At 70.2% G+C, this 56,713-nt stretch carries 49 protein-coding genes, 2 rRNA genes and 1 pseudogene; 26 read left to right on the top strand and 26 right to left on the bottom strand.

All coding sequences use genetic code 11. The features are described from left to right. Positions 1 to 667: 667 nt before the first annotated feature. A complete protein-coding gene (locus tag CP984_RS27630) occupies positions 668 to 1,231 on the bottom strand; it encodes a hypothetical protein (protein ID WP_003980719.1) in 564 nt (187 codons plus the stop codon). A 499-nt stretch (positions 1,232 to 1,730) separates the two neighbouring features. Between CP984_RS27630 and CP984_RS27620 the strand changes: the two genes are divergently transcribed. Continuing rightward, positions 1,731 to 2,483, top strand: a complete 753-nt coding sequence (locus tag CP984_RS27620) for a dioxygenase family protein (protein ID WP_043978527.1) — start codon at positions 1,731 to 1,733, stop codon at positions 2,481 to 2,483. On the opposite strand, the gene CP984_RS27615 is transcribed toward CP984_RS27620, so the two are convergent. Next, positions 2,425 to 2,892, bottom strand: a complete 468-nt coding sequence (locus CP984_RS27615; RefSeq protein ID WP_030183074.1) for an ATP-binding protein — start codon at positions 2,890 to 2,892, stop codon at positions 2,425 to 2,427. The two genes, CP984_RS27620 and CP984_RS27615, sit on opposite strands and share 59 nt — an antisense overlap. A gap of 199 nt (positions 2,893 to 3,091) precedes the next feature. Between CP984_RS27615 and CP984_RS27610 the strand changes: the two genes are divergently transcribed. From CP984_RS27610 to CP984_RS27600, 3 genes are read left to right on the top strand one after another with little or no spacing between them, the layout of a single operon-like run. Then, complete coding sequence (locus CP984_RS27610) at positions 3,092 to 3,943, top strand: helix-turn-helix domain-containing protein (protein ID WP_030183072.1); 852 nt, start codon at positions 3,092 to 3,094, stop codon at positions 3,941 to 3,943. A gap of 3 nt (positions 3,944 to 3,946) precedes the next feature. Continuing rightward, a complete protein-coding gene (locus tag CP984_RS27605) occupies positions 3,947 to 4,129 on the top strand; it encodes a DUF397 domain-containing protein (RefSeq protein WP_003980723.1) in 183 nt (60 codons plus the stop codon). A 3-nt stretch (positions 4,130 to 4,132) separates the two neighbouring features. Beyond that, on the top strand, positions 4,133 to 4,408 hold the full coding sequence (locus CP984_RS27600) for a DUF397 domain-containing protein (protein WP_003980724.1): 276 nt from the start codon (positions 4,133 to 4,135) through the stop codon (positions 4,406 to 4,408). A gap of 79 nt (positions 4,409 to 4,487) precedes the next feature. Here CP984_RS27600 and CP984_RS27595 read toward each other — a convergent pair whose 3' ends face one another. From CP984_RS27595 to CP984_RS27585, 3 genes are all read right to left on the bottom strand, one after another. Next, positions 4,488 to 4,772: a putative quinol monooxygenase gene (locus CP984_RS27595; protein WP_003980725.1), complete on the bottom strand. Its 285-nt coding sequence runs from the start codon at positions 4,770 to 4,772 to the stop codon at positions 4,488 to 4,490. A 233-nt stretch (positions 4,773 to 5,005) separates the two neighbouring features. Continuing rightward, complete coding sequence (locus CP984_RS27590; RefSeq protein WP_003980726.1) at positions 5,006 to 6,124, bottom strand: MFS transporter; 1,119 nt, start codon at positions 6,122 to 6,124, stop codon at positions 5,006 to 5,008. An 83-nt stretch (positions 6,125 to 6,207) separates the two neighbouring features. Continuing rightward, positions 6,208 to 7,017, bottom strand: a complete 810-nt coding sequence (locus CP984_RS27585; RefSeq protein WP_003980727.1) for an alpha/beta fold hydrolase — start codon at positions 7,015 to 7,017, stop codon at positions 6,208 to 6,210. Between the two features lie 72 nt (positions 7,018 to 7,089). Here CP984_RS27585 and CP984_RS27580 point away from each other — a divergent pair, with 72 nt between their 5' ends. After that, entirely contained in the window at positions 7,090 to 7,497 is a 408-nt protein-coding gene (locus CP984_RS27580) for a MerR family transcriptional regulator (protein ID WP_003980728.1), read from the top strand. A gap of 4 nt (positions 7,498 to 7,501) precedes the next feature. Here CP984_RS27580 and CP984_RS27575 read toward each other — a convergent pair whose 3' ends face one another. Beyond that, positions 7,502 to 8,260, bottom strand: coding sequence for an SDR family NAD(P)-dependent oxidoreductase (locus tag CP984_RS27575; RefSeq protein ID WP_003980729.1), 759 nt, complete (start codon positions 8,258 to 8,260; stop codon positions 7,502 to 7,504). 312 nt (positions 8,261 to 8,572) lie between these two features. Between CP984_RS27575 and CP984_RS27570 the strand changes: the two genes are divergently transcribed. The 5 genes from CP984_RS27570 (at position 8,573) to CP984_RS27550 (ending at position 13,747) form a co-directional block, all read left to right on the top strand. Next, on the top strand, positions 8,573 to 9,859 hold the full coding sequence (locus CP984_RS27570) for an ABC transporter substrate-binding protein (RefSeq protein ID WP_003980730.1): 1,287 nt from the start codon (positions 8,573 to 8,575) through the stop codon (positions 9,857 to 9,859). A 50-nt stretch (positions 9,860 to 9,909) separates the two neighbouring features. Further along, complete coding sequence (locus tag CP984_RS27565) at positions 9,910 to 10,914, top strand: carbohydrate ABC transporter permease (RefSeq protein ID WP_003980731.1); 1,005 nt, start codon at positions 9,910 to 9,912, stop codon at positions 10,912 to 10,914. 6 nt (positions 10,915 to 10,920) lie between these two features. Next, positions 10,921 to 11,772, top strand: coding sequence for a carbohydrate ABC transporter permease (locus CP984_RS27560; RefSeq protein WP_003980732.1), 852 nt, complete (start codon positions 10,921 to 10,923; stop codon positions 11,770 to 11,772). 104 nt (positions 11,773 to 11,876) lie between these two features. After that, complete coding sequence (locus CP984_RS27555) at positions 11,877 to 12,326, top strand: GNAT family N-acetyltransferase (protein ID WP_003980733.1); 450 nt, start codon at positions 11,877 to 11,879, stop codon at positions 12,324 to 12,326. A gap of 473 nt (positions 12,327 to 12,799) precedes the next feature. Next, the gene (locus tag CP984_RS27550) at positions 12,800 to 13,747 is read left to right on the top strand and encodes a TauD/TfdA dioxygenase family protein (RefSeq protein WP_003980734.1); all 948 of its coding nucleotides are present in this window, start codon (positions 12,800 to 12,802) and stop codon (positions 13,745 to 13,747) included. Between the two features lie 127 nt (positions 13,748 to 13,874). Here the strand turns inward: CP984_RS27550 and CP984_RS27545 are convergent, their stop codons facing one another. The 3 genes from CP984_RS27545 to dusB all read right to left on the bottom strand — a co-directional run bounded on the left by CP984_RS27545 (position 13,875) and on the right by dusB (position 19,879). Beyond that, on the bottom strand, positions 13,875 to 14,813 hold the full coding sequence (locus tag CP984_RS27545; protein WP_003980735.1) for an ArsR/SmtB family transcription factor: 939 nt from the start codon (positions 14,811 to 14,813) through the stop codon (positions 13,875 to 13,877). Positions 14,814 to 15,603: 790 nt separating this feature from the next. Beyond that, entirely contained in the window at positions 15,604 to 18,342 is a 2,739-nt protein-coding gene (gene ppdK / locus CP984_RS27540) for a pyruvate, phosphate dikinase (protein WP_003980736.1), read from the bottom strand. A 409-nt stretch (positions 18,343 to 18,751) separates the two neighbouring features. Then, on the bottom strand, positions 18,752 to 19,879 hold the full coding sequence (gene dusB, locus CP984_RS27535; protein WP_003980737.1) for a tRNA dihydrouridine synthase DusB: 1,128 nt from the start codon (positions 19,877 to 19,879) through the stop codon (positions 18,752 to 18,754). Between the two features lie 413 nt (positions 19,880 to 20,292). Between dusB and CP984_RS27530 the strand changes: the two genes are divergently transcribed. Together CP984_RS27530 and CP984_RS42230 are read left to right on the top strand one after the other, a co-directional pair. Beyond that, positions 20,293 to 21,783 (top strand): MFS transporter, encoded by a 1,491-nt coding sequence (locus tag CP984_RS27530; RefSeq protein ID WP_042808142.1) that lies wholly within the window; start codon positions 20,293 to 20,295, stop codon positions 21,781 to 21,783. A gap of 5 nt (positions 21,784 to 21,788) precedes the next feature. Continuing rightward, positions 21,789 to 22,094, top strand: a pseudogene (locus tag CP984_RS42230) (MFS transporter); the annotation flags it as partial. Here CP984_RS42230 and CP984_RS27520 read toward each other — a convergent pair. Then, positions 22,073 to 22,978, bottom strand: a complete 906-nt coding sequence (locus tag CP984_RS27520) for a helix-turn-helix transcriptional regulator (protein WP_003980739.1) — start codon at positions 22,976 to 22,978, stop codon at positions 22,073 to 22,075. The pseudogene CP984_RS42230 and the gene CP984_RS27520 overlap by 22 nt on opposite strands. 101 nt (positions 22,979 to 23,079) lie before the next feature. Here CP984_RS27520 and CP984_RS27515 point away from each other — a divergent pair, with 101 nt between their 5' ends. The 4 genes from CP984_RS27515 to CP984_RS27500 all read left to right on the top strand — a co-directional run bounded on the left by CP984_RS27515 (position 23,080) and on the right by CP984_RS27500 (position 27,068). Further along, positions 23,080 to 24,528: an MFS transporter gene (locus tag CP984_RS27515; protein ID WP_003980740.1), complete on the top strand. Its 1,449-nt coding sequence runs from the start codon at positions 23,080 to 23,082 to the stop codon at positions 24,526 to 24,528. A gap of 165 nt (positions 24,529 to 24,693) precedes the next feature. Beyond that, entirely contained in the window at positions 24,694 to 25,701 is a 1,008-nt protein-coding gene (locus CP984_RS27510; protein WP_003980741.1) for an aldo/keto reductase, read from the top strand. A gap of 111 nt (positions 25,702 to 25,812) precedes the next feature. Continuing rightward, entirely contained in the window at positions 25,813 to 26,397 is a 585-nt protein-coding gene (locus CP984_RS27505; protein WP_003980742.1) for a TetR family transcriptional regulator, read from the top strand. An 83-nt stretch (positions 26,398 to 26,480) separates the two neighbouring features. Next, the gene (locus tag CP984_RS27500) at positions 26,481 to 27,068 is read left to right on the top strand and encodes a Uma2 family endonuclease (RefSeq protein WP_306464341.1); all 588 of its coding nucleotides are present in this window, start codon (positions 26,481 to 26,483) and stop codon (positions 27,066 to 27,068) included. A 5-nt stretch (positions 27,069 to 27,073) separates the two neighbouring features. Here CP984_RS27500 and CP984_RS27495 read toward each other — a convergent pair whose 3' ends face one another. Together CP984_RS27495 and CP984_RS27490 are read right to left on the bottom strand one after the other, a co-directional pair. Further along, on the bottom strand, positions 27,074 to 27,706 hold the full coding sequence (locus CP984_RS27495) for a response regulator (RefSeq protein WP_003980744.1): 633 nt from the start codon (positions 27,704 to 27,706) through the stop codon (positions 27,074 to 27,076). Between the two features lie 20 nt (positions 27,707 to 27,726). Beyond that, positions 27,727 to 28,938: a sensor histidine kinase gene (locus CP984_RS27490; protein ID WP_003980745.1), complete on the bottom strand. Its 1,212-nt coding sequence runs from the start codon at positions 28,936 to 28,938 to the stop codon at positions 27,727 to 27,729. Positions 28,939 to 29,115: 177 nt separating this feature from the next. Between CP984_RS27490 and CP984_RS27485 the strand changes: the two genes are divergently transcribed. Beyond that, on the top strand, positions 29,116 to 29,523 hold the full coding sequence (locus CP984_RS27485; RefSeq protein ID WP_003980746.1) for a hypothetical protein: 408 nt from the start codon (positions 29,116 to 29,118) through the stop codon (positions 29,521 to 29,523). A gap of 103 nt (positions 29,524 to 29,626) precedes the next feature. Here the strand turns inward: CP984_RS27485 and CP984_RS27480 are convergent, their stop codons facing one another. Then, positions 29,627 to 31,009, bottom strand: coding sequence for a glycine--tRNA ligase (locus CP984_RS27480; protein WP_003980747.1), 1,383 nt, complete (start codon positions 31,007 to 31,009; stop codon positions 29,627 to 29,629). A gap of 199 nt (positions 31,010 to 31,208) precedes the next feature. Here CP984_RS27480 and CP984_RS27475 point away from each other — a divergent pair, with 199 nt between their 5' ends. The 4 genes from CP984_RS27475 (at position 31,209) to CP984_RS27460 (ending at position 34,500) form a co-directional block, all read left to right on the top strand. Continuing rightward, entirely contained in the window at positions 31,209 to 32,207 is a 999-nt protein-coding gene (locus CP984_RS27475) for a metal ABC transporter substrate-binding protein (RefSeq protein ID WP_003980748.1), read from the top strand. Between the two features lie 67 nt (positions 32,208 to 32,274). Continuing rightward, positions 32,275 to 33,048: a metal ABC transporter ATP-binding protein gene (locus CP984_RS27470; RefSeq protein ID WP_003980749.1), complete on the top strand. Its 774-nt coding sequence runs from the start codon at positions 32,275 to 32,277 to the stop codon at positions 33,046 to 33,048. Between the two features lie 16 nt (positions 33,049 to 33,064). After that, on the top strand, positions 33,065 to 33,973 hold the full coding sequence (locus tag CP984_RS27465) for a metal ABC transporter permease (protein WP_003980750.1): 909 nt from the start codon (positions 33,065 to 33,067) through the stop codon (positions 33,971 to 33,973). A gap of 98 nt (positions 33,974 to 34,071) precedes the next feature. After that, the gene (locus tag CP984_RS27460; RefSeq protein ID WP_030640815.1) at positions 34,072 to 34,500 is read left to right on the top strand and encodes a Fur family transcriptional regulator; all 429 of its coding nucleotides are present in this window, start codon (positions 34,072 to 34,074) and stop codon (positions 34,498 to 34,500) included. A gap of 76 nt (positions 34,501 to 34,576) precedes the next feature. Here CP984_RS27460 and CP984_RS27455 read toward each other — a convergent pair whose 3' ends face one another. From CP984_RS27455 to leuA, 4 genes are all read right to left on the bottom strand, one after another. Continuing rightward, positions 34,577 to 35,392, bottom strand: coding sequence for an isoprenyl transferase (locus CP984_RS27455; RefSeq protein ID WP_003980752.1), 816 nt, complete (start codon positions 35,390 to 35,392; stop codon positions 34,577 to 34,579). Positions 35,393 to 35,497: 105 nt separating this feature from the next. Beyond that, positions 35,498 to 36,244 (bottom strand): DNA repair protein RecO, encoded by a 747-nt coding sequence (gene recO / locus CP984_RS27450; protein ID WP_003980753.1) that lies wholly within the window; start codon positions 36,242 to 36,244, stop codon positions 35,498 to 35,500. A gap of 55 nt (positions 36,245 to 36,299) precedes the next feature. After that, the gene (locus CP984_RS27445) at positions 36,300 to 37,025 is read right to left on the bottom strand and encodes a tellurite resistance TerB family protein (protein ID WP_003980754.1); all 726 of its coding nucleotides are present in this window, start codon (positions 37,023 to 37,025) and stop codon (positions 36,300 to 36,302) included. 238 nt (positions 37,026 to 37,263) lie between these two features. After that, entirely contained in the window at positions 37,264 to 39,042 is a 1,779-nt protein-coding gene (gene leuA / locus CP984_RS27440) for a 2-isopropylmalate synthase (RefSeq protein WP_003980755.1), read from the bottom strand. 303 nt (positions 39,043 to 39,345) lie between these two features. Between leuA and CP984_RS27435 the strand changes: the two genes are divergently transcribed. From CP984_RS27435 to CP984_RS27420, 4 genes are all read left to right on the top strand, one after another. Next, a complete protein-coding gene (locus CP984_RS27435; RefSeq protein WP_030183051.1) occupies positions 39,346 to 40,410 on the top strand; it encodes a M4 family metallopeptidase in 1,065 nt (354 codons plus the stop codon). A 62-nt stretch (positions 40,411 to 40,472) separates the two neighbouring features. Next, positions 40,473 to 40,739 carry a protealysin inhibitor emfourin gene (locus tag CP984_RS27430; protein ID WP_003980757.1) on the top strand — a complete coding sequence of 89 codons (267 nt, stop codon included), beginning with the start codon at positions 40,473 to 40,475 and terminating at the stop codon, positions 40,737 to 40,739. A 76-nt stretch (positions 40,740 to 40,815) separates the two neighbouring features. Beyond that, entirely contained in the window at positions 40,816 to 42,204 is a 1,389-nt protein-coding gene (locus CP984_RS27425; RefSeq protein ID WP_030183049.1) for a GH1 family beta-glucosidase, read from the top strand. Next, complete coding sequence (locus tag CP984_RS27420; protein ID WP_003980759.1) at positions 42,201 to 43,460, top strand: MFS transporter; 1,260 nt, start codon at positions 42,201 to 42,203, stop codon at positions 43,458 to 43,460. The genes CP984_RS27425 and CP984_RS27420 overlap by 4 nt, the downstream gene beginning before the upstream one ends. Before the next feature lie 16 nt (positions 43,461 to 43,476). Here CP984_RS27420 and era read toward each other — a convergent pair whose 3' ends face one another. The 5 genes from era to CP984_RS27395 form a co-directional block, all read right to left on the bottom strand. After that, the gene (gene era, locus CP984_RS27415) at positions 43,477 to 44,415 is read right to left on the bottom strand and encodes a GTPase Era (RefSeq protein ID WP_003980760.1); all 939 of its coding nucleotides are present in this window, start codon (positions 44,413 to 44,415) and stop codon (positions 43,477 to 43,479) included. 83 nt (positions 44,416 to 44,498) lie between these two features. After that, positions 44,499 to 45,767: a cation:proton antiporter gene (locus tag CP984_RS27410; RefSeq protein WP_003980761.1), complete on the bottom strand. Its 1,269-nt coding sequence runs from the start codon at positions 45,765 to 45,767 to the stop codon at positions 44,499 to 44,501. An 81-nt stretch (positions 45,768 to 45,848) separates the two neighbouring features. Then, positions 45,849 to 47,273: a cytochrome P450 gene (locus CP984_RS27405; RefSeq protein WP_003980762.1), complete on the bottom strand. Its 1,425-nt coding sequence runs from the start codon at positions 47,271 to 47,273 to the stop codon at positions 45,849 to 45,851. Continuing rightward, positions 47,270 to 48,370, bottom strand: coding sequence for an alpha-hydroxy acid oxidase (locus CP984_RS27400; RefSeq protein ID WP_003980763.1), 1,101 nt, complete (start codon positions 48,368 to 48,370; stop codon positions 47,270 to 47,272). Before CP984_RS27400 ends, CP984_RS27405 begins: the two co-directional genes overlap by 4 nt. Further along, positions 48,367 to 49,986 carry an NAD(P)-binding domain-containing protein gene (locus CP984_RS27395; RefSeq protein WP_003980764.1) on the bottom strand — a complete coding sequence of 540 codons (1,620 nt, stop codon included), beginning with the start codon at positions 49,984 to 49,986 and terminating at the stop codon, positions 48,367 to 48,369. Before CP984_RS27395 ends, CP984_RS27400 begins: the two co-directional genes overlap by 4 nt. Before the next feature lie 290 nt (positions 49,987 to 50,276). Here CP984_RS27395 and CP984_RS27390 point away from each other — a divergent pair, with 290 nt between their 5' ends. Next, positions 50,277 to 51,899, top strand: coding sequence for a class I adenylate-forming enzyme family protein (locus CP984_RS27390; protein ID WP_078575567.1), 1,623 nt, complete (start codon positions 50,277 to 50,279; stop codon positions 51,897 to 51,899). Between the two features lie 19 nt (positions 51,900 to 51,918). On the opposite strand, the gene CP984_RS27385 is transcribed toward CP984_RS27390, so the two are convergent. The 4 genes from CP984_RS27385 to CP984_RS27370 form a co-directional block, all read right to left on the bottom strand. Next, positions 51,919 to 52,284 (bottom strand): hypothetical protein, encoded by a 366-nt coding sequence (locus CP984_RS27385; RefSeq protein ID WP_003980766.1) that lies wholly within the window; start codon positions 52,282 to 52,284, stop codon positions 51,919 to 51,921. Positions 52,285 to 52,367: 83 nt separating this feature from the next. Beyond that, a complete protein-coding gene (locus tag CP984_RS27380; RefSeq protein WP_003980767.1) occupies positions 52,368 to 53,240 on the bottom strand; it encodes a helix-turn-helix transcriptional regulator in 873 nt (290 codons plus the stop codon). Positions 53,241 to 53,338: 98 nt separating this feature from the next. Continuing rightward, positions 53,339 to 53,455, bottom strand: a 5S ribosomal RNA gene (gene rrf / locus CP984_RS27375). Positions 53,456 to 53,529: 74 nt separating this feature from the next. Continuing rightward, a 23S ribosomal RNA gene (locus tag CP984_RS27370) occupies positions 53,530 to 56,653 on the bottom strand. Positions 56,654 to 56,713 lie beyond the last annotated feature (60 nt).

Genomic DNA, 56,713 nt, shown 5'->3' with positions numbered 1-56,713 from the left:
AGGGCTCATTTGGGCGGTCCGGAATGTGACTTCCCTTTGGCGTGCGGAGATTCGCCCCGTCTGATTTACCCCGCACCGAAACGATCTTGACCGGGCGTTTAAGCGCCTTTGTGACCGACGCCATATGAGGTGGCCTTTCTGCCGACCAGGGTGGGGGTGTTCCCAGACTGGTGACCGCCCGACGGCCCCGGATCAGGTGACCACCCGTATGGACAGGACCTGCTTCATGAACGGCGCAGGAGCCGCCGCGGGCGGGCTCGGTGTCGCTGCCGACGTCGCAGGTGGCCCGGAAACCGGGTGAGGCGTCTTCGGCGGCCTCCTCGGGCCTTGCCACCGGAACGTCGTCGGCGGCCAAGGTCGTTTCCGAACACTGCTTCAAGGTCTGCTGTTGTTGATTCTCGGACGGATACTCGCCGCATGCTCGCTCGTCTGCGCGCTCGTCGCGGCAGTCACCGCTGTGCGGTTCGGTGACGCATGGCATATCGGCATCGGAATTTTCGGGCTGTTCAGCTCGGCCACGTGCAACGTCGTGGTCTGGCGCGCCCGCCGACAGGGAACGCGCCCCGGCGACTACGCCGGCACGCGGATGTCCCGCCCTGGGCCATGCGCCCTGTCCGGCGAGGGCGTACCGGAGTAGTTCCGGGGCCCGCCCCTTGCTTCTCGCTTCCTACTTCCCGGAACCCGGGGGCTGGAGCTCCTGATTCGTGGGGTCCTCCCGCGGCGGCTGCTCCGGCGGCCGGACGAAGTCGTGCGCGCCGTTGTCCGAGGACTGCCCGCCGTAGTGGGGTGACGGCCGGTCGCAGGCGGGAGGGGTGGGCCGGTTGCCCATCGGCATCAGCCCCAGATCGGGCGCGAGGAAGGGCACGATGGAGTAGCCGCCGTTGCACATCGGCAGCACATAGAAGCGCTGCGCCTCCATCTCCTTGGTGAGCTTGCCCTTGGGGTCCTGGGCGTCCGTGAACCGCATCCCGTCCCGCGGGTCGTCGGGGTTGATCGCCAGCCGTTTGCCCTCCCTCTTGTTCTCGAAGCTGTAAACGGTGTTGTTCTTGTAGTAACCCTCCAGATGGACCACCCACAGGTGCCGCTTGTTGTCGATCTTGTCGATGGGATCGGTCTCGATCTGGAGGTCACCGTTGTGCGTGAGGTAGCCACCGGTGACCCGGTGGACGATCACCATCTCGCGCTGGTGCTTCACGGAAGCGACGAAGGTGTCCAGGGCATTGGGGTACATGGCGATGCTCCTTCCTACTGGTGAGGTGGAGAGCCGACGGCCGTGGGGCCGGTGATCCGCTTGCCGGTCCGCGTCCGCTGTCCGGTACGAAGGCCCGCCCGTACGGCGGTACGGCTGTACGGAGGCGGCCTCACGTGGTGCGCCGCGGCCGCTTGCCGGGTCGGCGATGAATCAAGGGACGGGCGCCCGACGCCGACGGCGCCACCCGCCGTCCCGTCTGCCACTAAGCGATACGGCCACCCGCGGACGCACCGCGCCGACCAGCTCATCCATGGCATGCCCGACCGCGCCCCCCGGACACCCGCATATGCCCCTCACCCGAGGCGTCCACCCTGTACGCGCACGGATTCAGCTGATACGAAAAGCGCTCACCGCGCGCCACGCTTCCGCAGGCGTACGCCCCGGGACCGGCGGCCCTGGCGTACCCGCGGGACGGGCGCCACCGGCCGGTACGGTACGCCGTCTTGCCGGGCCCGGCGTCCGATGCGACAACGTCTCCATGCCGACCGCATCCACGCCCACGCCCATGCCCTCGTCCACGCCCGCGTCCGCCCCCGCAGCCGCGTCCGCGATACCCGCGGCCGTCTCCAGCCCGACGCCGTACCGGGGCTTCCCCCTGCGCCACCCCGCCCTCCCGCCGGTGAGCCTGTCGCCCGACCCGGAGAGCGCCGAACTGTACGGCCCGGTCTTCGGCGACACCGACGTGACACCCCTCGACTCCGATCTCACCCAACAGCACCGGGGCACCCCGATCGGCGAACGCATCACCGTGACCGGCCGCCTCCTGAACGACCGGGGGCGCCCGATCCCCCACCAGCTCATCGAACTCTGGCAGGCGAACGCCGCCGGCCGTTACGCCCACCGGGGCGACCAGCACGACGCGCCCCTGGACCCGAACTTCACCGGTACGGGCCGCGCCCTCACCGACGCCGCCGGTCGCTACGCCTTCACCACGATCAAGCCGGGCCCGTACCCGCTCGGCACCCCCGACGACGCGTGGCGCGCCGCGCACCTGCACTTCTCCCTCTTCGGCCGCGCCTTCACACAACGCCTGGTCACACAGATGTACTTCGAGGGCGACCCGCTCCTGGCCCACGACTCGGTACTCCACGCGGCCCCGACCGCCGCGGCCCGCCACCGCCTGATCGCCACGTACGCCCCCGGGCCGCTACTGCCGGGCCGCCCCTCCTCCCTCACCTACCACTGGGACATCGTCCTCGGCGGCCCGGCCCCGACGGCCGCCCCCGCCTGACGTCCAGCTCACACCACACGGTCTTGCCGATCTCCCGGTCCCGTACGCCCCACCGCGCGGCCAGTTCCTGTACGAGCAGCAGCCCAAGCCCTCCGGGGGCGTCGTCCCCTGCCTCCCGTACGCACGGCCGCGCTTCCCCTCGCGCGTCACTGACCGCCAGTCGCAGCACGTCTTTGCCGACCGTCAGATGTACCCGCACCAGCCGACCGGGCACCCTGCCGTGCGTGATCGCGTTCGTGAGCAGCTCCGACACGAGCAACTCGGCGTCGTCCACGAGATGTCCGTACCCCCATTCCCACAGCAGCCGCGCCATCCGGTACCGCGCGAGCCGCACGCTCCTGGGGAACGGCGTGTAATCGAGCAGGTCCTCGTAGAGGACGGTTTCCACGGGGTCATGCGGAGAGATCATCTACGGCCACCTCCGGGTACGAGCAGCGCGCACCCTTGCGCCAACTGATGCGGCCGCGCGAGCAGTTCGTTCGTTACGGACGGTAGACCCGCCGCCGCGCTTGTTCAATCGAGCCAGGGAAACTTTCACCCATCCAGGTTGCACACGGCCCGTAGCCGACCCCAAACTGAGCGCTCATCGGCGGAGGGATGGCTACACCGTGCAGCAAGCTCAGTCAGCGCAAGGCAATCGGGTATCGACCGTGCTGGGACGACGCCTGGGAGGGGAGTTGCTCGCCCTTCGTACAGCGGCCGGCCTAACCCAGAGTCAGGCCGCTCGGGCCCTGAGCGCCTCCACAGGCAAGGTCGCCAAAATGGAGAGCGGCTGGGCTCCGATGCGCGATCCGGACATCCGCATCCTGTGCGACCTGTACGAGGTGGAGGACCCTACCGTCGTCGGCGGCCTCCTCGAACTGGCCCGAGTCGACCGTGACCGTCGCAAGGCCAAGGGGTGGTGGAGCAGCGCACCAGTCGCTCCCGCGATGAGGGAGTACGTCAGCCTGGAAAGCGCCGCTACTGCGATCAAGACCTGGCAGATCGCGTACGTTCCGGGCCTGCTGCAAAGCGAAGGCTACGTGCGCGCCCTCAACCCGGACGAGCACTTCGTGACCGCACGGCTGTCTCGCCAACGGCGACTTGAAGGCGACAACCCTCTTCACCTGCGGGCAGTGGTCTACGAGGCAGTGCTCAGAAACCTCGTCGGTGGGCCAGGCGTGATGCGCGGCCAGCTGAACCACCTGGCGTCGATGGCAGAGAAGCCCAACGTCTCGATCCGGGTGGTCCCCTTCAGCGCAGGAGCTAAGAGCGGCATCGACTGCGGGTTCAACATCCTCTCGTTCGCCGAACCAGGCGCCATGGACGTCGTGTACATCGAAATCCCCCGCACGCAGGCGTGGATCGAGGGCGGACGGGAAGCTGCCGAGCATGATGCGATGTTCGAGAAGATCACCGCACACGCTCTGCGAGAGTGCGAGTCACGAACATTCATCAGCAGCCTTTGCAAGGATCTGTGAACCATGCCGGAGTTCAGCTACCGCAAGTCCAGTTACAGCAACCCGGAGCACGAGTGCGTTGAAGTCGGCGTCGGCCCCACCGAGGTGGTCGCCATACGCGACTCCAAGCGCCCCGACAGCCCAACCCTGCGCGTCAGCGCCACCGCATGGGCAGCCTTCCTCACCACACTGCACACGGAGTCATGAACCATGACCACCCCGAGATTTCGTAAGCCCAGTCACAGCAATCACCTTGAAGAGTGCGTCGAAGTAGCCACCACCCGCCACACCATCACCATCCGAGACACCAACCACCCCACCGGCCCCACCCTCCACCTCTCCCCCACCGCCTGGGCCTACTTCCTCGTCGGCCTCAACGCGGAACCGCAGAGGCAACCGGCCTCTCCTGCGCTCGAACCCGGAACGGCTGTTCTTACAAAGCAGATGTCACCGGTCGGCGCTGGAGCGAACCCGGGCCCCCACTAGACCTCGGCACGGTCGGCCTGGGAACGGTGCCCCATGGCCCAACGCAAACACCGCAAGTCCACGCACAGCGAATCGGCCCCTACGCCGCCTCCACCCCGGATATTCGGTACTTGCTCACCTCCTCGCTGAGGATCTCGGCCGCCTGCTCCGGCTCGGGTCCTGCGCCGCGGAACGCGGCAAGGTGGGCGTCGGATTCCCAGCGTTCGTACACGTTGATCCGGGCGGGATCGAGGCGGTCGGCCGAGAGGGCGTAGTCCAGGCAGCCGGGGGACTTACGGGCCTGTTCGGCCACCGCGTCACAGTTGGCCAGGTACGCGGTGCGGGCTTCGGGGGCGATGTGGAGCTTGCCGGATACGATGATCATGGACGACTCCTCGGGGACGGGCGCAGGTTACGGCCGCAGGGCCGTGAGCCGCCGGCTTGCGGAAGCCCTGTACGAAGAGCATGCACCAGGGGTCTGACAATCGCCCTGACCTGCAATTCCCGCCGAGCGCGCCGGCTGATGCGAGCAACGGGCCGTCTCCTGCGCGGACGCCGCAGACGCGGACCTCGGGCAAGGGCCGGAGCCTGCGCCCGGTGCCGCCGTAAGTCCGGTACCTACCTTGGCAGTAGACGGGGCAGGGCTGCCCGTCTCGTCCGGACGAGGGCGACGGCCGGCAGCACGGTGATCAGAGCCGCCCACGGGAGCGCCGCCACTGTGGTGGCGCTCAGCAGCCCGCCCGTCAGGGCCCCGCCTCCGATGCCCAGGTTGAACGCGGCCACGTACCAGGAAGACGCCGCATCGGGGGCGGTGCCGGCCAGGCGGAGAACGCTTGCTTGCAGGGATACCGGCAGGGCGGCGAAAGCGATGCCCCACAGGGCCACGGCGGCAACAGCGAGCGGTTGCAGGCGAATGCCCGCACCGAGCAGGAGCAGTGCGGCCGCCATCAGTGCGATGGTGCCGAGCAGGGCCGGCTGTGGCCGGCGGTCCGCCAGGGCGCCGCCGAGCCACGTACCCAGGAAGCCGGCCAGGCCGTACAGGGCCAGCAGCATGCCGATGGCAGCCTCACTGAAGGCGCCGACGTCGTGCAGCAGGGGCGTCACGTAGGTGTAGACCGTGAAGTGCCCCAGAACGAGCAGCGCGGTTGCCGCCACCACGGGCCGCAGGCCGGGCAGGCGCAGCACGCCGGAGAGACTGCTGGAGCGCGAGGCGCGGCGTTCCGGGATGCCCGGAAGGAGCCACAGGGCGGCGGCGAGCGCCCCGAGACCGAGGGCCGCCACGGCGCAGAAGGCGCCGCGCCACCCTACGGCGCCGCCGAGAGCGGTCCCCAAAGGTACGCCCAGTACGAGGGCCGCCGAGTTTCCCGCGAAGACGATGGATGTCGCGCGGCCGGCGTGTTCCGGCCCGGCGAGCGCGGCGGCGTACCCGGCGACGATCGACCAGAAGACTCCGTGGGCGGTGCCGCAGACGAGCCGGCCGATCGCCAGCATCGGGTAGTTCACCGCGAGCCCGCAGAGCACGGTCCCCAGGAAGAAGACCGCACCCACCGCGACGAAAAGGCGCTTGCGCGGCCAGCCCGCGGTCCAGGTGGTGAGCGGGGCCGCGGTCAGCCCGACGGTGAAGGCGTAGACGGTGACCAGCAGTCCCACCCGTGATCGCGCAGCCCCCAGATCGTCGCTGATCAAGGTCAGCAGGCCGACCGGCAGCATCTCGGTGGTGACGACCACGAACGTCATGGTGGCGAGGACAGCCAGGCCGGCCCGGCGCCGTGCCGGAGACACGGTGGGGCGCCGGGCCGGTCGTGCGTGGGGCGGAGCGGTCACACCGACACCGCGGGAAGAGCGCCGAGGAACTCGCGGACATGGTGCAGCCACGTCGCACGGTCGGCCTCGTTCAGGATGTGGGCCGCACCGGGCAGTTCGATCAGCTGGGCACCCGGGATGCCCGCCGCCAGCCGATACGAGCTCTGCGGCAGCACCAGCCGGTCGCCGGTGGGCGCCACCACGAGGGTGGGCGCGGACAGGTTCGCCAGGTCCGCCCGGACGTCCACGCGGGATACCAGGTCGAAGTGGTCCAGCATGCCCGGGGGCATCCCGGCCAGGGTCTGGGCGACCGCCGCGTCGAGGTCGGCCGGGTCGATGTCCGCCAGATCAGACGGCGACATGCACGAGAGGCAGGCGAGCCGGGCCACGTCTTCCCACCGGCCCGCGTCCCCCAGGGACTTGATGAGCCGGGCGGCCAGGTCCAGGACGGGGTCGGCGACCGGGAAACCGGCGGTGAGGACGAGTGCCCGTACCCGCTCGGGATGCCGGGCGGCGACCCGGACGGCCACGGCGCTGCCGAGCGACTCCCCGAGCACGGCGAACGACTCCTGGCCCGCCGCGACGGCGGCGGCGACCAGCTGGTCGGCGAGGTCGTCCAGGTCCAGAGGTCCGGTAGCCGCGGGGGAACCGCCCGCTCCCGGATAGTGCGGGCCTACGAGAGTGTGGTCCCGGGCGAGGTCGTCGAGGACGAGGCCGAAGTTTCCCTCGATGCCGCCACCGGCACCGTGGGCGAGCAGGAGTGCGGGGCCATGGCCCTTCACGAGGACATCGAGGCCGGACAGGGGAAGCGAGGAATCGGTCTTCATGTCGCCGACGCTAAACTCCGACATCAGTGTCAGAGTCAAGTCGCGCGTTGCGCACGGGGAGCCGCGAGCCGCATGCGAATGAAGGAAATGGTCCGTCGCACGGGAGTCCATGAGCGGCTGCTGCGCTACTACGAGCAGCAAGGACTGCTGGCACCGGAGCGGCTGCCGAGCGGCTATCGCGTCTACAGCGAGTCGGACGTCGAGATGGTGCGCCGCATCCGCTGTCTGCTGGCAGCCGGCCTCCCGACCTCTCTGATCGCTCAGGTGCTCCCTTGCATCCGATCGGACGACGGCCGTCTTGTACCCACCTGTCCGGATCTGGTCGCCCAGTTGCGGCAGGAGAGCGAGCGGATCACCCGCGCCATCGAGGAGCTGCAGGCCTCCCGCACGATGCTCGACACCGTTATCGCCGCCGCGCCTCTGCAGAGCGCCGGGGAGCCGGAGGCGGCCGTGGTCAGGTCCGGATCGCGCAGCGGATGAGGTCTTACGACTCCACCGGCCGCGCCCCCACCAGCCCCCCGTCCACCACCAGGTCCTGCCCCGTCACATACGACGCGTCGTCCGACGCCAGGAAGGCCACCGCGGCAGCGACCTGGTCGGCCTGGCCGACGGCCTGGAGGGGGACTTCGGCGGCGAGACGGGCCTCCGCGTCGGGGGACGTGTTGGCGGCGCGGAACATCTCCGTATCGATGTAGCCGGGGCTCACGGAGTTGACGCGGATGCCGCGGGGCGCCAGGTCGGCACCGAGGGTGCGGGCCAGGTTGTGGACGGCGGCCTTCGTGGCCGAGTAGGCCGAGGCCACCGGCATGCCGCGGTACAGGGTCCATGAGGCGTTCAGGACGAGGGCACCGCCGCGGCCCATCAGGCGAAGCGCCTTCTGGACGGTGAAAAAGACGCCCTTGAAGTTGACGTCGACGGTGGTGTCGAAGTCGGCCTCGGTCAGTTCGGCGCTGGGCTTGAAGATGCCGACGCCCGCGTTGGCGAAGACCGCGTCAAGGGTGCCGCGCCAGGCTTCGATGTCCCGTACGAGCGCGTCCAGGTCGGGCAGGGAGGCCGCGTCGGCGCGTACGGCCAGGAGGCGGTCCGGGGCGTCGAGGCGCGCCGCCGCCGCGTCAAGGCGGGCCCGGTCGCGGCCGGTGATGACGACGTACGCGCCCTCGTCGAGGAACCGGCGCGCGGCGGCGAACCCCATGCCGCTGGTGCCGCCGGTGATCAGGACTGTCTTGTTCGTGAAGCGGTTCATGCAAACGATGGTGCGGGTGCGCGCCGATACGCAGGAGTGCGTGCTGAACCTGGGTGTGGGAACACCAGGCTTCCGCGGCGGCCGGCCCGCGTGGGAACACCGGGGTGCCGTGCGGTGCTCACTCCTACGGACGCCGCCACCGGCCGGTTTCGCGCAGGTGCAACGCGTCCTTCATGCGGGTACGGCAGAGTAGGCGCTCGCGGCGGACGATGATCGTCGATCACGTACGCGGCGGGACGACACCGGCGGACGTACGGAACGGCCAGGCAGACAGCGGGTAACGGCGCACGAGCTACGCAGGGGGCGATCGGCATGACACGCGACGGCGGCACAGGCTTCGGTATCGGCAGACGGCGGCTGCTCGCCACGGTCGGGGGCGCGGCGCTCACCGGCGTACTGGCGGCCTGCGGCTCCAACACCGGCCGTGGCGGGAAGGGTTCGGGCCCTGCGCTCAGCCAGTGGTACCACCAGTACGGCGAGCCCGGTACCGAGGCGGCCGTGAAGCGGTATGCCGCCGGGTACGACAAGGCGCGGGTCACCGTGCAGTGGCGGCCCGGTGACTACGACCGGCAGACCGCCGCCGCGCTGCTGACGGACTCCGGACCGGACGTCTTCGAGGTCGACGGGCCGCGGCTGGACCAGATCAAGGGCGGTCAGATCGTGGATGTGACCGAGCAGATCGAGTCCGTCAAGGACGACTTCAATCAGGCCGTGCTCAAGCCGAAGATCTGGGACGGAAAAATCTGGGCGGTGCCGCAGACGATAGACACGCAGCTGCTCTTCTATCGGAAGAGCCTGTTGCGGGCGGCGGGGGTGCAGCCGCCGCAGAGTGTGGACGAGCTGGTGGAGGCGGCGAAGACGCTGACGCGGCACCACAGGAAGGACAAGGTCAAGGGGCTGTTCCTGGGCAACGACGGCGGGGCCGCGGTGCTGGGCGGCACGCCGCTGTTCGCCGCGGGGCTGAGCCTGATCACGGAGGACGGGAAGGTCGGGTTCGATGATCCGGCCGCCGCTCGCGTCCTGGGCAAGGTCCGGCAGCTCTACGCCGACGGATCGTTGCTGCTCGGGGCGCCGACGGACTGGTCCGACCCGGCGGCCTTCGTCCAGGGGCTGACCGCCATGCAGTGGTCGGGGCTGTGGGCGCTGCCGCAGGTCAAGAAGGCTCTCGGGGACGACTTCGGGGTCCTGCCGTTCCCGAAGGACGGTGCCGGGAAACCAGCCGTCCCCGTGGGCGCGTACGGCTCGGCGGTCAGCGCGCGCAGCAAGCACCAGAAGGAGGCCAAGGCGTTCGTGAAGTGGCTGTGGGTGGACGGGACCGACAAGCAGGAGGACTTCGCCCTCTCGTACGGCTTCCACATCCCCGCCCGCATCTCGCTCGCCAAGAAGGCGAAGCAGCTCCAGGAGGGCGCGGCGGCGGAAGCGGTGCGCTTCGCCACCGACCACGGCTTCGCCGAGCCGCTGCTCTGGACGACCGCGAGCCGCACCGCCTATCAGGACGCGCTGAACCACATCATCAAGGACGGCGCGAATCCGGAGACAGAACTGAAAGCAGTTGTGCGGAAGGTCAACTCGGAGTTGCAGCGGGCGAAGAAGAAGTGACGGACGTGGGCGGGGTGGGGCACAGCGGGGAGGGGCAGGATCGGGTGCCGATGCGGGGGCGAGGCGGCGCGGCCGCAAAGGGTGGCCAGGATGGCCAGGCCGGTGAGGCCGGTGGGAGCGGCCAAGGCAGCGGCGCCGGCCGTCTGCGGCGCTTCCGCGGCCCGCAGAACCGGAACCTGTGGTTCTGGGCCTTTGTCGGACCGTTCGCGATCGGTCTCGCGCTCTTCACGTACGTTCCGCTGGCCTGGAGTGTCTATCTCAGCTTCTTCGACGCCCACAACACGGTCAGTCCGACGGACTTCGTCGGACTGGACAACTATGTGTCGATGCTGGGCGATCACGCGTTCCTGAGCAGCCTGGGAACGTTCCTGCTGTTCACGGCCTTCATCGTGCCGACGACCTACGTGGTGTCGCTCGCGCTCGCGCTCATGGTCAACCGGCTGCGCTTCGCCCAGGCGTTCTTCCGCTCGGTCTTCTTCCTGCCGACCGCGTGCTCGTACGTGGTCGCCGCGCTCATCTGGAAGCTGTCGATCTTCAACGGGGTCAGGTTCGGGCTCGCCAACACCGTGCTGGGGTGGTTCGGCGCGGACCAGACCGCCTGGCTGTCCACGTCCGACCCGCCCTGGTACTGGCTGGTGATCGTGACCGTACGGCTATGGCTCCAGGCCGGTTTCTACATGATTCTGTTCCTCGCGGGACTGCAACGGATCTCTCCGCGACTGTACGAGGCAGCGGCGGTGGACGGCGCGCGGCCCGGCTGGCAGACGCTGCGCCACATCACCCTGCCGCAGCTGCGCGCGACCTCGGTCGCCGTCGTCCTGCTGCTGGTGATCAACGCGTTCCAGGCGTTCGACGAGTTCTACAACCTGCTGTCCGACGCGCGCGGCTACCCGCCGTACGCCCGTCCGCCGCTGGTCTACCTCTACTACACCGCGCTCGGCCAGGAGCAGAACCTGGGGCTGGGGAGCGCCGGCGCGGTCATCCTCGCGCTGATCATCGCGGTGGCGACCGTCGTACAAGCCCGCTGGTTCGGGCTCGGCCGGAAGGAGGACTGATCGCCGATGACCGTATCGAAGCGGGTGGACCCCCGCGTACGGACCGGACGCGCCCTGCGCGCGGTGATCGTCACGATCCTCGCCGTCCTCTTCCTTATCCCCTTCTACCTGCTCGTACGCAACGGCCTGGCCACCGAGCAGGACATCACCGCCCCCGACTGGACGTTCTTCCCGCGTGACATCCAGTGGTCGAACCTGACCGATGTCTTCGCCGATCCGAACCTGCCGCTGGCGCGGGCGCTGCTGAACTCCACGCTGATCGCGGTGTCCACGACGCTCGGCACGGTGCTGCTCGCGTCGCTGGCCGGGTACGGGCTGGCACGCATCCCGTACCGGTACGCCAACGTCGTCTTCTACGCCATCCTCGGCACCCTGATGGTCCCGGCGGCGGTCACCTTCGTCCCCAGCTTCGTCCTCGTCTCGACGCTCGGCTGGATCTCCACCCTGCGCGGCCTGATCATCCCGACCCTGTTCAGCGCCTTCGCCTGCTTCATATTCCGCCAGTACTTCCTGGGCTTCCCCAAGGAGTTGGAGGACGCGGCGCGGGTGGACGGGCTCGGCCACTGGCGTACGTACTGGCGCATCGTGGTGCCCAACTCGCGCCCCGTCTTCGCGGCCGTCGGCACGATCGTCTTCATCGGCGCGTGGAACGCGTTCCTGTGGCCGCTGGTCATCGGGCAGGACCGCGAGTCCTGGACGGTGCAGGTGGCGCTGTCCACGTTCACCACGGCCCAGAACCTCAACCTGCACGAGCTGTTCATCGCCGCGGCGATCTCGATCGCGCCGCTGGTGGTCGTGTTCGTGCTGTTGCAGCGGTACATCGTGGCGGGGGTGGAGCGGACCGGGATCGACGACTGAGGGCACTGGGTGGCGGGCAGCGGGGCCATTCGGCGACTAAAGCTCAGTGGTTCGGCGACGAAAGTCGGTAGCGGGGCGCATGACGCCTGTGGGGATACTCGACCATGAGCGAAGCGACGAAGCCGGCGCAGGGCCAGGGTGCCGCCCTCACCGTCGGCGAGCATGACCCGGAGTTGGTCAAGCGCCTGGAGGACGGCCTCGACGCCTTCAACGCCGCGGCCACGGGCCACGCCGAGGAGGCCGAGTTCTCGGTACGGGTGACGGACGCGGATGGCGAGCTGATCGGCGGGCTGAGCGCCCGGGCCTGGGGCGGGCTGTGCGACATCCACCTGCTGTGGGTGCGAGAAGACAGCCGCGGGCAGGGCTGGGGCGCGAAGCTGCTGCGGGCCGCCGAGGAGGAGGGGATACGGCGCGGCTGCGACCGTGCCGCAGTGTCCTCGTACACCTTCCAGGCGCCGGAGTTCTACCAGCGGCAGGGATACGAGGAGGTGGGCCGTCTTCCCGGGATACCCGGTGGTCATGAGGACGTGTTCCTGTACAAGAAGCTCGGCTGAGGTCGGGGCGGGGGCGGGCCCGGAAACTTGTCAGGGGCGTGACGGGCGGGTCCGGTGTACCCGGTGTCACGCACCCCGCTCATGAGGTACGGTGCGTGCCATGACCACGTACTCGACGTCCCGTGAGACGGAGCCGCTGCGCTGCGGCCCTCACGGCGAGTGCGCGCCCCGCGGCATGACGTTCCTGCGCCGCCGTGGCCGGGTGGGTTCTCCCCCGGCCACCGTCCTCCGCCGCTGTTGGTGATCACCGGGCGATGACCGCCCGTCTCCACGGCAGCGCCCCCGGCCTGTCCTGACCGGCACACCGTCCTCACCAGGCCAGGCCGACTCCGCACAGCGCGAAGCGCTTCTCGTACCGCGCAAGGCACTTCCCCCACCGCGCTTCCCGCACCGCGGATCACGCAGCAAACGCCCGCACCGCGCGCCCGCTCCCGCATCCCGTACCTCGTTCCTCACCCCCCCAGGAGGACCAGTTGACGGCCATCGCCGACCCCACCACCCCGATCCCCTCCCACCCCGCCCTCCGCGACCACCGCATCCCCGCCGACGGCCTCTACGAAGGCCACCGCGTCCTGCGCCGCACACCGGAGGGCTGGGAGGACCGCCCGTACGAGCGCTTCGATGTCGTCCCGCAGGCGAGCACCATAGGTGCGGAGATCCGCGGCCTCGATCTGTCCCGGCCGCTCACCCCTGCGCTGCGCGACGACCTGAACCGCGCGCTGCTGGAGTGGAAGGTGCTCTTCTTCCGGGGGCAGCACCTCACGTCCGCCGCGCAGCGCGCGTTCGCCCGCAACTGGGGTGAGCTGGAGACGAATCCGCTGCTGGCGACGGGCGACGCCGAGGACGTGGCGCGGTTCGACCGCAGTGCGGTACCGACCTTCGAGAACGTCTGGCACACGGACGTGACGTTCCGCGAACGCCCGGCGCTGGGCGCGGTGTTGCAGCTGCGCGAGGTGCCGGCGTTCGGCGGTGACACCATGTGGGCGGACATGGCGGCGGCGTACGACAACCTGCCGCAGGACGTGAAGGACCGGATCGACGGCGCCACCGCCGTCCACGACTTCCTGCCGGGCTTCGCCCGCTTCTACTCCGCCGAGCGGCTGGCACCGTTCCAGGAGCAGTTCCCGCCGGTGGAACACCCGGTCGTACGGCGGCACCCGGAGACCGGCCGCCGGATGCTGTTCGTCAACACCTCGTTCACCACCCGCATCGTGGGACTGGAGCGGGCGGAGAGCGACCGGCTGCTGCGGCTGCTCTTCCAGCAGGCGCACGTGCCGGAGTTCCAGGTGCGCTTCCGCTGGCAGGCGGGCGACATCGCGTTCTGGGACAACCGCGCCACGCAGCACTACGCGGTCAACGACTACGGCACACAGCGCCGGGTGGCCGAGCGCGTGGCGATCGCGGGCGACCGGCCGTACTGAGGCGTGGCCCGCGGTGGTACGGCGCCCCCGTACCACCGGCCGTGCCCAGGCGGGGCCACGCTACAACGCGACGCCCCCGTACCCCCGGGTGCCGGAACGTTACTGCACCCCTCCGGGCACCCAGGGACTAAGCGTCCACCTCCCGAGCCTCCATCTCCCGAGCCGCCATCGCCCTGGCTTCCAGCTCCTCGCTCTCCTTGATCTCCAGCCCCCTGATCTCCAGCCCCCGGGTGTCCACGCCGCGCACATCGACCTCCGGCCCGCCCCGCAGGAGCGCCGCGCCCAGTGGCGTCAACGTGTGGAGCACGGCGTTGCCATGACGCAGCGTCAGGAGCAGCCCGGCGTCCCGCAGCACCGTCGCGTGCTGGCTGGCCGACGCCAGCGACACGTCGACGCGCCGTGCCAGCTCGCTCGTCGTGCAGCCGCCGCCCACCCCGTGCAGGATCGCCGACCGGGTCCGGCCGACGAGCTTGCCCAGCGACGCGTGGACGGGGGCGGCCGGCGTGACGAGGCGGGGCGCGGGGTGCTCGACGGGGTAGACGAGGACGGGCGTCAGGTCCGGGTCGTAGAAGGTGACGGGCGTGCGGCGGCAGAAGAACGAGGGCAGCAGGAGCAGCCCCCGGCCGTTCAGGAAGAGGTCGCGGTCCGCCGGGTAGTCCACCTCCAGGACCGGTGGCCGCCACCGCATGGTGGGCGGGAGCGTCGCGAGGAGGTGGTCGGCGCCGCCGTCCAGGAGCGCCCGGCCGCGGGCGGCGCGGTCCGCCTCGATACGGGCCTGGAGTCGCGGCCAGTACGGCGCGACCGCGTTCTCGTAATAGCTCTGCAGCGCGCCGGTGAGCCGCCCGAGCGCCGCGGAATCGCCCTCGCTGAGCGCCCGCAGCCACGAAGGCAGCGGGCGGGTGGCGGGCAGCCGCGAAAGTTCGGCATGTAGTCGGGCGGGCGGGGTTGCGCGCACCGCTTCAAGCCCTTCGTCGACGCCGAGCAGCCCCTCGGCGGGCGTCAGGAAATCCGGAAAATAGCCGCGCGTGGGAACGAGCGGCGCCAGCAGCCGTGTTTCACCATTCAACCGGGAACGTGCTTCGGCGCGCCATTTGCCGAAGACCGGGCCGGGCCGCCGGTCGCGCAGTCGGTGAAAACTTAAAACGGTCTCCCACAGCACGTCAGGGCGCGCGGCAATGCGCACCCGGGCCAGATCCGGTCCACTGAAATGGACGCGTAGCACCGAACCCCCACCAATGCTCCTAGTCGACCCCCCGGCCCTCTGAGTATGCACGCAGACACAGGCTGTCACCACGCCCTTTTGGCCAGAGTTGAAAGGGGTCGCGCCATCGGCGCGTTCCCGGAAAGCTGTAACTCAATTCGACGGCAAGGCGAATGGAACGGATTGCTCGATCCCGTGGGGGGTGACGAGGCAATAACCGACCGCTCAGCATTTGCCGTGGAAGGCCGTCAACCAGGCCGACATGGCTGACGGCAGCTCCCGAGGGGGGAGTCCGGAGAAAAGCGAGGGCGGCACCTCCGCACAGGTGCCGCCCTCGTTGGGATTCGTTGGGGGTTGTCGGATCCGGAGCCGAACCCGGGGCCGCGCCGTTCACTTCAGATCAAGCACCATCACGTCGTGCGGGCTCCACCGTCCGATGCGCGAGCCCGGCGGGCAGCCGCACGCGATGCCGACCGCCTCACCGCCGCCGCTGCCGGGCCGGGCCGGCCAGACACTCGACCGTGATCACGGATGCCCCGCGGCAAGACCGAGGGCGGCACCTCCGCACAGGTGCCGCCCTCGTTGGGGTCCGGAGCCGGGTTGGGGCTGAGGGTTGGGGACCCGGCCGGCTCCGGTTGTTGGTGGGTGGGGCCGGTCAGCGGCTGTCGCTGCCCAGGGATTCCGCTGCCGCGCGGCCCGCTTCGAGGCGGGCGACCGGGATGCGGAACGGGGAGCAGGAGACGTAGTCCAGGCCCACCTCGTGGAAGAAGTGCACCGACTCCGGGTCGCCGCCGTGTTCGCCGCAGACGCCCAGCTTGAGGTCGGGGCGGGTGGCGCGGCCGGCTTCGGCGGCGCTGCGGACCAGGGAGCCGACGCCGTCCTTGTCGATGGTCTCGAAGGGGCTGACGCCGAAGATGCCCTTCTCCAGGTAGGCGGTGAAGAAGCTGGCCTCGACGTCGTCGCGGCTGAAGCCCCAGACCGTCTGGGTCAGGTCGTTGGTGCCGAAGGAGAAGAAGTCGGCGGACTCGGCGATCTGGCCGGCGGTCAGGGCGGCGCGGGGCAGTTCGATCATGGTGCCGAGGGTGAGCTTGAGGTCAACGCCGCGGGCCGCCTCGACCTCGGCGATGACCTGCTCGGCCTCCTCGCGGACGATCTCCAGCTCCTGGACGGTGCCGACCAGCGGAATCATGATCTCGGCGCGCGGGTCGCCCTTGGCGGCGTTCTTGCGCTCGGCCGCCGCCTCCGCGATGGCCCGTACCTGCATGGCGAACAGGCCGGGGATGACCAGGCCGAGGCGGACGCCGCGCAGGCCCAGCATCGGGTTCTGCTCGTGCAGCTTGTGCACGGCCTGGAGGAGGCGCAGGTCGTTCTCGTTGGCGTCCTTGCGGGACTCGGCGAGGGCGACACGTACGGAGAGTTCGGTGATGTCGGGCAGGAACTCGTGCAGCGGCGGGTCCAGGAGGCGGACCGTCACCGGCAGGCCGTCCATGGCCTCGAAGAGCTCGACGAAGTCGGCCTTCTGGAGGGGGAGGAGGCCGCCGAGGGCGGCCTCGCGGTCGGCGTCGGTGTCGGCGAGGATCAGGCGCTCGACCATCTCGCGGCGCTCACCGAGGAACATGTGCTCGGTGCGGCACAGGCCGATGCCCTGGGCGCCGAAGCGGCGCGCGCGGGCCGCGTCCTCGGCGTTGTCGGCGTTGGCCCGTACGCGCAGCCGGCGCACCCGGTCCGCGTACGCCATGATCCGGTGCACGGCCTTGACCAGCTCGTCGGCGTCGTCGGCGCCGGCGTGCATCCGGCCCTCGAAGTACTCGACCACCGGGGACGGGACGACCGGCACCTCGCCGAGGTAGACCTTGCCGGAGGAGCCGTCGATGGAGATCAGGTCGCCCTCTTCGACGACGATGCCGCCGGGCGCGGTCAGACAGCGGCGCTTGGTGTCGACCTCCAGCTCCTCGGCGCCGCAGACACAGGTCTTGCCCATGCCGCGGGCGACCACGGCGGCGTGCGAGGTCTTGCCGCCGCGCGAGGTCAGGATGCCCTCGGCGGCGATCATGCCGTTGAGGTCGTCGGGGTTGGTCTCGCGGCGGATGAGGATGACCTTCTCGCCGGAGCGGGACCACTTGACCGCGGTGTAGGAGTCGAAGACGGCCTTGCCGACGGCGGCGCCGGGCGAGGCGGCGATGGCCCGGCCGATCATCTGCGTCTTCGCGGTCTCGTCGAAGCGCGGGAACATCAGCTGCGCGAGCTGCGCGCCGTTGACCCGCTGGAGGGCCTCGGCCTCGTCGATCAGGCCCTGGTCGACGAGCTGGGTGGCGATGCGGAAGGCGGCGCCGGCGGTGCGCTTGCCGACACGGGTCTGGAGCATCCACAGCTTGCCGCGCTCGATGGTGAACTCGATGTCGCACAGGTCCTTGTAGTGCGTTTCGAGGGTTTCCATGATGTGCATCAGCTCGTCGTACGACGGCTTGTCGATGCCTTCGAGGTCGGCGAGCGGCACGGTGTTGCGGATGCCCGCGACGACGTCCTCGCCCTGCGCGTTCTGGAGGTAGTCGCCGTAGACGCCCTGCTGGCCGCTGGCCGGGTCGCGGGTGAAGGCGACGCCGGTGCCGGAGTCCGGGCCGAGGTTGCCGAAGACCATGGAGCAGACGTTGACGGCCGTGCCGAGGTCGCCGGGGATGCGCTCCTGGCGGCGGTAGAGCTTGGCGCGGTCGGTGTTCCACGAGTCGAAGACCGCGCGGATGGCGAGGTCCATCTGCTCGCGGGGCTCCTGCGGGAAGTCCCGCCCGGTCTCCTTGGCGACGATGTCCTTGAACTGGCCGACGAGGGCCTTCAGGTCGGCCGCGTCCAGGTCGACGTCGACGCGTACGCCCTTGGCCCGCTTGGCCTCCTCCAGCGCCTCCTCGAAGAGTTCGCCGTCCACGCCGAGCACGGTCTTGCCGAACATCTGGATGAGGCGGCGGTAGGAGTCCCAGGCGAAGCGCTCGTCGCCGGCCTGGGTGGCGAGGCCGGAAACCGACGCGTCGGACAGGCCGATGTTCAGCACCGTGTCCATCATGCCGGGCATCGAGAACTTCGCCCCGGAACGCACCGACACCAGAAGGGGGTTGTCGGCCTGGCCGAGCTTCTTGCCCATGGTGGCTTCGAGCGCTTCGAGGTGCTCGGTGACCTCGGCACGCAGTGCCGCGGGCTCCTGGCCGCTGTCGAGGTAGACCTTGCACGCCTCGGTGGTGATGGTGAACCCCGGCGGAACGGGAAGCCCCAGGTTGGTCATCTCGGCGAGGTTGGCACCTTTGCCGCCGAGGAGGTCCTTGAGGTCCTTGTTGCCCTCGGTGAAGTCGTAGACGAACTTCGAAGGCTCGGACGGGGTTACGTGGGGATCTTGTGTTTCCGGCACGGGACTCTCTCCTCGCCGCGGTCTGCCCTGACGGCGAGGAACATACCCAGATCGAAGGTGTCTGGGTACGTCCACTCGGTCGACATACGCCCGTAACCCGCCGTCGGCCAGCAGATCGAAAGTCGCGGCGGGTGGAGAGGTTTATTCAAGAGTTGAAGGCAGGATTGCTCAGTGCGAGCGGAAGGGGGCGGATCCACTACGCGTCGCAGACTTTCGCTTGATCAGTCGAACGCGAGAGGGGTGGCACCCAGTGCCACCGTTTGGAAGGTGCACTCCCCCACGGGCTGCTCATCTGAGCGCACCCCCTATCAAGGGTGGCGAGAATCACGCCCCCGCGCCCGCCCCGGTCCCGCCATGCGGACCCGGAACCGGACCCGGAATCGGACCCGGATCGGACCCGGCAGACGCCTCACCCGCCCGAAGTGTCCAGTTCCGCGTCCGCCGTCACGCCCGCGCGGTCGTACGGGTCGTCCAGCCACCCGTCCGGCAGAACCACCCGGTTCCGGCCAGATGTACGGCCACGCGGTCCGTCGGCGCCCGCGGGCCAGGGCTGGTCGAGGTCGAGCTCGCTCATCAGAGCGTCCAGTTCGTCCAGCGACGAGGCGATTGCCAGCTTCTTGCGCAGCTCCGAGCCGATCGAGAAGCCCTTCGTGTACCAGGCGACGTGCTTGCGGAAGTCGATGACGCCGCGCGCCTCGTCCCCGAGCCACTCCCCCAGCAGCGTGGCGTGCCGCAGCATCACGGCCGCGACCTCCTTGAGGGTGGGCCGCGCGTACGTACCCGTCCCCTCGAAGGCCGCCACCAGGTCGCCGAACAGCCACGGCCGCCCCAGGCAGCCGCGCCCCACGACCACGCCGTCGCAGCCGGTCTCGCGCACCATGCGCAGCGCGTCGTCCGCCGACCAGATGTCCCCGTTGCCGAGCACCGGGATCTCCGGGACGGCCTCCTTCAGGCGCGCGATGGCGTCCCAGTCGGCGGTGCCGCCGTAGTGCTGGGCCGCGGTGCGGCCGTGCAGCGCGATGGCCGTGACGCCCTCCTCGACGGCGATCCGGCCCGCGTCGAGGTAGGTGATGTGGTCGTCGTCGATGCCCTTGCGCATCTTCATCGTCACGGGCAGCTCGCCGGCGTTGGAGACCGCCTCGCGCAGGATGGAACGCAGCAGGTGGCGCTTGTACGGGAGGGCCGAGCCGCCGCCCTTGCGGGTCACCTTCGGCACCGGGCAGCCGAAGTTCAGGTCGATGTGGTCGGCCAGGTCCTCCTCGGCGATCATGCGGACGGCCTTGCCGACGGTGTCCGGGTCCACGCCGTACAGCTGGATCGAGCGCGGCTTCTCCGTCTCGTCGAAGTGGATCAGCTGCATGGTCTTCTCGTTGCGCTCGACCAGCGCCCGCGTCGTGATCATCTCGCTGACGAACAGGCCCTTGCCGCCGGAGAACTCCCGGCACAGCGTCCGGAAGGGGGCATTGGTGATCCCGGCCATCGGCGCGAGAACCACGGGCGGCTGTACCGCGTGCGGGCCGATCTGCAGCTGAGTCATGGGGAGCGGGCTTCCTTCTGGGTCGGCGGGCGGAGGGGGCGACCTCCCATTGTCGCGCACCGGCGCGGGAGGATTGCCGGGGCCGGTGTCACGTATCTGCCGGAAGTCATGATCGGGGCCGTTGCCGCGCCCCACCCGACGTTGTGACCGGGGCCGCCGTCTCGCACGCGCGCGGGGGTTTTCCTGGGCATGCAGTCCAAGAACGGCGCCTGGGGCGCCGTCCCGCACGCGCGCGGCGGTTTCGGCGCCGTGCGGGGCCTTGCCGGAGCCTCCGTTACGCACCCGCCCGACGCCCCCGCCAGAGCCGCCGTCCCGCACCCCCCGTCGCCCCAAGCCCCCTGCCCGGCACCCGCCCGGCACCCGCCCGGCAGCCTCCCGAAGCCCCCCGCCCCCGTTCGTTGTAGCGTTCACCTATGCCCCAGCTCAGCCATCGGCGACGCCTGCTGGTCCTGGCCATCTGCTGTATGAGCCTGCTGATCGTCAGCCTCGACAACACCGTGCTGAACGTCGCGCTGCCCTCCATGCAGAAGGACCTGGACACCACGCTGTCCGGGATGCAGTGGACGATCGACGCCTACACCCTGGTCCTCGCGTCGCTGCTGATGCTGGCCGGCTCCACCGCGGACCGGCTCGGGCGGCGCCGGGTCTTCCAGGCGGGCCTGGTGGTCTTCGCGCTCGGCTCGCTGCTGTGCAGCCTGGCGCCGAACCTGGAGTGCCTGGTGGCGTTCCGCATGGTGCAGGCCGTCGGCGGCTCGATGCTCAACCCCGTCGCGATGTCGATCATCACCAACACCTTCACCGACCCGAAGGAACGGGCCCGCGCGATCGGCGTGTGGGGCGGTGTGGTCGGCATCAGCATGGCGGCCGGGCCGATCGTCGGCGGGCTGCTGGTGCAGAGCGTCGACTGGCGCGCGATCTTCTGGATCAATGTGCCCATCGGGGCGCTCGCGCTGTTCCTGACCGTCCGGTACGTACCGGAGTCGCGCGCCCCGCACCCGCGCCGGGTCGATCCGGTCGGGCAGCTGCTGGTGATCGCGCTGCTCGGCACGCTGACGTACGCGATCATCGAGGCCCCGTCGGCGGGCTGGACCTCGCCGCTGATCCTGGGCTTCGCCGCGACCGCGGTCGCCGCGCTGGCCGGACTGCTGTGGTACGAGCGGCGGCGCGCCGAGCCGCTGATCGACCTGCGGTTCTTCCGCAGCGCGCCGTTCAGTGGCGCCACGGTCGTGGCGGTCTGCGCGTTCGCCGCGCTCGGCGGCTTCCTGTTCGTCAACACGCTCTACCTCCAGGACGTCCGGGGCCTGTCAGCGCTGGACGCGGGGCTGTACATGCTGCCCATGGCGGGCATGACGCTGGTCTTCGCGCCGCTGTCCGGGCGGTTGGTTGGAGCCGTGGGCGCACGGCTTCCCCTGCTGCTGGCGGGGCTGGCGATGGTGGCCAGCGGGGTGCTGTTCGCGGCGTTCGAGGCGGAGGCGAGCACGCCGCTGCTGTTCACCGGGTATGTGCTCTTCGGCATCGGGTTCGGACTGGTCAACGCACCCATCACGAACACTGCGGTCTCGGGGATGCCCCGTACGCAGGCAGGTGTGGCAGCGGCGATCGCCTCCACCAGCAGACAGGTAGGCCAATCACTGGGCGTCGCCGTGATCGGAGCCGTACTGGCCAGCGGGACACACGCCGCCGCCACAGGCAGCCGCTTCGTCGAGGCCAGCCGCCCCGCATGGTGGATCATCGCAGGCTGCGGCGCGGCCGTACTGCTGCTGGGAGCACTGACCACCGGCCACTGGGCACGCGAGACCGCACGCCGTACCGCAGAACGGCTGGAGTCGGCCCAGGACGAGCCGGACGGGCAGGCCCCGCCGGGCGGGCCCGGCGGCCAGCCTAAGGCGCGGATCAGGGCCTGAAGCAGCTCGCCTCCACCAGCAGACAGGTAGGCCAATCACTGGGCGTCGCGGTAATCGGAGCCGTACTGGCCAGCGGGACACACGCCGCCGCCACAGGCAGCCGCTTCGTCGAGGCCAGCCGCCCCGCATGGTGGATCATCGCAGGCTGCGGCGCGGCCGTACTGCTGCTGGGAGCACTGACCACCGGCCACTGGGCACGCGAAACCGCACGCCGTACCGCGGAACGGCTGGAGTCGGCGCAGGACGGGCCGGACGGGCAGGCCCCGCCGGGCGGGCCCGGCGATCAGTCTCAGGCGCGTGTCAGGGCCTGAAGCCGTTCCAGGCGCTCGCGCGATTCCTCGTCGTCGGGGGTGTAGGTGAGCATTCTGGGGCCGTGGTTGGGGCCGGTCCACAAGCCGGTCGCGGAGAGGCGCAGCAGGCCGACCTCCTTGTGGCGGAAGAGCTTGGTGTGGCTCACCGGCCGTACGACCTCCTGGCGCGCCCAGATCTCACGGAACTCGGGGGAGGCCGCCTCCAGCCGTGCCACCAGCGCCTTCCAGGCCGGTTCGGCGACGTGCCCGGCCATGGAGGCGCGGAACTTGGCGGCCATCACGCACAGGGTCTTGTCCAGCTCCACCAGGCTCGCCCGCCAGTCGGCGTTGGTGAACGCCAGCCACATGCAGTTGCGGTCCTCCTCCGGGAGCGCGTCCAGGTCGCACAGCAGCCGCCCGTAGGTGCTGTTGTACGCCAGGATGTCGAAGCGGCTGTTCTGGACGACGGCGGGGAACGGCGCGAGCTGGTCCAGCATCTGCCGCATCGACTGCGTCACGACCGCGCACTCCGTGCCGCGCACCGGATCGGCCGCGCCGGCCAGCGCGAAGAGGTGGCCGCGCTCGGCCCGGTCCATCTGGAGCGCGCGGGCCACGGCGTCCAGCACCTGCGGCGAGACGTGGATGTCCCGGGCCTGCTCCAGCCACGTGTACCAGGTGACACCGACCGCTGACAGGTGGGCGACCTCCTCGCGGCGCAGGCCGGGCGTACGGCGCCGGGGGCCGCGCGGCAGGCCGACCTGCTCCGGGGTGATCCGCTCGCGGCGGCTGCGCAGGAAGGCGGCCAGTTCGCCGCGCCGGACGGCGCCCTCGGTGGGCGTCGACTGCTGCGCGGTCTCCGGCTTTACTGTCTGCGGCTGCACCGTCTCCGGCATCGTGGCGGTCATGCTCCCAGGGTGCCGGAACGCCCATCGGGTTGCCAGGTAGCGCCAGTACCAGGATAAGGAGACTCTGGTACCCCTCTGGGAGTCGGACGATCGTCTTCCTTGTGAGCGATACCCAGGTACGAACCGTCCCCACGCGGACCACCGCGTCCGCCCCGCCCCGTCCCGCCGCCCCCGCGCTGACCACGCTCGGGCTGATCACCGTGCTGCTCGGCGCCGCCCTGCCGATGATCGACTTCTTTATCGTCAATGTGGCGCTGCCGACCATCGACCGCGATCTGCGCGCGGGCCCGGCGCTGCTGGAGATGGTCGTCGCGGGGTACGGCGTGGCGTACGCGGTCCTCCTCGTCGTCGGCGGACGGCTCGGCGACATGGTCGGCCGCCGGCGCCTGTACCTGTGGGGGCTGGCCGCCTTCGGGATCACCTCGCTCGCCTGCGGGCTGGCGCCGGACGCCTGGACGCTGGTCGCGGCGCGCGTCGCCCAGGGCGCGGCGGCGGCGCTGCTGCTGCCGCAGGTGCTCGCCACCATCCAGTCCACCACCACCGGAGCGCGCCGCGCCAAGGCCGTCAGTCTGTACGGCGGTACGGCGGGCGTCGCCAGCGCTGTCGGCCAGGTGCTCGGCGGGCTGCTGGTCGCCGCCGATCTCGCGGGGACCGGCTGGCGCGCGGTGTTCCTGGTGAACGTTCCGGTCGCCGCCGTGGCCCTGCTGCTGGCGCTGCGTACCGTCCCGGAGACCCGTTCCCCGCACCCGACCCGGGTCGACGGCCCCGGCACGGCGCTGCTGGCCGTCGCACTCGTAACCCTGCTGCTGCCGCTGACCGAGGGCCGCGCGGCGGGCTGGCCGGTGTGGTCCTGGCTGCTGCCGGTCGTCTTCCCGTTCGCCGCCGCGGCGTTCGTCGTCGTGGAACGGCGCGCCGAACGGGCCGGCCGCACCCCGCTCGTGCCGCCGTCCCTGCTGCGCCTTCGTACCGTACGCAGCGGCCTGGCCGTGATCCTGCCGTTCTCCGTGGGTTTCGGCGGCTTCATGTTCGTGGTGGCCGTCGCCCTCCAGGACGGCCTGCGGTACGGGCCGCTGGCGGCCGGGCTCTCCCTCGCGCCGCTGTGCGTGGCCTTCTTCTTCGCCTCGCTGGCCGGGCCGCGGCTGGTGGCCCGCTTCGGGCGGCGGGTGGTCCTGACCGGATCCTTGATCCAGGGCGCCGGACTGCTCGCGCTGGCGCTGATCTTCCGTACGCAGTGGCCGGACGTGCCCGCGGCGGCCATGGCGGGCGCCATGGCGCTGCTCGGCGTGGGCCAGGGCCTCGTCCTGCCGATCCTGCTGCGGATCGTGCTCAGCGAGCTGCCCGCCGCCCAGGCCGGGGTGGGCAGCGGCGCCATGGTCACCACCCAGCAGGCCGGTCTGGCCCTGGGCGTGGCGACGCTCGGCTCGCTCTTCCTGGCACTACTGCCCTCGCTGGGCGTACGGGACGCGCTGATCATCGCGCTGCTCGCGCAGGTGGCGACGGTGGCGCTGAACGTGGGGCTCTCGTTCCGGCTCCCGCGGACGGTGCGGTAGGCGGCGTCGGGGTGGGGTGACGCCGGCACGGAGGCAGAGTAGCGAATGACAGGTATTGAAATCTGTCATCGCTCATGTCATGGTTGAAGCGTGCCGCCGTCCGCTGCGCTCGTCAGCAGCGCGCGGCGGCCCGCCACCCCACCCACCGCCACTGAGGAGCACCCCGTGCAGACCCGCACCCTCGGCACCACCGGCCCGCAGACCTCGGCCATCGGCCTCGGCTGCATGGGCATGTCCGCCCTGTACGGCGACCCCGGCGACCGCGCCGAGTCCATCGCCACCATCCACGCGGCTCTCGAAGCCGGCGTCACCCTGCTGGACACCGGCGACTTCTACGGCATGGGCCACAACGAACTGCTGATCAACGAGGCGCTGCGCAGCGCGCCCGCCGCCCGCCGCGAGCAGGCGCTGACCAGCGTGAAGTTCGGCGCCCAGCGCACCGTCGAAGGCGACTTCATCGGGTTCGACGGCCGCCCGGCGGCGGTGAAGAGCTTCGCCGCGTACTCGCTCCAGCGCCTGGGCACCGACCACATCGACATCTACCGGCTCGCCCGCCTCGACCCGAACGTGCCGATCGAGGAGACGGTCGGCGCCATCGCCGAACTGGTCGAAGCCGGTCACGTACGGCACATCGGCCTGTCCGAAGTGGGCGCGGACACCCTGCGCCGGGCCGCCGCCGTCGCCCCGATCTCCGACCTCCAGATCGAGTACGCGCTCGTCTCCCGCGGCATCGAGGAGAAGATCCTGCCCACCGCGCGGGAACTGGGCATCGGCATCACCGCATACGGCGTGCTCTCCCGCGGCCTGCTCAGCGGCCACTTCACGCGCGACCGCAAGCTGGACGCGGGCGACTTCCGCGCCGCGAGCCCCCGCTTCCAGGGCGAGAACCTGCACCGCAACCTCGACCTGACCGACGCGCTGCGCAAGATCGCCGAGCAGAAGGGCGTCACCGTCGCGCAGACCGCCATCGCCTGGGTGCTCGCCCAGGGCGAGGACATCGTCCCGCTGGTCGGCGCCCGCCGCCGCGACCGGCTGGCCGAGGCGCTGGGCGCGCTGGACGTCACGCTGACCGCCGACGACCTCGCGGCCATCGAGCGCGCCGTCCCGGCGGACGCCGTCGCCGGCGACCGCTACCCGGAGCAGCAGATGGCCCTCCTGGACAGCGAGCGCTGACCTTAAGGGCACGGCCAGGGGGCGTCCGGGTACGGTCCGTAGGAGGACGCCTCCGCGTCCGTACCAGGACGCCCCCGCACGGCGCCCCCGACCGAAAGGCCGTACGCCCCCATGCCACCCGCCGAGACCCTGACCCCCGAACGCATCCTCGAAGCCACCGAGGACGTCCTGCGCCGCTACGGCCCGGCCAAGGCGACCGTCGTGGACGTGGCGCGCGCGCTGGGCGTCAGCCACGGCAGCGTCTACCGCCACTTCCGTACGAAGACGGCGCTGCGCGAGGCGGTCACGCAGCGCTGGCTGGACCGTACGAGCAAGCAGCTCCAGGCCATCGTCGCCGAGGACGGCCCCGCGCCGGAGCGGCTGCGCCGCTGGGTGCGCGCGCTGTTCACCGCGAAACAGCACAAGGCGGGCGACGATCCCGAACTGTTCGCGACCTACATGACGCTGGTCGACGAGAGCGGCGGCGTCGTGGAACGCCATGTCGCCGACCTGACCGGCCAGTTGGCGGCCATCATCCTCGACGGCATTGAGCAAGGCGCGTTCGCGCCGGGCGACTCGGCGGTGCGTGCGCGGGCCGTCTTCGACGCGACGGGCCGCTTCCACGACCCCTGCTACGCGGCGGAGTGGGCGAAGCCCGGCATCGAAGAGGCGATGGAGGCGGTGGTGGAGTTGGTGTTGCGAGGACTGGGGGTTTGACGAAACCGTGACGGCTGTCAGTGGCGCCGATTACGCTGTGTGTTGACTGGCTCACTTCGCGAGAAAGGCGCATCATGACAGTGATGTCCGAACGATCGAAGACCATAGACGTTCCCCGTGGCTCAGCCCGCTTCCAGGAGCTGTGTCAAACGCTCCTGAGCATGTATGTGCCCGATGGTTACCGGGCGGAAATCATCGGGGGGAACATCGTCGTGTCACCATGGTCGAGGGGTTACTACGGCAACGTCATGCGGTCGATCCGATCACAGCTGGATCCATACGCCCCGCACACTCACCACCTCGAGTCCGCCCCCTTCTTGTTCGCCTTCCCTGGGGAGGAACGGGCTTACGGACCGGATGTCTACGCCGCCGCTGCGAGCGCGTTCGACACTGACTCCGTCTTCCTCGACGGCGAAGCACTTTCCCTGGTCGGTGAGCTGACCTCCACATCGACGCGTGACGTTGACTGGGGGGACAAACTCGCTGTGTACGGACGCGCCGGTGTGCCGGTGTATCTGCTCGTGGACATGCAGAAGCAGCAGACAACGGTCTTCTGGGGGCCCTCCGAGAACGGCTACAACGGGTCCGAAACCACGTTGTTCGGCAACAAACTCCGCATCCCCAAGCCTTTTGACTGCGACCTGGACACCGCTGGCTTCGTCCGGCCCTGACCCCCTCACACCCCCAAAAACCGCAACACCGCCAACACCCGCCGATGATCCGCGTCCGCCTTCGGCAGATCCAGCTTGGCCAGGATGTTGTTGATGTGTTTGGCGACCGCCGACTCGCTCACCACGAGCGCTCCCGCGATGCCCGCGTTCGAGCGGCCCTCGGCCATCAGCGCCAGCACCTCCCGCTCGCGTTCGGTCAGCCGCTCCAGGGGGTCGCTCCGCCGACGTACCAGCAACTGCGCCACCACCTGCGGGTCCAGGGCCGTACCGCCGTCGGCGACCCGGCGCAGCGCCTCGATGAACTCCTCGACATCGGCGACCCGCTGCTTGAGCAGATAGCCGATACCGCTGGTGTTCGAGGCGAGGAGGTTGGCGGCGTACCGTTCCTCCACGTACTGGGACAGCATCAGTACGGCGGTGTCCGGCCACCGCTCCCGGATCTCCAGCGCCGCGCGCACCCCCTCGTCCGTGAAGCCGGGCGGCATCCGTACGTCCACCACCGCGAGGTCCGGACGGTGCTCCGCCACCGCCGTCAGCAGCGCCTGCGCGTCCCCCACCTCGGCGGCCACCTCGAACCCGGCCGTCTCCAGCACCTTCACCAGGCCGACCCGCAACAGGACGGAGTCCTCGGCGATCACGGCGCGGCGTACGGCGGGCGTCAGGTCGTGCACGGCAACTCCACGGTCATGGTGGTCGGGCCCCCGACGGGGCTGCTCATACGGAACGCCCCGTCCACGGAGCGCACACGCTGGGCGAGCCCCTTCAGACCGCTCCCCCCGGACGGATCGGCCCCGCCCACTCCGTCGTCGGCGACGACCACCCGAAGTATCTCCCCCAGCCGGGTCACGGTCACCTCGGCCCGGGTCGCGTCCGCGTGCTTGGCCACGTTGTTGAGCGCTTCGGAGACGACGAAGTAGGCGACCGCCTCGACCGCCGGCGCGGCCCGCTCGGGCAGGTCCGTCCACAGCCGTACGGGCAGGGGCGCCCGTGCCGCGAGGCCCGACAGGGCGGCGTCCAGGCCGAGTTCGTCCAGTACGGCCGGGTGCAGCCCGCGCACCAGGCTGTTCAGCTCCTCGATGGCCTCCTTGGCCTCCCGGTGCGCCTCGTCGATGACCTGCCGCACCTCCGGCGGCAGGTCCTTGAGCGTGGCCTTGGCCAGTCCCAGGTTCAGCGCGAGCGCGACCAGGCGCTGCTGCGCGCCGTCGTGCAGGTCCCGTTCGATACGGCGACGTTCGGCGTCGGCGGCGTCGACCGCACCGGCCCGGCTCGTGGTCAGGTCCTCGACCCGCCGCTTGAGCTCCTCGGACCGGCTGACGTGCAGCACCGCGCGGCCGACGAGGTTCTCCAGCCGTACGAGGCCGCCGGCCAGGGCGGGTACGGCGGCCAGGACGAGCAGGCCCACGGCCGTGGCGTAACCGGCCCAGGTCCAGACCCCCCTGTGATCCACCCGCCACTCCCACCCCAGCAGCTCGACCCACAGCAGGCTGGTCGCCGCGGTCAGGGCCGCCGCGAGCACGCCGAGCACCAGGAGTTCGAGGAGGCCGAAGAGCGGCCCGATCAGGCAGTTGTAGGCCCACTGCCGCTTGCTCTCACGGAAGCGCAACCTTGGCAGGTCCACGCCGCACAGGGCACGGAAACGCCAGCGCTGGGCCTCGGTCAGGCCGTAGGCGGCGAGGATGAGCAGCGTCACCGGGACCGGCAGCACCAAGGTCCCGAAATCGGACGCCGGCCCCAGGATGTCCTGGAGTTGCAGGAGCACCCAGAAGGACAGCAGCAGGGGGACGGCATGCAGCGGCACCCCCGCCGCCAGGAACAGAAGATCGCGGCGCAGCCGCACCAGAGCACGGCGCAGCCGCGGTGGGATGGTCATGATCCGTACGGTATGCGGCGGCCCGCCGGGCGGACCATGACGGCAGGTTCCGCTCCGAAGGTGCAACCAGTACCACCCCAGGTCGGAAAGCGGCGTTACTGACCGTGGCCGCCCGTCCCGGAAGAGTGGATCACGAGCCCGAAGGCCGGGTTCGCCACCGTCCGGAAGGGCCCGACCATGGCGCTCATAGCCCTCAACTCCCCTTACCCCGCTTGCAGGTTCGCGCCTACGGTTAGCCGCCGCACGTGGGCGGGCCGTGCCCTGACCGGCGCCGGGCTGGCCCTGCTGCCGTGGATGGGGTACCTCGCGGGGACACTGCCGCCCACGGAGGCGGTGGCATGGGTGGCGCTGGACGCGGTCGAGGCGGCGTGCCTGTTGGTCGCCGGTACGCGGCTGATGGCGGGGCGGCCGGGACACCGGGCCGCGGCGGCGGTGGCCGCGGTTCTGCTCGTCGCCGATGCGTGCATCGATGTGGCGACGGCCGGGCCGGGCAGTGAGCTGGTGGGCGCGCTGGCCATGGCCGTCGGGGCGGAGCTGCCGCTGGCGGCGCTCTGTGCGGCGCTCGCCGCGCGGGCGGGTCGATGACGCCACGGGTGAAGATCTCGCCGGACACGAACGCCGGCCGGGCTGATTCCAGCCCGGCCGGCGTTCGAGGCCGTTTTTCAGCGCGGCGACGCCCCGCGAAGGCTCAGCAGCCCAGCAGACGCCCGCCCAGGTACGACTGGATCTGGTCCAGCGACACCCGCTCCTGCTTCATCGTGTCGCGCTCGCGCACGGTGACCGCGTTGTCGTCCAGGGTGTCGAAGTCGACGGTGACGCAGAACGGCGTGCCGATCTCGTCCTGGCGGCGGTAGCGGCGGCCGATGGCGCCCGCGTCGTCGAAGTCGATGTTCCAGTTCTTGCGCAGGTCGGCGGCCAGGCCCTTGGCCTTCGGCGAGAGCTGCGGGTTGCGGGACAGCGGCAGCACGGCGACCTTGACCGGCGACAGGCGCGGGTCGAGGCGCAGCACCGTGCGCTTTTCCATCTTGCCCTTGGCGTTCGGCGCCTCGTCCTCGTTGTAGGCGTCGAGCATGAAGGCGAGCATGGCGCGGCCGACACCGGCCGCCGGCTCGATGACGTACGGGGTGTAGCGCTCGCCGGCCTCCTGATCGAAGTACGACAGGTCCTGGCCGGACGCCTTGGAGTGCGAGGACAGGTCGTAGTCCGTACGGTTGGCGACGCCCTCCAGCTCGCCCCACTCCGAGCCGCCGAACTGGAAGCGGTACTCGATGTCAGCGGTGCGCTTGGAGTAGTGCGAGAGCTTCTCGGCGGGGTGCTCGTACCAGCGGATGTTCTCCTCGCGGATGCCGAGGTCGCGGTACCAGTTCCACCGCTGCTCCATCCAGTACTCCTGCCACTGCTCGTCCTCGCCCGGCTTGACGAAGAACTCCATCTCCATCTGCTCGAACTCGCGGGTGCGGAAGATGAAGTTGCCGGGCGTGATCTCGTTGCGGAAGGACTTGCCCATCTGCGCGATGCCGAACGGCGGCTTCTTGCGGGAGGTCTGCTGGACCTGGGCGAAGTTGGTGAAGATGCCCTGGGCGGTCTCGGGGCGCAGGTAGGCGACCGAGCCGCTGTCCTGGGTGGGGCCGAGGTGGGTGGAGAGCAGGCCGGAGAACTGCTTGGGCTCGGTGAACTGGCCCTTGTTGCCGCAGTTGGGGCAGTTGACGTCGGCCAGGCCGTTCTCGGGGAGGCGGCCGTGCTTGGCCTCGTACGCCTCTTCCAGGTGGTCGGCGCGGAACCGCTTGTGGCAGGCGGTGCACTCGGTCAGCGGGTCGGTGAAGGTGGCGACGTGACCGGAGGCCACCCAGACCTCGGGGGCCAGGATCACCGACGAGTCGATACCGACCACGTCGTCGCGCGAGGTGACCATGGAACGCCACCACTGGCGCTTGATGTTCTCCTTGAGCTCGACGCCGAGCGGGCCGTAATCCCAGGCGGCGCGCTGGCCGCCGTAGATCTCACTGCACGGGTATACAAAGCCACGGCGCTTGCTCAGGCTGACGATTGTGTCGATCTTGTCGGCGGCCACGGTGCTCTCTTCATTGCGACGACGAACGATTAATAGGAGCGGCGCCCAGGCGTCTCCTGGAGGGGGGTGGTCGGGAGACGTGCGGGCGAATAGCTCAGGGTACCGGCGCGCCTGCCCCCCGGATCAAATCGGTTCACCGCCGGTCGGCCCCGGACCCCTTTGTTGACAATCGTTTCCACTTTTGTTGAAAATGACTGTCATGAACGTACGACGTCACATACCCACCGCCGTCATGGCCGGGGCCTCCGTGCTCGGCATGCTCGCGCTCTCCGCCTGCTCCGACTCCGGCGGGGGCCGGGCCGACGGCAAGCTGAACGTGACGGCGTCGTTCTACCCGATGGAGTTCCTGGCCAAGGAGATCGGCAAGGACCACGTCAAGGTCACCGACCTGACCTCGCCCGGCACCGAGCCGCACGACCTGGAGCTCACCCCCCGGCAGACCGCCGACCTCGGCGAGTCGGACGCGATCGTCTACCTCAAGGGCATCCAGCCCGCCATCGACAAGGTCGTCCAGCAGTCCGGCGTACGGCACATCGTGGACGCCGCCTCCCTGACCCAGCTGAAGAAGCACGGCGACGAGGTGGACGGCCACGACCACACCACCGGCGACAACGGCACCGGGCACGGGGACCACGACGAGCACGGCCACGAGGGCCACGACCACGAGGCGGACGGCAACGACCCGCACATCTGGCTCGACCCGGTGAAGTTCTCCCAGGTCGCCAAGGGCGTCGGCAAGGCGTTCGCAGACGCCGACCCGGCCCACAAGGCCGACTACGCCCGTAACACCGACGATCTGGTCAAGAAGCTCGGCGACCTGAACAAGAAGTTCGAGGACGGGCTGAAGAACAAGAAGTCGGACACCTTCATCACCACCCACGCCGCCTTCGGCTACCTCGCCGAGCGCTACGGCCTCACCGAGGAGGCCATCAGCGGCATCGACCCCGAGTCGGGCGACGTCAGCGGCAGCCGCATGAAGGAACTGCAGAAGCTGGCCAGGGACCACCACGTCGACACGGTCTTCTCCGAGACGCTGGCCAGCCCGGCGATGGCCAAGACCCTCGCCAAGGACCTCGGTGTCAAGACCGCCGTGCTCGACCCCATCGAGGGGATCACCGACAAGTCCGCGGGCGATGACTACATCCAGGTCATGGAGTCCAACCTCGCCGCCCTCAAGAAGGCGCTCGGCGCCCAGTGACCAAGCGGGCGGCACCGCGGGGCACCCGATGGGACAGGTACATACGGCACGACGGGAGGATGCGGCCATGAAGGACCAGGAAACGGTCATATCGCTGCGCGGGGCGGGTGCGGCGCTCGGCGCGCGCCCCGTCCTGCGCGGCGTCGACCTGACCGTACGGCGGGGCGAGGTGGTGGCCCTGCTCGGGGCCAACGGCTCGGGGAAGTCGACCGCCGTACGCGCCGTGGTCGGGCAGGTGCCCCTGACCAGCGGCGAACTGGAACTGTTCGGCACCCCGCAGCGCCGGTTCAAGGACTGGGCGCGCATCGGGTACGTACCGCAGCGCACCACCGCGGCGGGCGGCGTGCCCGCCACCGTCCGCGAGATCGTCGCGTCCGGCCGGCTGGCCCGTACGAAGCTGAGGTGGCCCGGCCGGGCCGACCGGGAGGCCGTCCACCGGGCGCTGGACCTGGTGGGCATGGCGGACCGCGCCAAGGACTCCGCCGAGGCGCTCTCCGGCGGCCAGCACCAGCGGGTGCTGATCGCCCGCGCGCTGGTCGGCTCCCCGGAACTGCTGATCATGGACGAGCCGATGGCCGGGGTGGACCTGGCCAGCCAGGAGGTGCTGGCCGAGACGCTGCGGGGGCAGGTCGAGGCGGGCGTCACCGTGCTGCTCGTGCTGCACGAGCTGGGCCCGCTGGAACCGCTGATCGACCGCGCCGTGGTGTTGCGCGACGGCTGCGTGGTGCACGACGGCCCGCCGCCCGAGGCGGTCGGCCAGCACGCTCTGCCCGGCCACGACCACGTACATCCCCACGCGGGCCCGGCCGCCGAGCCGGTCCGTACCGGGCTGCTGACCTGAGACGGGCTGACCTGACATGGACCTCCTGAACTACGCCTTCATGCAGCGGGCGCTGCTCGCCGCCCTCCTGGTCGGCATCACCGCGCCGGCCGTCGGCATCTACCTCGTCCAGCGCCGCCAGGCGATCATGGGCGACGGCATCGGGCACGTCGCGCTGACCGGTGTCGCGCTGGGCTTCCTGCTGCGCGCCTCGCCCGTGTGGATGGCCGTGCTGGTCGCCGCGCTCGGCGCGATCGTCATGGAGCTGGTGCGCTCCAAGGGCCGTACCCGCGGCGACATCGCGCTGGCGATGCTCTTCTACGGCGGCATGGCCGGCGGCGTGATGATCATCAATCTGGCGCCCGGCGGCTCCACCGCCAACCTGACCACCTACCTCTTCGGCTCGATCACCAGCGTCTCCGCCGAGGACGTGACGGTCACCTGTGTCCTGGCCGCCTTCGTGATGGCGGTCACGCTCGGCCTGCGCCGGCAGCTGTTCGCCGTCTGCCAGGACGAGGAGTTCGCGCGGGTGATGGGCCTGCCGGTGCGGTGGCTGAACCTGCTGCTCGCGGTCACCGCCGCGCTCACCGTCACGGTCGCGATGCGCGCCGTCGGACTGCTGCTGGTCAGCGCGCTGCTGGTGGTGCCGGTGGCCGCCGCGCAGCAGGCCACCCGCGGCTTCGCGATGACCCTCGCGCTGTCCGTCGCCATCGGAGTCGTCGTCACCCTCTCCGGTACGGTCTTCTCCTTCTACGTGAACGTGCCGCCCGGCGCGAGCATCGTGCTGCTGGCCATCGCGGTCTTCGCCCTGATGGCGGCGCTGGCCGCCCCGCTGGCCAGAAAGCGCGCCAGGGCCGCTGCGGAGGCCGCCCGGCAGTGCACTCTGGACGTGCCCGGCAGCCGCTCCCCCGGCGACGACGTCAGCGTGCAGGGAGCCAAGGGGTAAGGGAGACGCGTAAGCGTTGCACCCGGGCTCCGGTCATCACCTGGCACAATGGCCGGACTGATGTGCAGGGGGACGTCCCGAGACCTAGGGAGGCAACGGTGGCGAGCGCTGGATCTCCGGTGCGCGGCCGGGCGACACGGCAGCGGGCCGCCGTGGCGGCGGCACTGGACGAGGTGGACGAGTTCCGCAGCGCGCAGGAACTGCACGACATGCTCAAGCACCGGGGGGACTCGGTCGGGCTGACGACGGTCTACCGGACGCTGCAGTCCCTTGCCGACGCGGGCGAGGTCGACGTGCTGCGGACCAACGACGGCGAGGCCGTCTACCGCCGGTGCAGCACCGACGATCATCACCACCACCTGGTCTGCCGCACCTGCGGCAAGGCCGTCGAGGTGGAGGGCCCGGCCGTGGAGAAGTGGGCGGACCAGATCGCCGCCGAGCACGGCTTCCAGGACGTCGGGCACACCATCGAGATCTTCGGTACGTGCGGTGAGTGCTCGGCCAAGGCGGCCGAAAGCTCCGCCTGACGCCGCGTACGGCATACGGACGAGGCCGGACCCCTGACCAGGGGTCCGGCCTCGTTCGCGTACGGGTGGGGCGGCGCTACTTCTTCGTGGGCTCCGCCTCCGGCGCCGCGCCGAAGCGGCGGTCCCGCCTGGCGTATTCGAGGCAGGCGTCCCACAGGTTCCGCCGGTCGAAATCCGGCCAGAGAATGTCCTGGAACACCATCTCCGCGTAGGCGCTCTGCCAGATCAGGTAGTTGGACGTGCGCTGCTCGCCGGAGGGCCGTACGAACAGGTCCACGTCCGGCATGTCCGGGTAGTACATGTACTTGGCCACGGTCTTCTCGTTGACCTTGCCCGGGTCCAGCTTCCCGGCCCGTACGTCCGCGGCGATGGCCGCCGCCGCGTCCGCGATCTCCGCCCGGCCGCCGTAGTTGACGCAGAAGTACAGCGTCATGGCGTCGTTGTCCTTGGTCTGCTCCTGGGCGACCTGGAGCTCCTGCACCACGGACTTCCACAGCTTCGGCATCCGGCCGACCCAGCGGATACGGATGCCCAGCGCGTCCATCTCGTCCCGGCGGCGGCGGATGACATCGCGGTTGAAGTTCATCAGGAAGCGCACCTCCTCGGGCGAGCGCTTCCAGTTCTCCGTGGAGAAGGCGTACAGCGACAGGTTCTTGACGCCCATCTCGATGCAGCCCTTGAGCACGTCGAGGACGACGCCCTCGCCGACCTTGTGGCCCTCGGTGCGGGGCAGCCCGCGCTCCTTGGCCCAGCGGCCGTTGCCGTCCATGACGACCGCCACGTGGTTCGGGACGAGCTCGCCGGGGATCTTCGGCGGACGCGCACCGGAGGGGTGCGGCTCGGGGGTCTCGTATTCGCGTCGGCCGCGCCCCAGAATTCCGCGTCGTGCCATCCCGTCCACATCTCCTATGCCGTAGTGCGTGCTGCGTGGTGGGTCCGGGTCCGGGCCGCCGCCCGGTCTCCGCACCGGTAGTCGCCTTCGAGCTGCTGAGCCTATCTACTTCTCCACGTACCGCAGCGAGCGCAGTCCGCGCTCCAAGTGCCACTGCAGATACGCCGCAACGAGGCCGCTGCCCTCCCGTACGTGCCGGGGCTCGCACGCGTCCGCCGTCGCCCAGTCGCCGGACAGCAGCGCCGCGAGCAGCGCGATGGCCTCCGAGGAGGGTACGACGCTGCCCGGCACCCGGCAGTCGCCGCACACCACGCCGCCGGAGCCCACCGAGAAGAACCGATTCGGGCCGGGCAGGCCGCACTTGGCGCAGCCGTCGAAGCTGGGGGCGTAGCCGTTGACCGCGAGCGAGCGCAGCAGGAACGCGTCCAGCACCAGGTGCGGCTCGTGTTCGCCGCGCGCCAGCGTCCGCAGCCCGCCGACCAGCAGCAGATACTGCTGCACGGCCGGCTCGCCCTCGTGGTCGGTGAAGCGCTCGGCGGTCTCCAGCATGGCCGTGCCGGCGGTGTAGCGGGCGTAGTCCGTGACGATGCCGCCACCGTAGGGAGCGATGGTCTCACTCTGTGTGCACATCGGCAGACCGCGCCCGACCAGCTCGCTGCCGCGGGCGTAGAACTGCACGTCGACGTGGGAGAACGGCTCCAGCCGCGCGCCGAACTTGGACTTGGTGCGGCGCACGCCCCGGGCCACCGCCCGGACCCGGCCGTGACCGCGGGTGAGGAACGTGATGATCCGGTCCGCCTCGCCCAGCTTCTGGGTACGCAGCACAATGCCGTCATCGCGGAACAGACTCATGCGGTCCATTCTCGCGCACCCGGCGGGGACGGCCGTACGGCCCCGTGGTGCGGCCTCAGGACGGCGTGCGGGCCGCCGCCAGCAGCCGGGCGGTGTCGTCCGGGCACAGCAGGAGGGCCGTGCCGACGGTGGTCAGGACCTCGCGCTCGGACGGCAGGTACGGGCCGTCGGCGAGGGCGATCCGGGCGCCCTGGAGGAGCAGGGACTCCCGGCCGGCCGGGGCGAGGTGCGGGGCCAGCGGCTCCAGGGCCTCGTGCAGCTCTATGGCCAGCGCGGTGCCGCACGGGTCGAGCCCGCCGCCGGGCCGCCCGAGGCTTCCGGGCGCGGTACGGGACAGGGCGCCGTCGTGCGCGCCGGGCAGCCGGCCGGTGTCGGCCGCGAGCGCGGCGAGCAGGGTCAGCAGCTGGTCCTCCGTACAGTCCGCGAAGCCCGCCGCGCGCACCGTGCCGACGGCGGTGCTGCGCACCCCGGGCGAGGTGGTGCCGCCGGCGGCCAGCACGGCCAGCGTGACGGTGTGCACGGCGTCCCGCAGCATCGCCGAGAAGCGGGTCGTGGTGGGGTGGTCCAGCGCGTCCAGGGCGAAGTGGCCGCGGCAGGCGGAGCACTCGACGACCGGGCCCGCGGTGCCGCGCGGCAGCAGCGGGAGGCCCAGGACCGTCAGCCGGCGGCGGCCGGTCCGCCGGAGGTAGTTGCGGTCCCCGCCGCACTCGGGGCAGAAGAACTCGCCGTCGGCGACGGTGCGCCAGGACGTCCGCACACCCACCACAGCCAGTTTGTGCATCACGTCGACCCTCCGTAACGCTCCGGCATCCTTGCCGCGTTGACGTGATGTTAGCCACATCGGAGATGTGCCGTCAGTACTGCGGACCGGACAAGACGGCCGTTTAAACCGGTTGAACGCCCAAGCGCCCCCCGGCGCTCGCGAGGAGAACCGGGGGGCGCTCGGTATGCCGCAGGTCAGGGCCGTTCGGCGGGCCGTCCGCCGGGCCGTGCGCCGATCCGCGCGGACGGCCCGGTGATCAGCGGCTCGCGCGGTTGACCGCGGAGACGGCCGCCTTGATCGAGGCGCGCACGATGTTGCCGTCGATGCCGACGCCCCACAGCACCTTGTCGCCGATCGCGCACTCGATGTACGCGGCGGCCTGGGCGCCCACTCCCTCGCTCATCGTGTGCTCGACGTAGTCCAGCAGCCGTACGTCCACGTCGATGGCGTGCAGCGCGTCGAAGAACGCCGCCAGCGGGCCGTTGCCGGTGCCGGTCAGGACCGCGTCGGCGCCGTCCACGACCGCCTCGACGGTCAGCGCGTCGGTGTTCTCGGTGGTGGTGGAGGTCTGCGCGCTGCGCAGCGCGATCCGGCCCCAGGCGTTCTCCGGGGTCGGCAGGTACTCGTCCTGGAAGGCCGACCAGATCGCGTCCGGCGTGACCTCGCCGCCCTCGGCGTCGGTCTTCTCCTGGATGATCTTCGAGAACTCGATCTGCATCCGGCGCGGCAGGTCCAGTTTGTGGTCGTTCTTCAGGACGTAGGCGATGCCGCCCTTGCCGGACTGCGAGTTGACGCGGATCACGGCCTCGTACGAGCGGCCGACGTCCTTGGGGTCGATGGGCAGGTACGGGACCGCCCACTCCAGGTCGTCCACGGCCTTGCCCTGCTCCGCCGCCTGGACCTCCATGGCCTCGAAGCCCTTCTTGATGGCGTCCTGGTGGGAGCCGGAGAAGGCGGTGTAGACCAGGTCGCCCGCGTAGGGGTGGCGCGGGTGGACCTCCATCTGGTTGCAGTACTCGGCGGTCCGGCGGATCTCGTCGATCTGCGAGAAGTCGATCTGCGGGTCCACGCCCTGGCTGAACAGGTTCATGCCCAGGGTGACCAGGTCGACGTTGCCGGTGCGCTCGCCCTGGCCGAACAGGCAGCCCTCGATACGGTCCGCGCCCGCCATGATCGCCAGCTCGGCGGCGGCCACCGCGGTACCGCGGTCGTTGTGCGGGTGCACGGACAGGCAGATGTGCTCGCGCCGCGACAGGTTGCGCGACATCCACTCGAAGCGGTCGGCGTGGGTGGAGGGGGTGGAGCGCTCGACGGTGGCCGGCAGGTTCAGGATGATCTCGCGCCCCGCCTCGGGCTGCCAGACGTCCATGACGCCCTCGCAGACCTCCAGCGCGAAGTCCAGCTCGGTGTCGGTGAAGATCTCCGGGCTGTACTGGTAGCCGAAGGCCGTCTGGTCGCCCAGGATCTTGTCCGCGTACTCCATGACCAGCCGGGTGCCGTCCACCGCGATCTGCTTGACCTGCTCGCGCGAGCCGCGGAAGACCACCCGCCGGAAGACCGGCGCGGTGGCGTTGTACAGGTGGACGGTGGCCTTGTGGGCGCCGCGCAGCGACTCGACGGTGCGCTCGATCAGCTCCTCGCGGGCCTGGGTCAGGACGGAGATCGTCACGTCCTCGGGGATCGCGCCCTCTTCGATGATCGAGCGTACGAAGTCGAAGTCGGTCTGGCCGGACGAGGGGAAGCCGACCTCGATCTCCTTGTAGCCCATCTTCACCAGCAGGTCGAACATCTCCCGCTTGCGGACCGGCGACATCGGGTCGATCAGCGCCTGGTTGCCGTCGCGCAGGTCCGTGGACAGCCAGCGGGGGGCCACGGTGATGCGGTTGTCCGGCCAGGTGCGGTCCGGGATGTCCACGGCCTCGTAGGCGCCGTAGCGGTGGATGGGCAGGCCGGACGGCTTCTGGGTGCGGGTCGCGTTGGTGATGGGCGTGGGGCGGCCGACGGAGTTCTCAGCAGGGATCGACGGATTCGTCATGATGACGCGGGGCTCCTCGTGTGTCCGCGGGGGAAGAGGCCGACGGGGCGAAGATCGCAGCACCGAATCCCGCGGGGAGGGGGTCGGCCCTACGACAACAGACCCTCGCCGCGGCAGCTAAGGAGAAGCAGCCCGTAACGCATGATGCACAGCACCCTAGCCGAGGCGACACGAGATCGGCGGCCCCGTATCAGTATGCGGGACCGGGCGGATCTAACCCCCAATCCACGATCAACCACACGTTTTCAGGAATCATGACGGCAGGGAGTGACATGCCTGTGACCCAGTGCCACATTGCCGTGCATGAACCCTGAAGCCACTGAGGCCCACCCCGTGTTCTGCACGATCGTGCCGCCCCACGTCCTCGACCACCTGTCGCAGTTGGAGGACACCGACCGCTCCGAGCGCGCCCTGCGCACCCTGGAGCACGACGCCCTGCAGCGCACCCGGCGCCGCATCATCACCGTCCGCGGCCTCGGGGCGCCCACCGGCACCCCGTCGGACAAGCCGAACCGCACCATCTACGACGCGCGGCACCTGGAAACGCTGCCGGGCAAGAAGGTGCACGCCGAGGCCGACAAGCCGTCCAAGGACGCCTCCGTCAACCGCGCGCACGCGGGCCTCGGCGCGACCTTCGAGCTGTACCTGAAGGTGTACGGCCGGCACTCCATCGACGACTCCGGCCTGCCGCTGGACGCCACCGTCCACTACGGCGTGAAGTACGACAACGCCTTCTGGGACGGCCAGCGGATGGTCTTCGGCGACGGCGACAACGACCTGTTCCTCGACTTCACCATCCCCATCGACGTCATCGGTCACGAACTGACCCACGGCGTGACCCAGCACACCGCCAATCTGGACTACTTCGGTCAGTCCGGCGCGCTCAACGAGTCCATGTCGGACGTCTTCGGTTCGCTGATCAAGCAGTACGCGCTCGGCCAGAACACCTCTCAGGCCGACTGGCTGATCGGCGCCGGACTGCTCGGCCCGAACGTCACCGGCGAGGCGCTGCGCTCGATGAAGGCCCCGGGCACCGCGTACGACGACGACGTGCTGGGCAAGGACCCGCAGCCCGCGACGATGGACCACTACGTCAAGACCTCGCGCGACAACGGCGGCGTGCACATCAACTCCGGCATCCCCAACCACGCCTTCTACCTGCTCGCCACGGACCTCGGCGGCAACGCGTGGGAGCGGGCCGGCCAGATCTGGTACGACACGCTGACCGGCGGCCAGCTGGACAAGGACGCCCAGTTCGCCGACTTCGCGCGCCTGACGGTCGCCACGGCGCGCAGCAAGTACGGTGAGGGCGCGGAGCTCCAGGCCCTCCAGAAGGCCTGGTCGCAGGTGGGGGTTCCGAGCAACTGATCCCGCCCGCTTCTGGCCCGTTCTGTCCGTTTCCCCGCGTCCCACTGGGTAGGAAGCCCGTCATGCGGATTCAAGTACGGCGCACCGGCGGCTTCGCCGGCATCGAGCGGCACGCCGAGGTCGACACCTCGGGCCTGCCCGATGCCGCGGAGTGGCACGCCCTGGCCGAGCGGGCAGCCGCCGCCGGCCGGGGCACGCCCCCGGTTGGCGTCCCCGACGGTTTCAGCTACCAGATCACCATCGACGGCGACACGGTCTACGCCTCCGACCCCCGCCTCACCGACGAACAGCGCCGGCTGATCAGCAGAGTGCTGAAGGAGGGCAGCTGACCGGCCACCGGCCGGTAACTCCCGCCTCCCGCACGCCTCTTGACACCCATACGCGGCGGTAATCACTATCCGGCGCATGGACGCTTCGCGTGTGCCGGACGGGAGTCCGTCGTCTGCGCTGCCCCGCTTTCCCGAGGATTTCGTGTGGGGAGTCTCGACCTCCGCCCATCAGATCGAGGGGGCGGCGGACGAGGACGGGCGGGGGCGGTCGGCGTGGGACGGCTTCGCCGCGGAGGCCGGCCGGATCAAGGACGGATCGGACGCGCGGGTGGCGACCGATCACTACCACCGGTACCGGGAAGACGTGGCGCTGATCAGGGAGCTGGGGGTCGGCGCGTACCGGTTCTCGGTGGCCTGGCCCCGGGTGATGCCGGACGGCGGGCCGCGGGTCAACGCGGCGGGGCTGGACTTCTACGACCGGCTGGTGGACGAGCTGTGCGCGGCGGGCGTCCGGCCGGTGCCGACGCTCTTCCACTGGGACACTCCGGAGGCCGTCGAGGCGGCGGGCGGCTGGCTGGAGCGGGATACGGCACAGCGGTTCGCGGCGTACGCGGATGCCGTCGCGGCGCGGCTCGGGGACCGGGTGGACCGGTGGATCACGCTCAACGAGCCCGCCGAGCTGACGCTGCTGGGGTACGGGCTGGGGCAGCACGCGCCGGGCAGGCAGCTGGGGTTCGAGGCGCTTCCCGCGGCACATCATCAGCTGCTGGGGCACGGGCTGGCCGTACAGGCGCTGCGGGCGCGAGGGGCTGACAATATCGGGATCGCCAATTCCCACGGGCCCACGTGGGCCGCGTCGGAGTCGGCCGCCGATCAGGAAGCGGCGGGGTTGTACGACCTGCTGCTGAATCGGTTGTTCGCCGAGCCGGTGCTGCTCGGGCGCTATCCGGAGGAGGAGCTGACGGCCGCGCTGCTGTCCGGCGCGTACCTGGACGAGGATCTGCGGATCATCGGTGAGCCGCTGGACTGGTACGGGGTGAACTACTACCAGCCGACGCAGGTCGGGGCGCCGCGGGCGGCGGACGGCGGACCGGCCGCGTTCGCGGGGATCGAGCTGCCGCCGGGGCTGCCGTTCGCGCCGCGGGCGATCGAGGGGTATCCGCTGACGGACTTCGGCTGGCCGGTGGTGCCCGCGGCGCTGACCGAGCTGCTGACCGGGTTCCGCGACCGGTACGGCGACCGCCTGCCGCCGGTCGTCATCACCGAGAACGGCTGCTCGTACGAGGGCGTCGAGGACCGGGAGCGGATCGCCTTCCTGGACGCGCACATCCGGGCCGTGCACGACGCGGTCACCGCCGGGGTGGACGTGCGCGGATACTTCGTCTGGTCGCTGCTGGACAACTTCGAGTGGGCCGAGGGGTACGCCCGGAGGTTCGGGCTGGTGCACGTCGACTACGGGACGCTGGCGCGCACGCCGAAGGCGTCGTACCACTGGCTGCGGGACGCGCTGCGGGCGCAGTCGTGACCGGGGCGGGGGCCGCGGAGACGCCCGGGGCCCTCGCCGAGCCGGCCGTGCGGGTGGGCCGCGGCTGGACCGCCGCGCTGGCGCTGGCGAACGGGGCGGTCTGGGCCGGCTGGTACGGCCCGATCCAGGTCCTGCTCGCCCTCCAGGCGGCCGAGCTGGCGCCGCCCGGCATGTCGAAGGAGTCGGTGCTGGCCTGGGTCACGGGCCTGGGCGCCGCGGTCTCCCTGGTCGCCAACCCGCTCTTCGGCGCGCTGTCGGACCGTACGACGTCCCGCTTCGGGCGCCGTACGCCGTGGATCGCGGCCGGTGTCCTCGGCGGCGCGGCGGCGCTGTGCCTGCTGGCGGCGGCCCGGGGCGTCGCCGCCATGGCGGCCGGGTGGTGCCTGGTGCAGCTGGCGCTCAACGCCGCGTTCGCGGCGGTGACCGCGGCCGTCCCGGACCGCGTCCCGCACGCCCAGCGCGGCACGGTCGGCGGCTGGCTGGGCGCGGCGCAGTTCCTCGGCGTGGTGGCCGGTACGGGGTTGGCGTCCGCCGCCGGCGGCATCGCGGCGGGGTACGTGGCGTGCGCCGCCTTCACGGTGCTGGCCACGCTCCCGTACGTACTGCGCTACCGGGACCTGCGGATCGGGCGCGCCGACCGGCCGCCGTTCGCGTGGCGGGCCTTCCTCGCCGGGTTCTGGATCAGCCCGCGCCGCCACCCCGACCTGGCCTGGGCCTGGCTGACCCGCTTCCTGGTCAACCTCGGCAACGCGATCGCGCTGCTCTACCTGCTGTACTACCTGCGCGACGCGCTGCACCGGCCGCGCCCCGAGGACGGCGTGCTGGTGCTGACCGCCGTCAACGGGGTGCTGCTGCTCGCCACGGTCGTCGTCGGCGGGATCTGGTCGGACCGTACAGGGCGGCGCAAACCGTTCGTCCTGTGGTCCGGTGTGATCATGGCGGTGGCCACCGCGCTGCTCGCCGGGTGGCAGACCTGGACCGGCGCGCTGGTCGCCGCCGCGCTGCTGGGCGTCGGCTTCGGCGTCTTCACGTCGGTGGACTTCGCGCTGATGACGGACGTGCTGCCGGCCGCCGCCGACCGGGGCAGGGACCTCGGCATCATCAACATCGCCAACTCGCTGCCTCAGGTCGCCGCCCCCGCACTGGCCGCGCCCGTCGTGACGTATCTGGGCGGCTACCCGGTGCTGTACCTGCTCGCGGCGGGCACCGGGCTGGCGGGGGCGCTGCTGGTGCGGCGGATCCGTGGGGTGGAGTGAGCGGGTCCGGCGGGGCTCAGAAGCCGAGCTTGCGCAGTTGCTTCGGGTCGCGCTGCCAGTCCTTGGCGACCTTGACGTGCAGGTCGAGGTAGACCGGCGTGCCGAGCAGCGCCTCGATGTGCTTGCGGGACTTCATGCCGACCTCCTTCAGCCGCTTCCCCTTGGGGCCGATGATGATCCCCTTCTGGCTGGGCCGCTCGATGTAGACGTTGGCGTGGATGTCCAGCAGCGGCTTGTCGGCCGGGCGGTCCTCGCGCGGCAGCATCTCCTCGACGACGACGGCGATGGAGTGCGGCAGCTCGTCCCGTACGCCTTCGAGGGCCGCCTCGCGGATCAGCTCGGCGACCATGACCTGCTCGGGCTCGTCGGTGAGGTCGCCCTCGGGGTAGAGCGGGGGGCTCTCGGGGAGCATCGGGACGAGCAGGTCCGCGACGAGCTGCACCTGCTTGTCGCCGACCGCCGAGACCGGAATGATCTCCGCCCACTCGATGCCCAGCTCCTGGCCGAGCCGGTCGACGGCGAGCAGCTGTTCGGCGAGCTGCTTGGAGTCGACCAGGTCGGTCTTGGTGACGATGGCGATCTTCGGGGTCTTCTTGATCCCGGCCAGCTCGCCCGCGATGAAGCGGTCGCCGGGGCCGAGCTTCTGGTCGGCGGGCAGGCAGAAGCCGATCACGTCGACCTCGGCCCAGGTGGTGCGTACGACGTCGTTGAGCCGCTCGCCGAGCAGGGTGCGCGGCTTGTGCAGGCCCGGGGTGTCGACCAGGACGAGCTGGGCGTCCGGGCGGTGCACGATGCCGCGCACGGTGTGCCGGGTGGTCTGCGGGCGGTTGGAGGTGATGGCCACCTTCGTACCGACCAGAGCGTTCGTGAGGGTCGACTTGCCCGCGTTCGGGCGGCCGACGAAGCAGGCGAAGCCGGCGCGGTGCGGTGCGGAGGACTCTGTGGGAACGCTCATGGCGCCCATTGTCCCCGATCGCCGGAGCCGCGCCGACCACCCGGTCGGGCGGCGGCCGGCGGCCCGTACCGTACGCGGCCCGCTCAGGGCGCGGCGCCGACCCGCTCCGCCCGCGCCGGGCCGACCGCCCGGCGGGCGTCGATGCGGTCCCACAGGGTGAGCAGCGGGGTGGCCATCACCGTCGTCACCAGCGCCACCACGACCAGCACCGCGAACAGCGACGGCGTCACGATGCCGGCCGCCAGGCCGATGTTGATCGCGATGAGCTGCATCAGGCCCCGCGCGTTCATCAGCGTCCCGATGCGCAGCGCGACCGCGCCCTCCTCCCCCGCCGCCCGGGCCGCCAGCCAGCAGGCGCCCAGCTTGCCGAGGACGGCCAGGGCGACGCAGGCCACGGTGAACAGCAGCAGGCCGGGCGAGGCCAGCAGCGCGAAGTCGGTGTTCAGGCCGGAGTAGGTGAAGAACAGCGGCAGGAAGACGATCCGGCTGATCGGCCCGATCGCCTCGATCGCGCGGTCCACCGCCTCGGAGCGCGGGAAGACCACGCCCAGGCTGAACGCGCCGAAGACCGCGTACAGGCCGATGCGGTCGGTGTACCAGGCGGCGAGGAAGAGCAGGACGACGGTGACCAGCAGCAGCTCGTCGGGGGCCCGGCGGTGGGTGAGGCCCGCCAGGCGGGTGCCGGAGCGGGCGAGCAGCGCGAGGACGACCACCAGGCCGGCGCTCCCGGCGAGGGCGATGAGCAGCGGCCCGGTGCCGCTGCCGGCCATGCCCAGCACCCCGGCGAGCAGCACCCACGCCAGCGCGTCGTCCACCGCGCCGGACGCCAGGGACAGGGAGCCGAAGCGGGTGCCGGTCAGGCCGCGCTCGGTGATGATGCGGGCCAGCATGGGGAACGCGGTGATCGCGAGAGTTACGCCGACGAAGAGGGCCGAGACGCCGACGGCCACGTCCTTCGGGAAGACGTCGACGCTGTCGTGGACGGCGTAGGTCAGCCCCACGCCCAGCGCGAACGGTACGAGGATGCCGGCCGAGGAGATCATCGTGGCCGGCTTGGCCACCCTCCGGATGCCCGCCGTACGGAACTCGTAGCCGGTCTGGAACATGAAGACGACCAGGCCGATCTGCCCGGCGACATACAGCGCGGGCCGCAGTTCCGGCGGGAAGAGGGCCGCCTCCACGCCGGGCGCCAGCAGGCCCAGCACGGACGGCCCCAGCACCACGCCGGCGACCATCTCGCCCACCACGGGCGGCTGGCCCAGTGCGCGCAGGGCCCGGCCGACCAGCCGGCAGACGAGCAGGATGACGACGACGGCCAGGAAGAAGACCGGCCCCAACTCGGTGGTGGACATGGCGGAACGCCCTTCGGCTCGCGGGGACGTACGGGGACGGGCGGGCCCGGGTGCCGGGCCCGGACGGGGCGGGCTCGTGGGTCAGGCGTGCGGGTACGGACAGCGCGCCGGGGCGGGGGCGGTGCCCGGCAGCGGGACGCCCTGCGTGTCGTGGGTGGCGAAGTAGCGCTCGGCCGGGCGCAGGCGGCGGGCGTCGAGCACCATCCACGTACCGAGGACGAGCTGGACGCAGCTGCGCCACACGTCCTCCCACCGGTCGCGCACCCTCAGGAAGACCCGGGCGGCGAGCAGCCGGTGCTTCGGCAGCGGACGGTCGCGCCGGACCAGCAGGCAGGGGGCGCGGTGCGGGATGGAGCGGGTGTGGGCGACGGTGGAGTGGAGGGTGAAGCGGCGCAGCACCTCGCGGGTCGCGGCGTGCATGGCCAGCGGGGCGAGCCGCCAGGCCGGGCACGGCCGGTTGGCGGCGACGCCGAACGGGATGTGGTGCTGCTCCTTGGCCACCAGGCGGTCCCAGCGGGCGGGGTCGAAGACCTCGGGGTCGGTGTAGCCGGTGGCGTGGTAGTCGGGGTAGTTGAAGCACAGGACGGAGCCGGCGGGGATGGCCGTGCCGGGGCCGAGCGGGATGTCGTCCGTGCTGATGCGGTGGGCGACGCCGAAGAGCGGGTAGAGCCGCAGCGTCTCGTTGAGGACGTTGGAGAAGTACCGGTCGTCGTCCGGTCCGGCGGCGAGCCTGCGCTGCGCCTCCGGGTGCTGGGCGAGGACCAGCAGCAGGTGGGCCATGGCCTCGGACATCTGGACGATGGCCGTGTTGAAGAAGGTGCCCTGGAGGTAGTACGCCTGCTCGTCGGGCGTGAGGGAGCCCGGCAGGTGGTGCGGCGGTACGGTCCCGGCGGCGATGCGCTGCCGCAGGTGGCGGGTGAGGCGGGCGCGGCGGGCCGGGTGGCGGAGCCGGGTGCACTTCAGGGAGTTGACCACGTCGGCGGCGTTGTCCACGATCAGGCGCCGGACGTACGGCGGGCACGGTTCGCGGAACACGAGTCCGTAGAAGAACTCCGCCCACACCGGCATCATCAGGTCGCGCAGCCGGACCAACTCGGCCCGGCCGGTGACCAGTTCGTCGAGCACGGCGGCGGTACGGCGGGCCACCGCGGCGGACAGCTCGCGGCTGGGACCGCCCAGCACGGCGAGGGTGGTACGGGCGACCTCGTCGTAGCGCGGGCCGTCCTCCAGGTGCTCCTGGTGCACCTCGGGGCCGGGCGCCAGCCAGTACCAGAAGAGGTCCGAGAGGGCGGCGCCCCGGCTGCGGCCGTTGGCGGCGGGGTGGGAGTAGATCTCCTGGAAGCGGTCGGCGGGGACGTCGGCGCTCGGGAAGGCGATGCCCTCGTCGCCGTTGATCCGCGCGAAGAGCGCGACGCGGGCGGCGACGACGGAGCGCGGCAGCCAGTACGGGACGGAGAGGAGACCGGCCGCGGCGGCGAGCAGCTTGGCGGTGCGGAGGGTGTTCATCGGGCCTCCCCTTCGCCTTCGCCGCGCGCACTCCCCCGCGCGACCACCAGGTCCGGCCCGAGGTCGGCCGGGCTGCCGCCGCCGCACAGCGCCAGTACGTGGTCGAACTCGGCGCGCAGCAGCTCCAGTACGTGCCGGACGCCCTTCTCGCCGTCCGCGGCCAGGCCCCACAGCACCGGGCGGCCGATACCCACGGCCGACGCACCCAGGGCGAGGGCCACGGCCGCGTCCGAGCCCCGCCGTACGCCGCCGTCCAGCAGCACCGGCACCCGGCCCGCGACGGCCAGGACGACGGCGGGCAGCGCCTCGATGCTCGCCGGTGCGGCGTCGAGCTGACGGCCGCCGTGGTTGGAGACCAGCAGGCCGTCCACGCCCTCGGCGACGGCGATCCGGGCGTCGCCTGGGTGCAGGATGCCCTTGAGCAGCACCGGCAGCCGGGTCTGCGCCCGCAGCCGGCGCAGGTCGTCCCAGGAGAGGCCCGGCGTCATGGCGATGTCGCGGGGGCGGCCGTCCGGGGCGCCGGGCAGGCCGCGCATGTTCTCGGCGGCCAGGCCGTCGGGCAGGTCGTCGAAGCCGTGCCGGGCGTCGCGTTCGCGGCGGCCGAAGACCGGCGAGTCGACGGTGACGACCAGCGCCGAGCACCCGGCCCGCTCCGCCCGGCGCACCAGCGCGAGCGTGACCTCCGGTTCGGGCTGCAGATAGAGCTGGAACCACACGGGCGCATCGGCCCGTACCGCGCGGGCGGCGGCGGTCACCTCGGCCACCGGCACGGTCGCCGCCATGCCGGTGACCAGGACCGTGCCGGCCGCCGCCGTCGCGCGGGCGGTGGCGAGTTCGCCCTCCGGATGGGCGAGGCGGTGAAAGGCGGTGGGCGAGACCAGGACGGGCAGGGACAGGCGGTCGCCGCACAGCGTGACGGACAGGTCGCGGGTGGCCGCCCCGCGCAGGACGCGGGGCAGCAGGGCGAGCCTGCGGAACGCCGCCTCGTTCTCGCGCAGGGCCGTCTCCCCGCCGGCGCCGCCGGCGAAGTAGTCGTACACCCGGGGGGCGAGCCGTTCCCGCGCCTGTTCGTGCAGGTCGGCGAGGGTGGGGATCACGGCCGGGCCGCCGCGTCCCGCTCGGAGAGCCGGGTACGCAGGAAGCTCCGCAGGGGCGCGCGGTGGACCTCCTCGCTGTCCCACTCGTTTTCGAGGTTCTCGGTGACGTGGTGCTCGGCGGTCGCCTTGCCGGGCGCCGCGCCGTCGAAGGCGCGGATCACGGGGTGCAGGTAGCGGCCGTCCAGGCCGGTGGTGTCCTGCTGGGAGTTGCGGCCCGCGGTGATGTCGAAGGGGTTCACCTTGTCGTGGCCCTCGCCGTATTCGAGGGTGACGGTGAAGTACCGGTCGATGTCGCCGAAGCCGCCGTCCGCGACGGCGGTGTGCAGATGGTCGACCGGGACCTCTTCGCAGTAGCGGGCCGTGCCGTCCCGGTCGACGAGCACCGCGTCGGCGAGGAAGCCGAACATCTGGAAGAGCGCCGAGCTGCGGTTGACGCGGGCGATCGCCGCGTCGGTGACGGCCTCGGCGGTGCCGGGCAGCGTCCGGGCGGGCCAGGGCCGGCCGTGGTGGCGGGCTTCGAGGATGCGGTGCAGGGCCCGTACGCCGTACCGGAAGCCGTGGATGAAACCACTGGTGGTTTTCTTGAAATCGCGTACCTGGGTGATGGTGCCGGCGAAGTACAGCCCGGGTACGTTCACGGATTCCCAGGCGTCGGTCTGCGCCGGGAATCTGTCGTTGATCGCCAGTTCGGGGCGGCACGCCGGGGCGAATATCGTCGGGTCGAAGCGGAATCCGGTGGCGAGGATGACCCGGTCGTACACGATGTCCTTGACGACTTCCTGGACCCGGGAAAAGGACACGGAGACCTTATAGGTACCGTCCGCTTGCCGCCGGATACGCAGGATGTTGCCGTCCAGCACCGCGTTCTGCAATTTCAGCTGATAGGTGTCGAGAAAGTTGTTGTTGACGGCCCGCAGGTGTCCGACGAAATGGGTCTGCCAGGCGAGCTTCAGCGAGCCGGGGCCGGCGACGTGGATGACGGAGGCGGTCTCGATGAGGTTGTCCGCGGTTTCGAACGCGGAGTTGCCGCGGCCGATGATCAGCACCCGCTGCCCGGTGAAGGCGGCCGGGTCCACGTCCACCTCGTCGTAGCGCTCGACCTCCTCGACGCCCTCGATGGGGGGCACGTACGGGCGGGTCACGCCGGTCGCCACGATGAGCCGCCGGGCGCGCAGGACGGCGCCGTCGGCGGTACGGACGTGGAAGTCGCCGGGGCCGGACGGGCCGCCGTCCGGCCGGGAGATCTCGGTGACGTGGGTGTTGTAGCGGATGCGGAGCCGGTGCGTGGCGGCGAAGTCGGCGAGATAGCCGACCATCTCGTCGGCGGCGGGGAAATAGCGCGGGGTGCGGGCGGTGAACAGCGGGGTGCGCTCGTCGGAGAGCAGGGAGTTCCAGTCGGTGCGCATGTTCAGCTCGGGGTCGTCCCACCCGGTGTGCACCTTGTTGATGGAAATGAGCGTGCGGTGCCGGGGAAAGCGGGTGAAAAACGTACCGGGGGCCGCACCGGCCTCCACGATGAGATAACTGCGCCCGGCCTGCTGCAGAAAATATCCGGCCTGTAATCCGGCGGGTCCCGCACCGACCACCAGATAGTCCGTCGTTTCTTCGTGGCTCACGCAATTCTCCTGTCACCTGCGAAGGATGGAGATGGAGCGGAAACCGACATTACTTGAGTGTTAAAGCACGGCACCAGTACGCGATTAAGTGATCTGCGTCACACCTTTTTTGAGGTTTGCGAGTACGCTGCGGAAGCCAGTGTCACAAGGTCCGGGACTTTTACCCGGAACGCCGTTCTGTCGCGCCCCGGCGGGCCCCCGCATTGCTCCGCCCGTACGCCACGCCCCGCTTGTCCCGCCGGTCCCGTGACGCATTTCAGCCGTTCACCTCCAGGAGCGGATGCAGCGAAATGAATCAGCCAGCCGAAAGCCCATTGCCCCGCGACCACGTCTTCCCGCACGCCCTCGTCGACGCCTTCCGACGGCAGCCGGACACGGCGGCCTTCGAACACCGGGGACGCGCCGTCCCGCGCCGCGAGGTCCTGGACCGGGCCGCCCGCTGCGTACGCGGACTGCGCGCCGCGGGCATCGGCCCGGGCTCGTCCGTCGCGGTCGCCGCCGGTGTCACCCCCGAGACGTTCGCCCTGCACCTGGCGGTGCACTTGCTGGGCGCCCGGCTGACCGGCCTGCGCCCCGGACTGCCGCCGCGGCACCTCGCGCAGATCCTGTCCGACGGCATCGACGTCCTGGTGCACGACGAGCCGTCGGGCACCCCCGAACTCTTCACGGCAGCCGGTGACCTCGGCCGACTCCGCCTGGAAAAGGACCTGTTGAGTACGGCGGTCGCCACCTCACCGGACGACCTCGTGCCCCGCGGGCGCCCGGACGACATCGCGCTGATCACCCTGACCAGCGGCAGCACCGGGCAGCCCAAGCGGTGCGCCCACACCTACCGCAGCCTGAGCGCGAGTTGGTCGTGGCAGCCCGCCCGCTGGACCGCGCGGACCTCCGCGCTCGCCGCCGCCTACGCGCGCTTCCTGCTCTTCGGCACCCTCACCAGCGCGGTGATCTTCGAGCATCTGGGGCTGTGCCTCCTCGGCGGCGGCACCGCCGTCATCCCCGACCCGCCGCCGTCCTTCCCGGAGGTCTTCGCGCGGCACCGCATCACCGCCTGCCTGCTCACCGTCCCCCGGCTGTACCACATCCTGGACACCCTGCGTACCGAGCCCGTGGACACCAGCAGCCTGCGCGCCCTGCTCGTGGCCGGATCCCCCCTGGCGCCGCACCGCCTCGCCGAGGCCACCGAACGGCTCGGCCCGGTCGTGCACCAGGGATACGGCCAGACCGAGACCGGCATGCTGACCCTGCTCACGCCCGACGACCTCGCCCACGGGCCCCGGTCGGCGTACGGCACGGTGGGGCGGCCCTTGGACGGGGTGGAGATCGACGTACGGGACCCGGGCGGCGGGCAGCCGCCGGCCGACGGCGCCACCGGGGAGATCTGGGTCCGTACCGCCGGGGCACTGGCCGGTTACTGGCGCGACGAGGCGGAGACCCGCGCCGTGCTGCGCGACGGCTGGGTACGCACCCGCGACCTCGGCCGCCTCGACGAGCACGGCTTCCTGCGGCTCACCGGGCGCACCCGCGAGGTGATCATCGTCAACGCCGTACTGCACTACGCGGGCGCCATCGAACAGGCGCTGGCCCGGCACCCGGACGTGGACCAGGCGTACGTCGTGGGCGCGCCGGACGAGCGGACCGGCGAGGCCGCCCACGCGTTCGTCGTACCGACGGCGGAACGGCGGCCCGACCCGGCCGCGCTGCGCACGCACGTCGCGGCGGAGCTGGGCCCCGCGAGCGTGCCCGCCACGATCACCGTCATCGCGGAGGTACCGGTCGCGGGGAGCGGCAAGCCGGACAAGCGGGCCCTGCTGGGTCTGGTCGGGGGCGGTGGGCCGGTCGGGGGCGGCGGCTCGGTCGCGGGTGCGGCTGGTGGCGGTGGGCCGGTCGGGGGTGCGGTCCGCTCCGGGTGACGGGCGGCGTCGCGGCCGGTCAGCCCGCCTGGACCGTGGCCCGCAGCGTGCCGTCCGGACCGGCGACCAGCACCGGCGTCCCGGCGCCGCCCAGGTCCCGTACGGCCGCGAGGTCCTCGGCCGTCGCGGTCTGCGCCGCGGTCACCACGGCGGCGGCCTCCAGCGACTGCGCACCGCTCGCGACGGCCATCGCTACCGCCGTACGCAACGCGCTGAGCTGCAACGACTCCAGCGCGACGGTACCGGCGACATACGTGCGCCCGGTCTCGTCGCGGACGGCGGCGCCTTCCGGCACGCCGTTGCGAGCCCGCGCGGAACGGGCCAGCGTGATGATCTTGCGGTCTTCCGGGTCCAGCGGTGCGGCTTCGCTCATACGGGCGAGCATATGTGTCCGGGGGGCCGCGGGAGGCGCGGGGGGGCCTACGACTGCGCGGCGGTCCGGCGTGCCGTACGCGCCTGGGCCGGCCGTCAGCCCGCCACCGAATACATCCCGCCCCGCCGGCCCTCCGGCGAGGTGAGCCACTCCAGCTTCGCCGCCGTGTCCACCTCCGCCGTCCGGCGGGGGTTGTGCAGCACGATGGTCAGGTCCGGGCGGGCCGGCACCCGCAGCTGGGTGGCTTCGAACAGCAGCGTGCCGACGAGCGGGTGCTCCAGCTCCTTGTGGATCTGCCCGCCGTCCTGCACGTCCCCGCGCGCCCACAGCTCCGCGAACTCCGCGCTGGCCGCGGACACCTCCCGCACGACGTCCTCGTACCCCTCGTCACCGGCCCGCTGCGACCACGCCGCCCGGTACTGCGCCACGATCGTCGGCGCGTTCCGCTCCCAGCTGGCGGCGCGGGACCGATAGACCGGATCGGTGAAGTAGGAGATCAGACAGTTGGAACGGGAGCCCTTCTGGCCGTAGTTGAGGACCAGCCGCGCCGCCTCGTTGTAGGCGACGCAGTTCCAGTACGGGTCGAGGATGTGCGCCGGGAACGGCATCCACGCGTCGATCAGCCGTTGCAGCCCCTCGCTCATGTCGAGCATCGCGGGGTCCGGGGCCTGTGGCAGCGGCGGGTTGAGCCCTGCCAGTACGTACAGGTGCCGCCGCTCGGTGTCGCTCAGCCGCAGCACCCGCGCCACGGAGTCCAGGACCTGCGGCGAGACGGTGATGTCGCGGCCCTGTTCCAGCCACTGGTACCAGGAGGCGCCGACCCCCGCGAGCACCGCGACCTCTTCGCGGCGCAGTCCCGGCGTACGGCGGCGGCCTCCGTCGGGCAGGCCGGCGTCGGCCGGGCTGACCCGGGCCCGGCGGCTCATCAGGAAGTCCCGAAGTTCCTGGCGGCGGCGCGATGTGGCCACGCTGTTCCCCCTGTCGATCGCTCTGCGCTTCGGTCCGCATCGACTCTAAACGCAGAAAAGCCCCGCACCATACGGTGCGGGGCTCCCCCACAAAGATTGTTCGGCGGCGTCCTACTCTCCCACAGGGTCCCCCCTGCAGTACCATCGGCGCTGAAAGGCTTAGCTTCCGGGTTCGAAATGTAACCGGGCGTTTCCCTAACGCTATGACCACCGAAACACTATGAAGATGAACTCCAGCCAGCAAGGCAAGTTCGTTACTTCAGAACAAACACAGTGGACGCGAGCAACTGAGGACAAGCCCTCGGCCTATTAGTACCAGTCAACTCCAACCGTTACCGGTCTTCCATATCTGGCCTATCAACCCAGTCGTCTACTGGGAGCCTTACCCCATCAAGTGGGAGGGAGCCCTCATCTCGAAGCAGGCTTCCCGCTTAGATGCTTTCAGCGGTTATCCTTTCCGAACGTAGCCAACCAGCCATGCCCTTGGCAGAACAACTGGCACACCAGAGGTTCGTCCGTCCCGGTCCTCTCGTACTAGGGACAGCCCTTCTCAAGACTCCTACGCGCACAGCGGATAGGGACCGAACTGTCTCACGACGTTCTAAACCCAGCTCGCGTACCGCTTTAATGGGCGAACAGCCCAACCCTTGGGACCGACTCCAGCCCCAGGATGCGACGAGCCGACATCGAGGTGCCAAACCATCCCGTCGATATGGACTCTTGGGGAAGATCAGCCTGTTATCCCCGGGGTACCTTTTATCCGTTGAGCGACGGCGCTTCCACAAGCCACCGCCGGATCACTAGTCCCTACTTTCGTACCTGCTCGACCCGTCAGTCTCACAGTCAAGCTCCCTTGTGCACTTACACTCAACACCTGATTGCCAACCAGGCTGAGGGAACCTTTGGGCGCCTCCGTTACCCTTTAGGAGGCAACCGCCCCAGTTAAACTACCCACCAGACACTGTCCCTGATCCGGATCACGGACCCAGGTTAGACATCCAGCACGACCAGAGTGGTATTTCAACAACGACTCCACCATGACTGGCGTCACGGCTTCACAGTCTCCCACCTATCCTACACAAGCCGAACCAAACACCAATATCAAGCTATAGTAAAGGTCCCGGGGTCTTTCCGTCCTGCTGCGCGAAACGAGCATCTTTACTCGTAGTGCAATTTCACCGGGCCTATGGTTGAGACAGTCGAGAAGTCGTTACGCCATTCGTGCAGGTCGGAACTTACCCGACAAGGAATTTCGCTACCTTAGGATGGTTATAGTTACCACCGCCGTTTACTGGCGCTTAAGTTCTCAGCTTCGCCCCACCGAAATGGAGCTAACCGGTCCCCTTAACGTTCCAGCACCGGGCAGGCGTCAGTCCGTATACATCGCCTTACGGCTTCGCACGGACCTGTGTTTTTAGTAAACAGTCGCTTCTCGCTGGTCTCTGCGGCCACCACCAGCTCAGGGAGCACGTCCCATCACCAGCCGTGGCCCCCCTTCTCCCGAAGTTACGGGGGCATTTTGCCGAGTTCCTTAACCATAGTTCACCCGAACGCCTCGGTATTCTCTACCTGACCACCTGAGTCGGTTTAGGGTACGGGCCGCCATGAAACTCGCTAGAGGCTTTTCTCGACAGCATAGGATCATCCACTTCACCACAATCGGCTCGGCATCAGGTCTCAGACTTCATGCACGACGGATTTGCCTACCGTGCGTCCTACACCCTTACCCCGGGACAACCACCGCCCGGGCTGGACTACCTTCCTGCGTCACCCCATCACTCACCTACTACCACCTTGGATCAGCGGCTCCACCACTCCCCTTTGTCCGAAGACTCCAGGGCGGCTTCACGGCCTTAGCATCAGAGGATTCGATGTTTGGCGCTTCAAAGCGGGTACCGGAATATCAACCGGTTGTCCATCGACTACGCCTGTCGGCCTCGCCTTAGGTCCCGACTTACCCTGGGCAGATCAGCTTGACCCAGGAACCCTTAGTCAATCGGCGCACACGTTTCCCACGTGTGTATCGCTACTCATGCCTGCATTCTCACTCGTGAACCGTCCACAACTACCTTCCGGCGCTGCTTCACCCGGCACACGACGCTCCCCTACCCATCACAGTCCCCGTTAGGAGTACATACTGCAATGACATGACTTCGGCGGTGTGCTTGAGCCCCGCTACATTGTCGGCGCGGAATCACTTGACCAGTGAGCTATTACGCACTCTTTCAAGGATGGCTGCTTCTAAGCCAACCTCCTGGTTGTCTCTGCGACTCCACATCCTTTCCCACTTAGCACACGCTTAGGGGCCTTAGTCGATGCTCTGGGCTGTTTCCCTCTCGACCATGGAGCTTATCCCCCACAGTCTCACTGCCGCGCTCTCACTTACCGGCATTCGGAGTTTGGCTAAGGTCAGTAACCCGGTAGGGCCCATCGCCTATCCAGTGCTCTACCTCCGGCAAGAAACACACGACGCTGCACCTAAATGCATTTCGGGGAGAACCAGCTATCACGGAGTTTGATTGGCCTTTCACCCCTAACCACAGGTCATCCCCCAGGTTTTCAACCCTGGTGGGTTCGGTCCTCCACGAAGTCTTACCTCCGCTTCAACCTGCCCATGGCTAGATCACTCCGCTTCGGGTCTTGGGCACGCTACTATATCGCCCTCTTCGGACTCGCTTTCGCTACGGCTTCCCCACACGGGTTAACCTCGCAACATACCGCAAACTCGCAGGCTCATTCTTCAAAAGGCACGCAGTCACGACGCAAAGAACAAGTTCTCTGCGCGACGCTCCCACGGCTTGTAGGCACACGGTTTCAGGTACTATTTCACTCCGCTCCCGCGGTACTTTTCACCATTCCCTCACGGTACTATCCGCTATCGGTCACCAGGGAATATTTAGGCTTAACGGGTGGTCCCGCCAGATTCACACGGGATTTCACGGGCCCCGTGCTACTTGGGTGGTTCTCAAGCGAGCCGCTAATGTTTCAGCTACGGGGGTCTTACCCTCTACGCCGGACCTTTCGCATGTCCTTCGCCTACATCAACGGTTTCTGACTCACCGACCGGCCGGCAGACCGATCAAGAGAACTCCCACAACCCCAACCACGCAACCCCTGCCGGGTATCACACGTGACTGGTTTGGCCTCATCCGGTTTCGCTCACCACTACTCCCGGAATCACGGTTGTTTTCTCTTCCTGCGGGTACTGAGATGTTTCACTTCCCCGCGTTCCCTCCACATACCCTATGAGTTCAGGTACGGGTGACAGCCCATGACGACTGCCGGGTTTCCCCATTCGGACACCCCCGGATCAAAGCTCGGTTGACAGCTCCCCGGGGCCTATCGCGGCCTCCCACGTCCTTCATCGGTTCCTGGTGCCAAGGCATCCACCGTGCGCCCTTAAAAACTTGGCCACAGATGCTCGCGTCCACTGTGCAGTTCTCAAGCAACGACCAGCCACCCACCACCCCAAC

It is taken from the genome of Streptomyces rimosus, assembly GCF_008704655.1.
Lineage (GTDB): Bacteria > Actinomycetota > Actinomycetes > Streptomycetales > Streptomycetaceae > Streptomyces > Streptomyces rimosus.
The sequence above is the reverse complement of the archived record's forward strand: the minus strand, read 5'-3'. Positions and strand labels throughout refer to the sequence as shown.

Bases quoted from the DNA above. Each gene is read 5' to 3' on its own strand.
- CP984_RS27445 (WP_003980754.1), bottom strand. From the start codon at position 37,025: ATGCACAAACTGGCTGTGGTGGGTGTGCGGACGTCCTGGCGCACCGTC.
- CP984_RS27630 (WP_003980719.1), bottom strand. From the start codon at position 1,231: ATGTACCCCAATGCCCTGGACACCTTCGTCGCTTCCGTGAAGCACCAG.
- CP984_RS27585 (WP_003980727.1), bottom strand. From the start codon at position 7,017: ATGAAGACCGATTCCTCGCTTCCCCTGTCCGGCCTCGATGTCCTCGTG.
- CP984_RS27555 (WP_003980733.1), top strand. From the start codon at position 11,877: ATGAGCGAAGCGACGAAGCCGGCGCAGGGCCAGGGTGCCGCCCTCACC.
- CP984_RS27500 (WP_306464341.1), top strand. From the start codon at position 26,481: ATGTCCGAACGATCGAAGACCATAGACGTTCCCCGTGGCTCAGCCCGC.
- CP984_RS27435 (WP_030183051.1), top strand. From the start codon at position 39,346: ATGAACCCTGAAGCCACTGAGGCCCACCCCGTGTTCTGCACGATCGTG.
- CP984_RS27605 (WP_003980723.1), top strand. From the start codon at position 3,947: ATGCCGGAGTTCAGCTACCGCAAGTCCAGTTACAGCAACCCGGAGCAC.
- CP984_RS27530 (WP_042808142.1), top strand. From the start codon at position 20,293: ATGCCCCAGCTCAGCCATCGGCGACGCCTGCTGGTCCTGGCCATCTGC.
- CP984_RS27620 (WP_043978527.1), top strand. From the start codon at position 1,731: ATGCCGACCGCATCCACGCCCACGCCCATGCCCTCGTCCACGCCCGCG.
- CP984_RS27470 (WP_003980749.1), top strand. From the start codon at position 32,275: ATGAAGGACCAGGAAACGGTCATATCGCTGCGCGGGGCGGGTGCGGCG.
- CP984_RS27405 (WP_003980762.1), bottom strand. From the start codon at position 47,273: ATGAACACCCTCCGCACCGCCAAGCTGCTCGCCGCCGCGGCCGGTCTC.
- CP984_RS27590 (WP_003980726.1), bottom strand. From the start codon at position 6,124: ATGACGTTCGTGGTCGTCACCACCGAGATGCTGCCGGTCGGCCTGCTG.
- CP984_RS27565 (WP_003980731.1), top strand. From the start codon at position 9,910: ATGCGGGGGCGAGGCGGCGCGGCCGCAAAGGGTGGCCAGGATGGCCAG.
- CP984_RS27485 (WP_003980746.1), top strand. From the start codon at position 29,116: ATGGCGCTCATAGCCCTCAACTCCCCTTACCCCGCTTGCAGGTTCGCG.
- CP984_RS27580 (WP_003980728.1), top strand. From the start codon at position 7,090: ATGCGAATGAAGGAAATGGTCCGTCGCACGGGAGTCCATGAGCGGCTG.
- CP984_RS27520 (WP_003980739.1), bottom strand. From the start codon at position 22,978: ATGACCGCCACGATGCCGGAGACGGTGCAGCCGCAGACAGTAAAGCCG.
- CP984_RS27600 (WP_003980724.1), top strand. From the start codon at position 4,133: ATGACCACCCCGAGATTTCGTAAGCCCAGTCACAGCAATCACCTTGAA.
- CP984_RS27430 (WP_003980757.1), top strand. From the start codon at position 40,473: ATGCGGATTCAAGTACGGCGCACCGGCGGCTTCGCCGGCATCGAGCGG.
- CP984_RS27455 (WP_003980752.1), bottom strand. From the start codon at position 35,392: ATGGCACGACGCGGAATTCTGGGGCGCGGCCGACGCGAATACGAGACC.
- era (WP_003980760.1), bottom strand. From the start codon at position 44,415: ATGAGCGTTCCCACAGAGTCCTCCGCACCGCACCGCGCCGGCTTCGCC.
- dusB (WP_003980737.1), bottom strand. From the start codon at position 19,879: ATGACTCAGCTGCAGATCGGCCCGCACGCGGTACAGCCGCCCGTGGTT.
- CP984_RS27410 (WP_003980761.1), bottom strand. From the start codon at position 45,767: ATGTCCACCACCGAGTTGGGGCCGGTCTTCTTCCTGGCCGTCGTCGTC.
- leuA (WP_003980755.1), bottom strand. From the start codon at position 39,042: ATGACGAATCCGTCGATCCCTGCTGAGAACTCCGTCGGCCGCCCCACG.
- CP984_RS27425 (WP_030183049.1), top strand. From the start codon at position 40,816: ATGGACGCTTCGCGTGTGCCGGACGGGAGTCCGTCGTCTGCGCTGCCC.
- CP984_RS27560 (WP_003980732.1), top strand. From the start codon at position 10,921: ATGACCGTATCGAAGCGGGTGGACCCCCGCGTACGGACCGGACGCGCC.
- CP984_RS27575 (WP_003980729.1), bottom strand. From the start codon at position 8,260: ATGAACCGCTTCACGAACAAGACAGTCCTGATCACCGGCGGCACCAGC.
- CP984_RS27595 (WP_003980725.1), bottom strand. From the start codon at position 4,772: ATGATCATCGTATCCGGCAAGCTCCACATCGCCCCCGAAGCCCGCACC.
- CP984_RS27465 (WP_003980750.1), top strand. From the start codon at position 33,065: ATGGACCTCCTGAACTACGCCTTCATGCAGCGGGCGCTGCTCGCCGCC.
- CP984_RS27390 (WP_078575567.1), top strand. From the start codon at position 50,277: ATGAATCAGCCAGCCGAAAGCCCATTGCCCCGCGACCACGTCTTCCCG.
- recO (WP_003980753.1), bottom strand. From the start codon at position 36,244: ATGAGTCTGTTCCGCGATGACGGCATTGTGCTGCGTACCCAGAAGCTG.
- CP984_RS27615 (WP_030183074.1), bottom strand. From the start codon at position 2,892: ATGATCTCTCCGCATGACCCCGTGGAAACCGTCCTCTACGAGGACCTG.
- CP984_RS27490 (WP_003980745.1), bottom strand. From the start codon at position 28,938: ATGACCATCCCACCGCGGCTGCGCCGTGCTCTGGTGCGGCTGCGCCGC.
- CP984_RS27570 (WP_003980730.1), top strand. From the start codon at position 8,573: ATGACACGCGACGGCGGCACAGGCTTCGGTATCGGCAGACGGCGGCTG.
- CP984_RS27475 (WP_003980748.1), top strand. From the start codon at position 31,209: ATGAACGTACGACGTCACATACCCACCGCCGTCATGGCCGGGGCCTCC.
- CP984_RS27385 (WP_003980766.1), bottom strand. From the start codon at position 52,284: ATGCTCGCCCGTATGAGCGAAGCCGCACCGCTGGACCCGGAAGACCGC.
- CP984_RS27505 (WP_003980742.1), top strand. From the start codon at position 25,813: ATGCCACCCGCCGAGACCCTGACCCCCGAACGCATCCTCGAAGCCACC.